General features: G+C 60.0%; 59 protein-coding genes (2 of these 59 running past the window's edge). 34 read left to right on the top strand and 25 right to left on the bottom strand.

Going from position 1 to position 54,394, the window contains the following annotated elements:
- The 3 genes in view from AC3ZVB_RS04160 to pilG are tightly spaced (at most 57 nt apart) and all read right to left on the bottom strand, a layout consistent with a single transcriptional unit that may run on beyond the window.
- Positions 1 to 155, bottom strand: partial view of a chemotaxis protein CheW gene (locus AC3ZVB_RS04160; protein WP_490145828.1) — the 5' end (the start) only. The gene continues 379 nt to the left of window position 1, outside the view; only the first 155 of its 534 coding nucleotides appear in the window; it begins with the start codon at positions 153 to 155; its stop codon lies beyond the left edge, outside the window.
- Between the two features lie 10 nt (positions 156 to 165).
- Entirely contained in the window at positions 166 to 531 is a 366-nt protein-coding gene (gene pilH, locus AC3ZVB_RS04155) for a twitching motility response regulator PilH (RefSeq protein WP_162439346.1), read from the bottom strand.
- A gap of 57 nt (positions 532 to 588) precedes the next feature.
- Entirely contained in the window at positions 589 to 993 is a 405-nt protein-coding gene (gene pilG, locus AC3ZVB_RS04150) for a twitching motility response regulator PilG (protein WP_027926573.1), read from the bottom strand.
- 235 nt (positions 994 to 1,228) lie between these two features.
- Here pilG and gshB point away from each other — a divergent pair, with 235 nt between their 5' ends.
- The 7 genes from gshB (at position 1,229) to AC3ZVB_RS04115 (ending at position 7,356) form a co-directional block, all read left to right on the top strand.
- A complete protein-coding gene (gene gshB / locus AC3ZVB_RS04145; RefSeq protein WP_162439347.1) occupies positions 1,229 to 2,182 on the top strand; it encodes a glutathione synthase in 954 nt (317 codons plus the stop codon).
- A 77-nt stretch (positions 2,183 to 2,259) separates the two neighbouring features.
- Positions 2,260 to 3,159, top strand: a complete 900-nt coding sequence (locus AC3ZVB_RS04140; protein WP_162439348.1) for an energy transducer TonB — start codon at positions 2,260 to 2,262, stop codon at positions 3,157 to 3,159.
- 268 nt (positions 3,160 to 3,427) lie between these two features.
- On the top strand, positions 3,428 to 4,000 hold the full coding sequence (locus AC3ZVB_RS04135; RefSeq protein ID WP_162439349.1) for a YqgE/AlgH family protein: 573 nt from the start codon (positions 3,428 to 3,430) through the stop codon (positions 3,998 to 4,000).
- Positions 4,000 to 4,437, top strand: a complete 438-nt coding sequence (gene ruvX / locus AC3ZVB_RS04130; RefSeq protein ID WP_090178626.1) for a Holliday junction resolvase RuvX — start codon at positions 4,000 to 4,002, stop codon at positions 4,435 to 4,437. Before AC3ZVB_RS04135 ends, ruvX begins: the two co-directional genes overlap by 1 nt.
- Before the next feature lie 98 nt (positions 4,438 to 4,535).
- Positions 4,536 to 5,042 (top strand): bifunctional pyr operon transcriptional regulator/uracil phosphoribosyltransferase PyrR, encoded by a 507-nt coding sequence (pyrR, locus tag AC3ZVB_RS04125; protein WP_194691031.1) that lies wholly within the window; start codon positions 4,536 to 4,538, stop codon positions 5,040 to 5,042.
- Positions 5,043 to 5,068: 26 nt separating this feature from the next.
- Complete coding sequence (locus tag AC3ZVB_RS04120) at positions 5,069 to 6,088, top strand: aspartate carbamoyltransferase catalytic subunit (RefSeq protein WP_162439351.1); 1,020 nt, start codon at positions 5,069 to 5,071, stop codon at positions 6,086 to 6,088.
- A complete protein-coding gene (locus AC3ZVB_RS04115; protein ID WP_162439352.1) occupies positions 6,085 to 7,356 on the top strand; it encodes a dihydroorotase in 1,272 nt (423 codons plus the stop codon). Before AC3ZVB_RS04120 ends, AC3ZVB_RS04115 begins: the two co-directional genes overlap by 4 nt.
- 207 nt (positions 7,357 to 7,563) lie before the next feature.
- Here the strand turns inward: AC3ZVB_RS04115 and AC3ZVB_RS04110 are convergent, their stop codons facing one another.
- Positions 7,564 to 7,995 carry an NINE protein gene (locus AC3ZVB_RS04110; RefSeq protein ID WP_150798559.1) on the bottom strand — a complete coding sequence of 144 codons (432 nt, stop codon included), beginning with the start codon at positions 7,993 to 7,995 and terminating at the stop codon, positions 7,564 to 7,566.
- A gap of 249 nt (positions 7,996 to 8,244) precedes the next feature.
- On the opposite strand from AC3ZVB_RS04110, the gene AC3ZVB_RS04105 reads away from it, so the two are divergent.
- Positions 8,245 to 8,862 (top strand): C40 family peptidase, encoded by a 618-nt coding sequence (locus AC3ZVB_RS04105; RefSeq protein WP_162439353.1) that lies wholly within the window; start codon positions 8,245 to 8,247, stop codon positions 8,860 to 8,862.
- 103 nt (positions 8,863 to 8,965) lie between these two features.
- Here AC3ZVB_RS04105 and AC3ZVB_RS04100 read toward each other — a convergent pair whose 3' ends face one another.
- Entirely contained in the window at positions 8,966 to 10,000 is a 1,035-nt protein-coding gene (locus AC3ZVB_RS04100) for a type IV pilus twitching motility protein PilT (protein ID WP_490145827.1), read from the bottom strand.
- A gap of 56 nt (positions 10,001 to 10,056) precedes the next feature.
- Here AC3ZVB_RS04100 and AC3ZVB_RS04095 point away from each other — a divergent pair, with 56 nt between their 5' ends.
- The 9 genes from AC3ZVB_RS04095 to AC3ZVB_RS04055 all read left to right on the top strand — a co-directional run bounded on the left by AC3ZVB_RS04095 (position 10,057) and on the right by AC3ZVB_RS04055 (position 16,848).
- Positions 10,057 to 10,764, top strand: coding sequence for a YggS family pyridoxal phosphate-dependent enzyme (locus AC3ZVB_RS04095; protein ID WP_162439355.1), 708 nt, complete (start codon positions 10,057 to 10,059; stop codon positions 10,762 to 10,764).
- A 24-nt stretch (positions 10,765 to 10,788) separates the two neighbouring features.
- Complete coding sequence (proC, locus tag AC3ZVB_RS04090) at positions 10,789 to 11,607, top strand: pyrroline-5-carboxylate reductase (protein ID WP_490145826.1); 819 nt, start codon at positions 10,789 to 10,791, stop codon at positions 11,605 to 11,607.
- 10 nt (positions 11,608 to 11,617) lie between these two features.
- Positions 11,618 to 12,208, top strand: a complete 591-nt coding sequence (locus AC3ZVB_RS04085) for a YggT family protein (protein ID WP_162439357.1) — start codon at positions 11,618 to 11,620, stop codon at positions 12,206 to 12,208.
- Between the two features lie 270 nt (positions 12,209 to 12,478).
- On the top strand, positions 12,479 to 13,618 hold the full coding sequence (metX, locus tag AC3ZVB_RS04080; RefSeq protein ID WP_490145825.1) for a homoserine O-succinyltransferase MetX: 1,140 nt from the start codon (positions 12,479 to 12,481) through the stop codon (positions 13,616 to 13,618).
- A 7-nt stretch (positions 13,619 to 13,625) separates the two neighbouring features.
- The gene (metW, locus tag AC3ZVB_RS04075; RefSeq protein WP_490145824.1) at positions 13,626 to 14,246 is read left to right on the top strand and encodes a methionine biosynthesis protein MetW; all 621 of its coding nucleotides are present in this window, start codon (positions 13,626 to 13,628) and stop codon (positions 14,244 to 14,246) included.
- A gap of 26 nt (positions 14,247 to 14,272) precedes the next feature.
- Entirely contained in the window at positions 14,273 to 14,707 is a 435-nt protein-coding gene (locus tag AC3ZVB_RS04070; protein WP_194691027.1) for a DUF4426 domain-containing protein, read from the top strand.
- Complete coding sequence (gene rdgB, locus AC3ZVB_RS04065) at positions 14,704 to 15,300, top strand: RdgB/HAM1 family non-canonical purine NTP pyrophosphatase (protein ID WP_162439360.1); 597 nt, start codon at positions 14,704 to 14,706, stop codon at positions 15,298 to 15,300. Before AC3ZVB_RS04070 ends, rdgB begins: the two co-directional genes overlap by 4 nt.
- Positions 15,297 to 16,502 carry a radical SAM family heme chaperone HemW gene (hemW, locus tag AC3ZVB_RS04060; RefSeq protein ID WP_235992758.1) on the top strand — a complete coding sequence of 402 codons (1,206 nt, stop codon included), beginning with the start codon at positions 15,297 to 15,299 and terminating at the stop codon, positions 16,500 to 16,502. Before rdgB ends, hemW begins: the two co-directional genes overlap by 4 nt.
- A gap of 22 nt (positions 16,503 to 16,524) precedes the next feature.
- Positions 16,525 to 16,848, top strand: a complete 324-nt coding sequence (locus AC3ZVB_RS04055; protein ID WP_162439361.1) for a DUF3392 domain-containing protein — start codon at positions 16,525 to 16,527, stop codon at positions 16,846 to 16,848.
- Between the two features lie 119 nt (positions 16,849 to 16,967).
- Here the strand turns inward: AC3ZVB_RS04055 and trmB are convergent, their stop codons facing one another.
- From trmB to AC3ZVB_RS04035, 4 genes are all read right to left on the bottom strand, one after another.
- Positions 16,968 to 17,693, bottom strand: a complete 726-nt coding sequence (gene trmB / locus AC3ZVB_RS04050; RefSeq protein WP_490145823.1) for a tRNA (guanosine(46)-N7)-methyltransferase TrmB — start codon at positions 17,691 to 17,693, stop codon at positions 16,968 to 16,970.
- Positions 17,694 to 17,702: 9 nt separating this feature from the next.
- Positions 17,703 to 18,497 carry a thiazole synthase gene (locus tag AC3ZVB_RS04045; RefSeq protein ID WP_162439363.1) on the bottom strand — a complete coding sequence of 265 codons (795 nt, stop codon included), beginning with the start codon at positions 18,495 to 18,497 and terminating at the stop codon, positions 17,703 to 17,705.
- Between the two features lie 60 nt (positions 18,498 to 18,557).
- Positions 18,558 to 18,758 carry a sulfur carrier protein ThiS gene (gene thiS, locus AC3ZVB_RS04040; RefSeq protein WP_162439364.1) on the bottom strand — a complete coding sequence of 67 codons (201 nt, stop codon included), beginning with the start codon at positions 18,756 to 18,758 and terminating at the stop codon, positions 18,558 to 18,560.
- 215 nt (positions 18,759 to 18,973) lie between these two features.
- On the bottom strand, positions 18,974 to 19,345 hold the full coding sequence (locus AC3ZVB_RS04035) for a DUF423 domain-containing protein (protein WP_490145822.1): 372 nt from the start codon (positions 19,343 to 19,345) through the stop codon (positions 18,974 to 18,976).
- 74 nt (positions 19,346 to 19,419) lie between these two features.
- Here AC3ZVB_RS04035 and mtgA point away from each other — a divergent pair, with 74 nt between their 5' ends.
- Positions 19,420 to 20,142, top strand: coding sequence for a monofunctional biosynthetic peptidoglycan transglycosylase (gene mtgA / locus AC3ZVB_RS04030; protein ID WP_162439366.1), 723 nt, complete (start codon positions 19,420 to 19,422; stop codon positions 20,140 to 20,142).
- Between the two features lie 193 nt (positions 20,143 to 20,335).
- On the opposite strand, the gene rpoH is transcribed toward mtgA, so the two are convergent.
- The 4 genes from rpoH to ftsY form a co-directional block, all read right to left on the bottom strand.
- On the bottom strand, positions 20,336 to 21,190 hold the full coding sequence (gene rpoH, locus AC3ZVB_RS04025) for an RNA polymerase sigma factor RpoH (protein WP_007897890.1): 855 nt from the start codon (positions 21,188 to 21,190) through the stop codon (positions 20,336 to 20,338).
- Between the two features lie 112 nt (positions 21,191 to 21,302).
- Entirely contained in the window at positions 21,303 to 22,325 is a 1,023-nt protein-coding gene (ftsX, locus tag AC3ZVB_RS04020) for a permease-like cell division protein FtsX (RefSeq protein ID WP_162439367.1), read from the bottom strand.
- Positions 22,322 to 22,993 carry a cell division ATP-binding protein FtsE gene (ftsE, locus tag AC3ZVB_RS04015; protein ID WP_095164552.1) on the bottom strand — a complete coding sequence of 224 codons (672 nt, stop codon included), beginning with the start codon at positions 22,991 to 22,993 and terminating at the stop codon, positions 22,322 to 22,324. Before ftsE ends, ftsX begins: the two co-directional genes overlap by 4 nt.
- A complete protein-coding gene (gene ftsY, locus AC3ZVB_RS04010; protein WP_490145821.1) occupies positions 22,990 to 24,510 on the bottom strand; it encodes a signal recognition particle-docking protein FtsY in 1,521 nt (506 codons plus the stop codon). Before ftsY ends, ftsE begins: the two co-directional genes overlap by 4 nt.
- 344 nt (positions 24,511 to 24,854) lie before the next feature.
- Here ftsY and AC3ZVB_RS04005 point away from each other — a divergent pair, with 344 nt between their 5' ends.
- The 4 genes from AC3ZVB_RS04005 (at position 24,855) to AC3ZVB_RS03990 (ending at position 29,357) form a co-directional block, all read left to right on the top strand.
- The gene (locus tag AC3ZVB_RS04005) at positions 24,855 to 26,210 is read left to right on the top strand and encodes a M16 family metallopeptidase (protein WP_162439369.1); all 1,356 of its coding nucleotides are present in this window, start codon (positions 24,855 to 24,857) and stop codon (positions 26,208 to 26,210) included.
- Positions 26,203 to 27,693 carry a M16 family metallopeptidase gene (locus AC3ZVB_RS04000; protein ID WP_490145820.1) on the top strand — a complete coding sequence of 497 codons (1,491 nt, stop codon included), beginning with the start codon at positions 26,203 to 26,205 and terminating at the stop codon, positions 27,691 to 27,693. The genes AC3ZVB_RS04005 and AC3ZVB_RS04000 overlap by 8 nt, the downstream gene beginning before the upstream one ends.
- A complete protein-coding gene (rsmD, locus tag AC3ZVB_RS03995; protein ID WP_162439371.1) occupies positions 27,693 to 28,304 on the top strand; it encodes a 16S rRNA (guanine(966)-N(2))-methyltransferase RsmD in 612 nt (203 codons plus the stop codon). Before AC3ZVB_RS04000 ends, rsmD begins: the two co-directional genes overlap by 1 nt.
- Positions 28,305 to 28,367: 63 nt before the next feature.
- Positions 28,368 to 29,357, top strand: a complete 990-nt coding sequence (locus AC3ZVB_RS03990; protein ID WP_490145819.1) for a hydrolase — start codon at positions 28,368 to 28,370, stop codon at positions 29,355 to 29,357.
- Positions 29,358 to 29,453: 96 nt separating this feature from the next.
- Here AC3ZVB_RS03990 and AC3ZVB_RS03985 read toward each other — a convergent pair whose 3' ends face one another.
- Positions 29,454 to 30,308, bottom strand: a complete 855-nt coding sequence (locus tag AC3ZVB_RS03985; protein ID WP_490145818.1) for a sulfurtransferase — start codon at positions 30,306 to 30,308, stop codon at positions 29,454 to 29,456.
- A gap of 15 nt (positions 30,309 to 30,323) precedes the next feature.
- Positions 30,324 to 31,013, bottom strand: a complete 690-nt coding sequence (locus AC3ZVB_RS03980) for a TetR/AcrR family transcriptional regulator (protein WP_162439374.1) — start codon at positions 31,011 to 31,013, stop codon at positions 30,324 to 30,326.
- A 148-nt stretch (positions 31,014 to 31,161) separates the two neighbouring features.
- Here AC3ZVB_RS03980 and AC3ZVB_RS03975 point away from each other — a divergent pair, with 148 nt between their 5' ends.
- The 5 genes from AC3ZVB_RS03975 (at position 31,162) to AC3ZVB_RS03955 (ending at position 35,780) form a co-directional block, all read left to right on the top strand.
- Entirely contained in the window at positions 31,162 to 32,592 is a 1,431-nt protein-coding gene (locus tag AC3ZVB_RS03975) for a coniferyl aldehyde dehydrogenase (protein WP_490145817.1), read from the top strand.
- A gap of 28 nt (positions 32,593 to 32,620) precedes the next feature.
- Positions 32,621 to 33,166 carry a twin-arginine translocation pathway signal protein gene (locus AC3ZVB_RS03970; RefSeq protein WP_490145816.1) on the top strand — a complete coding sequence of 182 codons (546 nt, stop codon included), beginning with the start codon at positions 32,621 to 32,623 and terminating at the stop codon, positions 33,164 to 33,166.
- A 69-nt stretch (positions 33,167 to 33,235) separates the two neighbouring features.
- Positions 33,236 to 34,831 carry a GMC family oxidoreductase gene (locus AC3ZVB_RS03965; RefSeq protein ID WP_490145815.1) on the top strand — a complete coding sequence of 532 codons (1,596 nt, stop codon included), beginning with the start codon at positions 33,236 to 33,238 and terminating at the stop codon, positions 34,829 to 34,831.
- Between the two features lie 115 nt (positions 34,832 to 34,946).
- Entirely contained in the window at positions 34,947 to 35,426 is a 480-nt protein-coding gene (coaD, locus tag AC3ZVB_RS03960) for a pantetheine-phosphate adenylyltransferase (RefSeq protein WP_045059801.1), read from the top strand.
- A 102-nt stretch (positions 35,427 to 35,528) separates the two neighbouring features.
- Positions 35,529 to 35,780: a YfhL family 4Fe-4S dicluster ferredoxin gene (locus AC3ZVB_RS03955; protein ID WP_162439378.1), complete on the top strand. Its 252-nt coding sequence runs from the start codon at positions 35,529 to 35,531 to the stop codon at positions 35,778 to 35,780.
- Between the two features lie 134 nt (positions 35,781 to 35,914).
- Here AC3ZVB_RS03955 and AC3ZVB_RS03950 read toward each other — a convergent pair whose 3' ends face one another.
- The 3 genes from AC3ZVB_RS03950 to AC3ZVB_RS03940 are packed head-to-tail and all read right to left on the bottom strand — an operon-like array spanning position 35,915 to position 37,963.
- Entirely contained in the window at positions 35,915 to 36,238 is a 324-nt protein-coding gene (locus tag AC3ZVB_RS03950) for a multidrug transporter (protein ID WP_162439379.1), read from the bottom strand.
- Positions 36,239 to 36,292: 54 nt separating this feature from the next.
- A complete protein-coding gene (mutM, locus tag AC3ZVB_RS03945; protein ID WP_162439380.1) occupies positions 36,293 to 37,105 on the bottom strand; it encodes a bifunctional DNA-formamidopyrimidine glycosylase/DNA-(apurinic or apyrimidinic site) lyase in 813 nt (270 codons plus the stop codon).
- A gap of 42 nt (positions 37,106 to 37,147) precedes the next feature.
- Entirely contained in the window at positions 37,148 to 37,963 is an 816-nt protein-coding gene (locus tag AC3ZVB_RS03940; RefSeq protein ID WP_194691118.1) for an HDOD domain-containing protein, read from the bottom strand.
- A 207-nt stretch (positions 37,964 to 38,170) separates the two neighbouring features.
- Here AC3ZVB_RS03940 and AC3ZVB_RS03935 point away from each other — a divergent pair, with 207 nt between their 5' ends.
- The 4 genes from AC3ZVB_RS03935 (at position 38,171) to ilvD (ending at position 42,957) form a co-directional block, all read left to right on the top strand.
- Complete coding sequence (locus tag AC3ZVB_RS03935; RefSeq protein WP_490145814.1) at positions 38,171 to 38,710, top strand: type 1 glutamine amidotransferase domain-containing protein; 540 nt, start codon at positions 38,171 to 38,173, stop codon at positions 38,708 to 38,710.
- Between the two features lie 203 nt (positions 38,711 to 38,913).
- Positions 38,914 to 40,110 carry a class I SAM-dependent rRNA methyltransferase gene (locus AC3ZVB_RS03930; RefSeq protein WP_157712544.1) on the top strand — a complete coding sequence of 399 codons (1,197 nt, stop codon included), beginning with the start codon at positions 38,914 to 38,916 and terminating at the stop codon, positions 40,108 to 40,110.
- A 209-nt stretch (positions 40,111 to 40,319) separates the two neighbouring features.
- A complete protein-coding gene (locus AC3ZVB_RS03925; RefSeq protein ID WP_490145813.1) occupies positions 40,320 to 40,778 on the top strand; it encodes an REP-associated tyrosine transposase in 459 nt (152 codons plus the stop codon).
- A 337-nt stretch (positions 40,779 to 41,115) separates the two neighbouring features.
- Positions 41,116 to 42,957: a dihydroxy-acid dehydratase gene (gene ilvD, locus AC3ZVB_RS03920; protein ID WP_162439384.1), complete on the top strand. Its 1,842-nt coding sequence runs from the start codon at positions 41,116 to 41,118 to the stop codon at positions 42,955 to 42,957.
- Between the two features lie 187 nt (positions 42,958 to 43,144).
- Here ilvD and AC3ZVB_RS03915 read toward each other — a convergent pair whose 3' ends face one another.
- Positions 43,145 to 44,200: an HAD family hydrolase gene (locus AC3ZVB_RS03915; RefSeq protein WP_490145812.1), complete on the bottom strand. Its 1,056-nt coding sequence runs from the start codon at positions 44,198 to 44,200 to the stop codon at positions 43,145 to 43,147.
- Positions 44,201 to 44,455: 255 nt separating this feature from the next.
- On the opposite strand from AC3ZVB_RS03915, the gene AC3ZVB_RS03910 reads away from it, so the two are divergent.
- On the top strand, positions 44,456 to 45,847 hold the full coding sequence (locus AC3ZVB_RS03910) for an L-cystine transporter (protein WP_490145811.1): 1,392 nt from the start codon (positions 44,456 to 44,458) through the stop codon (positions 45,845 to 45,847).
- Positions 45,848 to 45,967: 120 nt separating this feature from the next.
- Here the strand turns inward: AC3ZVB_RS03910 and AC3ZVB_RS03905 are convergent, their stop codons facing one another.
- Positions 45,968 to 46,480, bottom strand: a complete 513-nt coding sequence (locus AC3ZVB_RS03905; protein WP_194691014.1) for a dihydrofolate reductase — start codon at positions 46,478 to 46,480, stop codon at positions 45,968 to 45,970.
- 85 nt (positions 46,481 to 46,565) lie between these two features.
- On the opposite strand from AC3ZVB_RS03905, the gene AC3ZVB_RS03900 reads away from it, so the two are divergent.
- Both AC3ZVB_RS03900 and AC3ZVB_RS03895 read left to right on the top strand, forming a co-directional pair.
- Positions 46,566 to 47,936 carry a DUF2868 domain-containing protein gene (locus AC3ZVB_RS03900; protein ID WP_490145810.1) on the top strand — a complete coding sequence of 457 codons (1,371 nt, stop codon included), beginning with the start codon at positions 46,566 to 46,568 and terminating at the stop codon, positions 47,934 to 47,936.
- Positions 47,929 to 49,293, top strand: a complete 1,365-nt coding sequence (locus AC3ZVB_RS03895; RefSeq protein ID WP_194691012.1) for a GTPase/DUF3482 domain-containing protein — start codon at positions 47,929 to 47,931, stop codon at positions 49,291 to 49,293. The genes AC3ZVB_RS03900 and AC3ZVB_RS03895 overlap by 8 nt, the downstream gene beginning before the upstream one ends.
- Before the next feature lie 130 nt (positions 49,294 to 49,423).
- Here AC3ZVB_RS03895 and AC3ZVB_RS03890 read toward each other — a convergent pair whose 3' ends face one another.
- The 5 genes from AC3ZVB_RS03890 to AC3ZVB_RS03870 form a co-directional block, all read right to left on the bottom strand.
- Complete coding sequence (locus tag AC3ZVB_RS03890) at positions 49,424 to 49,984, bottom strand: phosphonate degradation HD-domain oxygenase (protein WP_490145809.1); 561 nt, start codon at positions 49,982 to 49,984, stop codon at positions 49,424 to 49,426.
- Complete coding sequence (locus AC3ZVB_RS03885) at positions 49,984 to 51,117, bottom strand: TIGR03364 family FAD-dependent oxidoreductase (RefSeq protein ID WP_490145808.1); 1,134 nt, start codon at positions 51,115 to 51,117, stop codon at positions 49,984 to 49,986. Before AC3ZVB_RS03885 ends, AC3ZVB_RS03890 begins: the two co-directional genes overlap by 1 nt.
- A 124-nt stretch (positions 51,118 to 51,241) precedes the next feature.
- On the bottom strand, positions 51,242 to 52,267 hold the full coding sequence (locus tag AC3ZVB_RS03880) for a putative 2-aminoethylphosphonate ABC transporter substrate-binding protein (protein ID WP_162438368.1): 1,026 nt from the start codon (positions 52,265 to 52,267) through the stop codon (positions 51,242 to 51,244).
- 32 nt (positions 52,268 to 52,299) lie between these two features.
- Positions 52,300 to 54,024 (bottom strand): putative 2-aminoethylphosphonate ABC transporter permease subunit, encoded by a 1,725-nt coding sequence (locus AC3ZVB_RS03875; protein WP_162438369.1) that lies wholly within the window; start codon positions 54,022 to 54,024, stop codon positions 52,300 to 52,302.
- Positions 54,024 to 54,394, bottom strand: partial view of a putative 2-aminoethylphosphonate ABC transporter ATP-binding protein gene (locus AC3ZVB_RS03870; protein ID WP_490145807.1) — the final stretch only. 706 nt of this gene lie beyond the right edge of the window; 371 of the gene's 1,077 nt are visible here — the last part of the coding sequence; its start codon lies off the right edge, out of view — the gene reads right to left on this strand; the stop codon is at positions 54,024 to 54,026. The genes AC3ZVB_RS03875 and AC3ZVB_RS03870 overlap by 1 nt, the downstream gene beginning before the upstream one ends.

The raw sequence follows: 54,394 nt of genomic DNA, 5'->3' as shown, positions 1-54,394 counted from the left end.
CTCATGGGCGCGACATACCAGTGCTCGCCCAGGCGGAAGCCGATACCGCTCCAGCTGTCCTGCCGGGTTGGCTGGGACGGCAAGTCCGCTACCAGCAGCCGACAACGCTGATCGATCTGCAGCAGCAATTCGAAGGCAGTCAGTGATTCGGTCATGGCGGTCAGATCAACCGGCCAGCACGCTGTTCAGGGTCTTGATCAGGGTGTCTTCGTCGACCGGTTTGGTCAGGTAATCCTTGGCGCCCTGGCGTGTGCCCCAGACTTTGTCGGTTTCCTGATCCTTGGTGGTGATGATGATGACCGGGATGTGCCCGGTTTCCGGATCCTTGGTCAGCTGACGGGTTGCCTGGAAACCGTTGAGGCCGGGCATGACGATGTCCATCAGCACGGCGTCGGGTTTTTCCTGACGAGCGAGGGCTACGCCGTCGGCGCCGTTCTCGGCTTTCAACACTTCATGACCGTGCTTTTCCAGCATGCCGGTCAGTTTGTACATTTCGGTCGGCGAATCATCGACGATCAGAATACGTGCCATGGTTTTCCCCATTCTTGTCGACGCCAGGCCCGTTGGCCGAGCGTCACTGTGCGTGTCCTACTGCGGCAAAACGGCGGCGAAACCCGGTACATGGGCCTGGATCGCGTTCAGCAGTTCTTCCTTGCTGAAAGGCTTGGTCAGAAACTGGTCGGAGCCGACGATGCGCCCCTTTGCCTTGTCAAACAGGCCATCCTTCGACGACAGCATAATCACTGGCGTGGACTTGAACGCACTGTTGTTCTTGATTAAAGCGCAGGTCTGATAACCATCCAGACGCGGCATCATGATGTCGACGAAGATGATGCCAGGATGGTTGTCGGCAATCTTGGCGAGCGCATCGAAACCGTCGATGGCCGTGATGACCTCGCAGCCCACGTTTTTCAGCAACGTTTCGGCGGTGCGGCGAATCGTCTTCGAATCGTCGATCACCATGACCTTCAAGGCGCTGGAATGCTGATCCATAGTTGCTCTACCGTCGCCTTTGCGAATCAAATTGTCCGTTTCCGGTCCACCGGAGGCTCGAAACCCTTGATACTCAAGGGCCAGTACTGCTTGGCAGTCTTTTTAGCACAGTCTCCAATACCAATCTATCGGCCAGCCTGCGCAGTGGTTTTTCCTTGACCGGGAACACACTCAGCGCCACTCTGACGCCACTTTTATACGGTCCTTTGGCCCCCCAAATTTCGAGGAAAAACCCATGAGCGTTCGCGTCGGGATTGTCATGGATCCTATTGCCGGCATTTCCTATAAGAAGGATAGCTCGCTGGCCATGCTGCTGGCCGCACAGAAGCGCGGCTGGGAACTGTTCTATATGGAACAGCGCGATTTGTATCAGGCAGAAGGCGAAGCGCGGGCGCGGATGCGGCCTCTGAAAGTCTTCGCCAACCCTGAAAAGTGGTTCGAGCTGGAAGCCGAGACTGACGCGTTGCTGAGCGATCTGGATGTGATCCTGATGCGCAAGGATCCGCCGTTCGACATGGAGTTCGTGTACTCCACGTACTTACTCGAACAAGCCGAGCGCGCAGGCGTGCTGGTGGTCAACAAGCCGCAGAGCCTGCGTGACTGCAACGAAAAACTGTTCGCCACGCTGTTCCCGCAGTGCACACCGCCGACCGTCGTCAGCCGTCGCGCCGATGTGTTGCGTGAATTCGCCGCCAAGCACGGCGATGTGATCCTCAAGCCGCTGGACGGCATGGGCGGCACCTCGATCTTCCGTCACCGCGCCGGTGATCCAAACCTCTCGGTGATCCTGGAAACCCTGACGGCACTGGGCACCCAGCAGATCATGGGCCAGGCTTATCTGCCGGCAATCAAGGATGGCGACAAGCGCATCCTGATGATCGACGGCGAGCCGGTTGATTATTGCCTGGCGCGTATCCCGGCCGCCGGCGAAACCCGTGGCAACCTGGCCGCCGGTGGTCGTGGCGAAGCCCGCCCGCTGAGTGAAAAAGACCGCTGGATCGCTGCGCAAGTCGGCCCGACCCTGCGGGAAAAAGGCCTGCTGTTCGTCGGCCTCGACGTGATCGGCGAACACCTCACCGAAATCAACGTCACCAGCCCGACCTGCATTCGCGAGATCGACAATGCATTCGGCACCGATATCGGCGGCCTGCTGATGGATGCCATCGATCAGAAGCTCAAGGCTCGTTGATATAGAACAGCCAGGAAATCACCAACATTGCGTTATCATGCGCGGCCTGTGAAAAACGCGATGTTGGTTTTCTAGTTATGACTCTTCCGTCCGATCTGCCCGCCGAACTCGCCCACCGTGGTGTGCGCCCGGCCGATCGCCTCGGATTTACCCTGTTTCTCGCGGCGCTGATTCACCTGGCCTTGCTGTTGGGCGTCGGGTTCACCATGGTCGAACCCAAGCAGATCAGCAAAACCCTGGAAATCACCCTCGCCACCTTCAAAAGCGAAAAGAAGCCTGAGAAAGCCGATTTCCTCGCGCAGGACAATCAGCAAGGCAGCGGCACCCTGGACAAGAAGGCCATCCCCAAGACCACTGAGGTCGCGCCATTCCAGGACAATAAAGTGCAGAAAGTCACGCCTCCGCCGGCCGCCCAGCCTGAAGCCCAGGAAGCGCCGCCCAAGGCTGCCGTGACAACCGTCGCACCGAAGCCGAAAAAAGCCCCGACCAAAACCGAAGCCCCCAAGACAGACACCAAACCCAAGGTGGCTGCGCCGACGTTCGACACTGAGCAGCTGTCCAGCGACATTGCCAGCCTGGAAGCGGAACTGGCCAACGAACAACAGCTGTACGCCAAGCGGCCACGCATCCATCGCTTGAGCGCCGCCTCGACCATGCGCGACAAAGGTGCCTGGTATAAGGACGAATGGCGCAAGAAGGTCGAGCGTATCGGCAACCTCAATTACCCGGACGAAGCACGCCGCAAGCAGATCTACGGCAATTTGCGCCTGATGGTCTCGATCAACCGCGATGGCTCGCTGTATGAAGTGCTGGTGCTGGAATCCTCCGGGCAACCGTTGCTGGATCAGGCAGCCCAGCGCATCGTGCGGCTGGCAGCGCCGTTTTCACCGTTCAGCGGTGATTTGTCGGACATCGACCGGCTGGAGATCATTCGGACGTGGAAGTTTGCGCGCGGGGATAGGTTGTCCAGTAATTGACACCCACAAATCCCTTGTGGCAGCGGGCTTGTGTGGCGAGGGGATTTAGCGAAACGTCGCACCGGCTCGTTCGGCTGCGCAGCAGTCGTAAAGCTATTGCATGCGTTTGTCAGATCCAACGGAGTTGCAAGCTTGGGGTCGCTGCGCGACCCAACGGGGATAAATCCCCTCGCCACAAACGCCCACTCCCACATTCGAGAGGTGTTGGCTGCCAAATTGCGGCATCCCCAGCTTGTCAGTTCGCCCCTCCAACGCCACACTAGCGCTCATGAAAAACGTCAGCCCCAGCTACCTCAAGCATCACTTCCTGATCGCCATGCCGCACATGGCCGACCCGAACTTTGCCCATACCTTGACCTACATCGTCGAGCACACGGCCAGTGGTGCCATGGGACTGGTGGTCAACCGTCCGCAAGACCTGAACCTGGCGGAGATTCTCGAGCAATTGCGCCCAGACATCGAACCGCCAGCGCTCTGCCGCCACGTACCGATCTTCATTGGCGGACCGGTGCAAACCGATCGCGGATTTGTCCTGCATCCATCAGGACAGAGCTACCAGGCGACCGTTGATCTGGAAGGCGAGCTGTCCCTGTCGACCTCCCAGGACGTGCTCTTCGCCATCGCCGACGGTGTCGGACCTGCGAAAAGCGTGATTGCCCTGGGTTACGCCGGCTGGGAAGCCGGGCAGCTTGAGGCCGAACTGGCCGACAACGCCTGGCTGACCTGCCCGTTCAATGCCGACATTCTGTTCAACACCAGCAGTGAACTGCGCCTTGAAGCAGCGGCCAGGCACCTGGGCATCAATCTGAGTTTGCTGACCAGCCAGGCGGGGCACGCCTGATGGCCCTGCGGTTGATTCTGGGTTTCGACTACGGCACCAAACAGATCGGCGTTGCGGTCGGCCAGGTGATTACCGGCCAGGCTCGCGAGCTGTGTACCCTCAAGGCGCAAAACGGTATTCCCGACTGGAATCAGGTCGAAGCCTTGATCAAGGAATGGAAGCCTGACGCTGTGGTGGTCGGCTTGCCCTTAAACATGGATGGCACGCCAAGCGACATGTGCTTGCGAGCGGAAAAATTCGCCCGCCGCCTGAACGGCCGCTACAACCTGCCCTTTTATACCCACGATGAACGCTTGACGACGTTTGAAGCCAAGGGCGAACGGCGTGATCGCGGCGGCCAAAAAGGCAGTTACCGCGACAACCCGGTCGACGCCATCGCCGCCGCCCTGCTGCTGCAAGGCTGGCTCGACGAAAACAGCGCCCTGTTCGAATCCTGATCGCACCCAATCCTGAAGAGCCGTTAGCCCGTCTCTCTTAGCTACAACCCGAGCCATGACATGACGCACACCCGGCTCGGGCCCAAGAAGGAGCAACCATGAGCCTGCCCAATCCCGCCGAACTGATCAGCCAGATGGCGATCCGTCTGAAGGCGCACCTGGAACACCGCGGCATCAGCGAACCCCGTTACATCGGCATTCGCACGGGCGGCATCTGGGTCGCTCAGGCGCTGCTTGAAGAGCTGGGCAGCGATTCGCCCCTCGGCACCCTGGATGTTTCCTTCTACCGCGATGACTTCAGCCAGAACGGCCTGCACCCACAAGTACGGCCGTCCGCGCTGCCCTTCGAGATCGAAGGCCAGGACCTGGTGCTGATCGACGACGTACTGATGAGTGGCCGCACCATCCGCGCCGCGATGAACGAACTGTTCGACTACGGCCGTCCAGCCAGCGTGACCCTGGTTTGCCTGCTGGACCTGGACGCCGGCGAGCTGCCGATCCGCCCGAATGTGGTTGGCGCGACGTTGTCACTGGCCGCCCACGAACGGGTGAAGCTGTCCGGCCCGTCGCCGCTTGTGCTTGAACTGCAAGACCTCGCCCTTTAATTCGCCCTATTGAGAGTCCCCTCGCGATGACGCCTCTAGACACCAAGCGCCCGCTGCAGCTCAATGATCAGGGCCAGCTGCGCCACTTCCTCTCGCTCGACGGTTTGCGCCGCGAGCTTCTGACGGAAATCCTCGACACCGCCGACTCGTTCCTTGAAGTCGGCGCCCGGGCGGTGAAGAAAGTACCGTTGCTGCGCGGCAAGACCGTCTGCAACGTGTTCTTCGAGAACTCTACCCGCACCCGCACCACCTTCGAACTGGCCGCTCAGCGGCTGTCGGCGGACGTGATCACCCTGAACGTGTCCACATCGTCGGCGAGCAAGGGCGAAACCCTGCTGGATACCTTGCGCAACCTGGAGGCCATGGCCGCCGACATGTTTGTCGTGCGTCACGGTGATTCCGGCGCGGCGCACTTCATTGCCGAGCATGTCTGCCCACAAGTGGCGATCATCAACGGCGGCGACGGCCGTCACGCCCACCCGACCCAGGGCATGCTCGACATGCTGACGATCCGCCGACACAAGGGCGGTTTCGAAAATCTCTCGGTAGCCATCGTCGGCGACATCCTGCACTCGCGGGTTGCGCGCTCGAACATGCTGGCGCTGAAAACCCTGGGTTGCCCGGACATCCGCGTGATCGCGCCGAAAACCCTGCTGCCGATTGGCGTCGAGCAATACGGCGTGAAGGTCTACACCGACATGACCGAAGGGCTCAAGGACGTCGATGTGGTGATCATGCTGCGCCTGCAGCGCGAACGCATGACCGGCGGCCTGCTGCCAAGCGAAGGCGAGTTCTACCGCTTGTTCGGCCTGACCACCGCACGCCTGGCCGGGGCCAAGCCGGATTGCATCGTCATGCACCCGGGGCCGATCAACCGCGGGGTGGAAATCGAGTCAGCGGTGGCCGATGGTCCGCACTCGGTGATTCTCAATCAGGTGACCTACGGGATCGCCATTCGTATGGCCGTATTGTCGATGGCCATGAGCGGACAGACAGCGCAACGTCAATTCGAACAAGGCCAATTCGAGCAGGAGAACGCCCAGTGAAGCTCAGCATTCTCGGCGCACGCGTGATCGATCCAGTCAGTGGCCTGGATCAAGTGACTGATATCCACGTTGAAGCCTGCAAAATCGTCGCCATTGGCGCCGCGCCTGCCGGTTTCGTCGCGGTCGACACCATCGATGCACAAGGCCTGGTGGCCGCCCCGGGTCTCGTCGACCTGAACGTCGCCCTGCGCGAACCGGGCTATAGCCGCAAAGGTTCGATTGTCAGCGAAACCCGCGCCGCTGCAGCTGGCGGCGTGACCAGCCTGTGCTGCCCTCCGAAAACCAAGCCGGTGCTGGACACCTCGGCAGTCGCCGAACTGATCCTCGACCGCGCTCGTGAGGCTGGCAACGCCAAAGTCTTTCCAATCGGCGCTCTGAGCAAAGGCCTGGAGGGCGAACAGCTTGCGGAGCTCGTGGCACTGCGCGATGCCGGTTGCGTCGCCTTCGGCAACGGCCTGGACAGCTTCCGCAACACCCGCACCCTGTGCCGGGCGCTGGAATACGCGGCGACGTTCGACCTGACGGTGATCTTCAACTCTCAGGACCATGACCTGGCTGAAGGCGGCCTGGCCCATGAAGGCCCGACCGCCAGCTTCCTCGGCTTGCCGGGTATTCCGGAAACAGCAGAGACCGTGGCCCTGGCCCGGGATCTTCTGCTGGTCGAGCAAAGCGGCGTGCGCGCGCACTTCAGCCAGCTCACCAGCGCTCGCGGCGTGGCCCTGATCGCTCAAGCCCAGGCGCGCGGACTGCCGGTAACCGCCGATGTCGCCTTGTACCAGTTGATCCTGACCGATGAAGCGCTGATCGATTTCAGCAGCCTCTATCACGTCCAGCCACCGCTGCGCACACGCGCCGACCGTGATGGCCTGCGTGACGCGGTGAAGTCAGGGGTGATTTCGGCGATTTCCAGCCATCACCAGCCCCACGAGCGAGACGCCAAACTGGCACCGTTCGGCGCCACCGAGCCGGGTATCAGCAGCGTTGAACTGCTGCTGCCGCTGGCGATGACGCTGGTAGAGGATGGTTTGCTGGATCTGCCAACGTTGCTGGCACGCTTGAGCGCCGGACCGGCCGAGGCATTGCGTTTGCCTGCGGGCAAGTTGGTGGTGGGCGGGGCAGCAGACATTGTGCTGTTCGACCCGGCGGCCTCGACCGTTGCGGGCGAGACCTGGCTGTCCAAGGGCGATAACTGCCCGTTCATTGGGCACAGCTTGCCGAGTGTTGTGCGTTACACCCTGGTGGATGGGCGAATCAGCCATCAGGCTTGATACCGGGTTGCCCCAATCGCTAGCAGGCTAGCTCCCACACTGGATCTGTGAACCACACAAATCCTTTGTTAGAGCCAGGGGATCTGTGAACCACACAAACCCCCTGTGGGAGCCTAGGGATCTGTGAGCAACACAAATCCCCTGTTAGAGCCAGGGGATCTGTGAACCACACATATCCCCTGTGGGAGCCAGCCTGCTGGCGATGGCTTACTGGAAAGCGCCTCTGTTCTGCGCATTGCGAATCGACACCTGATCATTCAGCGTCCAGAAGTCATACAAAACCCCCAGGAAGAACAACCCGCCCGTCACCAGGTACAGCAACCCGCTGATCCACTTCCCCTGATACATCCGGTGCACACCGAACACACCCAGGAACGTCAGCAGAATCCACGCCACGTTGTATTCGATTGGCCCAGCGGTGAAACGCAGGTCTGCCTCACGGTCCATGGCTGGAATCAGGAACAAATCGATCAGCCAGCCGATACCCAGCAAACCGAAAGTAAAAAACCAGATCGTCCCGGTCACCGGCTTGCCGTAATAGAAGCGGTGAGCCCCGGTGAAACCCAAAATCCACAGCAGGTATCCGATCACTTTGCTGTGGGTGTCTTGATGTGGAACGGGGTGTTGATAGGTGTTCATGAATGACCTCGAATCACACGATAGATAAATATTCTTTAAATCTTTGTGACTTTTTTACAGGTGGCCGACGTATGGCAAGTGATACCTTCACTCCCGCCAAAGCCTTATAACACCAGACTTCTGTCCGACAATCGCGTCAATTTGCCGCTTATTTGGTTCCGTTGCCCCCAGGTTGAATCGACCAACGGGCCAAAAAAGGACAAAAAAGCTGTTATAAAGTTGCGCGTTCACCTATATGAGCCTTGCCTAATGCGTCCATTTTTCAAGACATGGCTAACCATTTGCCTGTTAATGCCACTGGCCGCCCACGCCACCAATCGTGAGCAACGTCTTCCAAACGTTAATGGTTACACCCCAAAATCCCATGTTTCTGCTCCTTCGAGCAAAAACAAGAAAACCGCCAACCGCGCACCGCAACTGACCAGCAAAAGCAGCCTGGTTCCGCCGATGGCGAGCAAGGAAAGCAGCAATGTGCTGAGCCGTGCCGTCAACGTCCTCGGTACACCTTATCGTTGGGGCGGCAGCAGCCCAAGTAAAGGGTTCGATTGCAGCGGTCTGGTGAAATACGCATTTAACGATGCCACTTTTGACCTGCCACGTACTTCAAACGCCATGGCCAGTGGTCATGGCGAGAAAGTCGATCGCAAGGATCTGAAGCCGGGCGACCTGATTTTCTTCAACATCAAGAGTCGCCGGGTCAATCATGTTGCCATCTACCTGGGCAACGACCGCTTCATCCACGCACCTCGTCGTGGCAAGTCGGTGAGCATCGATACGCTGAACAAGCCGTATTGGGAAAAGCACTACGTGGTTGCCAAGCGGGTTCTGCCGAAAGAGAAGAGTGGTCTTCAGGTGGTTCAGCGATAAATTAAAGCAAGATCAAAAGATCGCAGCCTTCGGCAGCTCCTACAGGAGATAGGTTTCTCCCTGTAGGAGCTGCCGCAGGCTGCGATCTTTTGCTTTCAACTTCTCAGAAATTATCCGGCGACCGCGCTTTCTCCCGCGCATGCTCGCGACTGATCAAGCCCTTGGTCACCAGCTCCTTCAAGCACATATCCAGCGTCTGCATCCCCAGATTCCCGCCGGTCTGAATCGACGAATACATCTGCGCCACCTTGTCTTCGCGGATCAGGTTACGGATCGCCGATGTCCCCAGCATGATTTCATGCGCCGCGATCCGCCCCCCGCCCATCTTCTTGACCAGTGTCTGCGACACCACCGCCAGCAATGACTCGGACAGCATGGACCGCACCATCGACTTCTCATCCCCCGGAAACACGTCCACCACGCGGTCGATGGTTTTCGCCGCCGACGTCGTGTGCAACGTGCCAAAGACCAGGTGACCGGTCTCGGCGGCGGTCAGCGCCAGGCGAATGGTTTCCAGGTCGCGCATTTCGCCCACCAGAATCACATCCGGGTCTTCGCGCAGTGCCGAACGCAGGGCGGTGGCGAAACTGCGGGTATCACGGTGGACTTCACGCTGATTGATCAGGCATTTGCGTGATTCGTGGACGAATTCGATAGGGTCTTCGATGGTGAGGATGTGGTGGTGGCGATGATTGTTCAGGTGATCGATCATTGCCGCCAGGGTCGTGGACTTGCCGGAGCCTGTCGGGCCGGTCACCAGCACCAGGCCACGAGGCGCCTCGGTAATCTTGCGAAACACCTCGCCCATGCCCAGGTCTTCCATGCTCAACACCTTGGAAGGAATGGTCCGGAACACGGCGCCTGCACCGCGATTCTGGTTGAAGGCATTGACCCGGAAGCGTGCTACGCCGGGTGCTTCGAAGGAAAAGTCGGTCTCCAGATGCTTCTCGAAGTCCACGCGCTGGGTGTCGTTCATGATCGCGTAGATCAGCTCCTGCACCTGCCTGTGGTCCAGTGCAGGCAAATTGATGCGCCGCACATCGCCGTCGACGCGAATCATCGGTGGCAACCCGGCAGACAGGTGCAAGTCGGACGCGCCCTGTTTCGCGCTGAAGGCCAGCAGCTCAGTGATATCCATAGCGCTCCTCAATTCCAGTAGAATGCCGCCAAACCACAGACCCTGGCGCCTCTTGAATGTCCACGATAGCAGACAACATCGCTCAGGTTAGTTCACGCATCCACGCTGCTGCACAGGCCGCGCAACGCGATGAGCACAGCGTTCAGCTGCTGGCCGTGAGCAAAACCAAGCCAGCCGAAGCCTTGCGCGAAGCGTATGCCGCCGGGCTTCGCGACTTTGGCGAGAATTACTTGCAGGAAGCCTTGGGCAAACAGCTCGAATTGGCCGACCTGCCCTTGATCTGGCACTTCATCGGCCCCATTCAATCGAACAAGACTCGCGCTATCGCCGAGCACTTCGCCTGGGTGCACTCTGTGGATCGTTTGAAAATCGCACAACGCTTGTCCGAACAACGTCCTGCCGATTTGCCTCCACTCAATATCTGCATTCAGGTCAACGTCAGCGGTGAGGCCAGCAAGTCTGGCTGCACACCGGAAGACCTTCCGGCCCTGGCCAAAGCCATCAGCGAGCTGCCACGGATCACGTTGCGCGGGTTGATGGCGATTCCCGAACCGACTGAAGACCGCACCGCCCAGGACGCAGCTTTTGCGGCCGTGCGGGACCTGAACAAAAGCCTGCAAGACAGCCTGGGCTTGCCGCTCGACACGCTGTCCATGGGCATGAGCCATGACCTCGAGTCCGCCGTTACCATGGGCGCCACCTGGGTTCGCATCGGTACAGCCCTGTTTGGCGCTCGCGACTATAGCCAGCCACAACGTGGTTGATTCCCCTCTATATAAGGACCTGACATGAGCAAGACTCGTATTGCCTTTATCGGTGCCGGAAACATGGCCGCCAGCCTGATCGGCGGCCTGCGTGCCAAAGGTCTGGATGCCACGCAGATCCGCGCCAGCGATCCGGGCGCCGAAACCCGCGCTCGTGTGAACGCCGAGCACGGCATTGAAGTATTCGCGGACAACGCAGAAGCCATTCAAGGCGCGGACGTCGTCGTACTGGCGGTCAAGCCCCAGGCGATGAAGGCCGTGTGCGAGGCGATTCGTCCGAGCCTCAAGCCCAATCAACTGGTGGTCTCGATTGCTGCCGGCATCACCTGCGCCAGCATGAACAACTGGCTTGGCGACCAACCAATCGTGCGTTGCATGCCCAACACCCCGGCGCTGTTGCGTCAGGGCGTGAGTGGTTTGTTCGCCACCGAACACGTCACGGCCGAGCAACGCGAGCAAGCGCAAGAACTGCTCTCTGCCGTCGGCATTGCCCTGTGGCTGAACGAAGAGCAGCAGCTGGACGCGGTAACCGCGGTGTCCGGTTCGGGCCCGGCTTACTTCTTCCTGCTGATAGAAGCCATGACCGCCGCAGGCGTGAAACTCGGCCTGCCAGCTGAAATCGCCGCGCAACTGACCCTGCAGACCGCGCTGGGCGCTGCTCACATGGCTGTCGCCAGCGATGTCGATGCTGCTGAATTGCGTCGTCGCGTCACGTCGCCTGCGGGCACTACCGAAGCCGCCATCAAATCGTTCCAGGCCGGCGGTTTCGAAGCCCTGGTAGAAAAAGCACTTGGCGCCGCTGCGCACCGCTCGGCCGAAATGGCCGAACAACTGGGTCAATAAGGAGCCTTACATGATTGGATTGAACACTGCAGCGGTCTACGTGCTGCAAACCCTCGGCAGTCTGTACCTGCTGATCGTGCTGCTGCGCTTCGTGCTGCAACTGGTGCGTGCGAACTTCTACAACCCGCTCTGCCAATTCACAGTGAAAGCCACCCAGCCGCTGCTCAAGCCGCTGCGCCGGATCATCCCGAGCATGTTCGGGCTGGACATGTCTTCGCTGGTGTTGGCGATCCTGGTGCAACTGGCACTGATGGCCCTGACGCTGCTGCTGACCTACGGCACCACCGGCAACCCGCTGCAACTGGTGATCTGGTCGCTGATTGGCGTCACCGCGCTGTTCCTGAAGATTTTCTTCTTCGCCCTGATCATCAGCGTGATCCTGTCCTGGGTCGCACCTGGCAGCCATAACCCTGGCGCCGAACTGGTCAATCAGATTTGCGAGCCGGCCCTGGCGCCGTTTCGCAAGATCCTGCCGAACCTGGGTGGCCTGGATATCTCGCCGATCCTGGCCTTCATGGTGCTCAAGTTGATCGACATGCTGGTGATCAACAACCTCGCTGCCATGACGATGATGCCGGAAATCCTGCGCCTGCTGATGTAACACGCAGGCTCACAGAGGCATATTCATCGCGAGCAGGCTCACTCCCACATTGGAAAGCATTCCAAAGGGGAGTCAGGCTGCTTCCACAGGAAAATACATTCCAAGGTGGAGTCAGGCTGCTTCCACAGGGAATACATTCCAATGTGGGAGTGAGCCTGCTCGCGATGGCTGCGCCTCGGCGCTGACTGAATGAAATCAGGCCCGCCCTTTGCTTGCCGCTAACCCCACCGGTCTTTAGACTTACGCCTCATTTCAACGAGAGCAGGGTCGATGCCAACTGCCTTTCCCCCCGATTCTGTTGGTCTGGTGACGCCGCAAGTGGCGCACTTCAGCGAAGCCCTGGCCCTGGCCTGTGGTCGTTCGCTCCCGGCTTATGACCTGATCTACGAAACCTACGGCGCGCTGAACGCCACGGCGAGCAACGCCGTGCTGATCTGTCACGCCTTGTCTGGCCACCATCACGCCGCCGGCTTCCACAGCCCCGACGACCGCAAACCCGGTTGGTGGGACAGCTGCATCGGCCCCGGAAAGCCGATCGACACCAATAAGTTCTTCGTGGTCAGCCTCAATAACCTTGGCGGTTGCAATGGCTCTACCGGCCCGAGCAGCATCAACCCGGACACCGGGAAACCGTTCGGCGCCGATTTCCCGGTACTGACCGTGGAAGACTGGGTGCACAGCCAGGCACGCCTGGCGGACCGGCTCGGCATCGGCCAATGGGCGGCCGTGATCGGTGGCAGCCTGGGCGGCATGCAGGCGATGCAATGGAGCATCACCTACCCCGAACGCATTCGTCATTGCCTGGCCATCGCCTCGGCTCCAAAGTTGTCAGCGCAGAACATTGCCTTCAACGAGGTCGCCCGCCAGGCGATCCTCACCGACCCCGAGTTCCACGGCGGTTCGTTCCAGGAAGCGGGTGTCATCCCCAAGCGTGGCTTGATGCTGGCGCGCATGGTCGGACACATCACCTACCTGTCCGATGACTCCATGGGCGAGAAATTCGGCCGGGGCCTGAAGAGCGAAAAGCTCAACTACGACTTCCACAGCGTCGAGTTCCAGGTCGAAAGCTACCTGCGTTATCAGGGTGAAGAGTTCTCAGGGCGTTTCGACGCCAACACCTACCTGCTGATGACCAAGGCCCTGGACTACTTCGATCCGGCCGCAAACTTTGACGACGACCTGGCAAAAACCTTCGCCAACGCACAGGCCAAGTTCTGCGTGATGTCATTCACCACCGACTGGCGCTTCTCCCCTGCCCGCTCGCGGGAACTGGTGGACGCCCTGATGGCGGCCAAAAAAGACGTGTGCTACCTCGAGATCGACGCTCCGCAAGGCCATGACGCCTTCCTGATTCCGATCCCGCGTTATTTGCAGGCGTTCAGCAACTACATGAATCGAATCAAATTGTGAGAAAGCCATGAGAGCCGATCTGGAAATCATCCAGGAATGGATTCCCGCCGGCAGCCGCGTGCTCGACCTCGGCTGCGGTGATGGCGAATTGCTGACCTGGCTGCGCGACAACAAGCAAGTCACCGGCTATGGCCTGGAAAACGACCCGGACAACATTGCCGAGTGCGTGGCCAAGGGCATCAATGTCATCGAGCAGGACCTGGACAAGGGCCTGGGCAACTTTGCCAGCAACAGCTTCGATATCGTGGTCATGACGCAGGCGCTGCAAGCGGTGCATTACCCGGACCGAATCCTCGACGAAATGCTGCGCGTGGGTCGCCAGTGCATCATCACCTTCCCGAACTTTGGCCACTGGCGCTGCCGCTGGTACCTGGCCAGCAAGGGCCGGATGCCGGTTTCCGATTTCCTGCCGTACACCTGGTACAACACGCCGAACATCCACTTCTGCACCTTCGGTGACTTTGAAGAGCTGTGTCGCGAACGTGAAGCCAAGGTCATTGATCGACTTGCCGTGGATCAACAGCATCGCCACGGGTGGGCCAGTAAGCTATGGCCTAATCTATTAGGTGAAATCGGTATCTACCGCGTCAGCAGCCCGGGGCTGCAAGACCACAAGGTCGCGGTCTGAAACACGACATTTCCAGGAGAACGAACATGGGTCGTCTAGCGCTGTTTTTACTTACCGCCTGCCTGAGCGTGACTGCCATGGCCGCCGACGTCATCAAGGGCGACCGTCAGGAAACCTTTGGCGACGTGACGGTGCACTACAACACCTTCAACTCCACCTTCCTGACGCCGGACATCGCCAAAGCGGCCGAGCTGGTGCGCAGCAAGAACCAGGGTGTGATCAACGTGTCGGTGATCAAGGACGGCAAGCCGCTCATCGCCCAGGTCAACGGGACGGTCAAAGACCTCACCAGCCAAAGCGTTCCGCTGAAATTCAAGCAGATTACCGAGCAGGGTGCGGTCTACTACATCGCGCAATACCCGGTGGATCAGCAGGAAATTCGCACTTTCGAAATCAAGGTGCAGAACGGCGATAAAATCCACACCATCAATTTCAACCAAGAGCTTTTCCCCGGCGAATGATGAACTTCACGCAACTCGTATTGGCCAGCCACAACGCCGGCAAACTCAAGGAACTCCAGGCCATGCTCGGCGAGTCGGTGCAATTGCGCTCGATTGGCGAGTTCAGCACTGTCGAGCCTGATGAAACCGGGCTGTCGTTCGTCGAGAACGCCATTCTCAAGGCCCGCAATGCCGCGCGCATCTCCGGTCTGCCGTCGCTGGCCGATGATTCGGGCCTGGCGGTGGATTTCCTTGGCGGTGCGCCGGGTATCTATTCGGCGCGTTACGCTGACGGACAGGGCGATGCGGCGAACAACGCCAAGCTGCTCGACGCCATGAAAGACGTGCCTGACGCCGAACGCGGTGCGCAATTCGTCTGCGTGCTGGCGTTGGTGCGTCATGCGGATGATCCGCTGCCGATCCTCTGCGAAGGCCTGTGGCATGGCCGCATCCTGCGGGCCGCCAGCGGTGCGCACGGGTTTGGCTATGACCCGCTGTTCTGGGTGCCATCGCGTGATTGCTCCAGCGCCGAGCTGAGCCCGAGCGAAAAGAACCTCATCAGCCACCGCGCCCGTGCAATGGATCTGCTGCGCCAGCGTCTAGGCCTGATATGACCCATGAATCATCCGCGTCGCCGCTGATCTTCGGCGGCGCCGCGCAATCGCCTCGGGCCGCACTCCCCGTGCTGCCGCCCCTGGCGCTGTACATCCACATCCCGTGGTGTGTGCGCAAATGCCCTTACTGCGACTTCAACTCCCACACGGCGAGCCCTGTGCTGCCGGAGCAGGAGTACGTCGACGCACTGCTGGCCGACCTCGATCAGGACCTGCACGCCGTCTATGGCCGTGAACTGAGTTCGATCTTCTTCGGTGGCGGCACGCCGAGCCTGTTCAGCGCCGAGGCGTTGGGCCGTTTGCTTGAAGGTGTCGAGCAACGGATTCCGTTTGCCAGCGACATCGAAATAACCCTGGAAGCCAACCCGGGCACGTTCGAGCAGGACAAATTCGTGGCGTATCGGGCTCTCGGTATCAATCGCCTGTCGATCGGCATCCAAAGTTTTCAGGAAGAAAAACTCAAGGCTCTGGGGCGGATTCACAACGGTGATGAAGCGGTACGAGCCGCTGGCATGGCGCGTCAGGCCGGGTTCGACAACTTCAACCTGGACTTGATGCACGGGCTCCCCGATCAGTCCCTGGACGATGCGCTGGCCGACCTGCGTACCGCCATTGCCTTGAAACCCACTCACCTGTCCTGGTATCAGCTGACCCTGGAACCCAATACGGTGTTCTGGAACCAGCCGCCGACGCTGCCGGAAGACGACACGTTGTGGGACATCCAGGAAGCCGGTCAGGCACTGTTGGCCGAGCACGGTTACGCGCAATACGAAGTCTCGGCCTATGCGCAACCCGGCCGTGCAGCGCGGCATAACCTCAATTACTGGAGTTTTGGCGACTTCATCGGCATCGGTGCCGGCGCCCATGGCAAGCTCAGCCATCCGGACGGTCGCATCGTTCGTACCTGGAAGACCCGCTTGCCGAAGGACTACCTCAACCCGGCCAAAAGCTTCAAGGCAGGGGAAAAAGCGCTGACCAATGACGAGCTGCCATTCGAGTTCCTGATGAATGCCTTGCGCCTGACCGAGGGCGTGGAATCGCGGCTGTATCCGGAACGTACGGGTTTGTCCGTGGAAAGCCTTGCCGAAGGCCGGCTCGAGGCAGAACAAAGTGGCTTGTTGCAGGTCGAACCGTCACGCCTGGCGGCCACCGAGCGCGGCCAGCTATTTCTCAATGACCTGCTGCAGAAATTTCTGAGCTGATTTCAGACTTAAGGGACAACGAATGGATTTGATACTCGACCTGCTTGCCACGGTGTCTCGCTGGAGCCGTAGCAACCTCTCGGAAATCGCCCTGGCGCTGGTGGGTTGTTTGCTGGTGTTGTTCGGTGCGGATTTCAAAGGCTGGGTTGAACAACGCCTAGGCAGCGTCGCCGGCGCCCTGCGCGTGCCGATGATGGCGTTGCTGTGCATGGTCGGCAGCGGCGCGGCATTGATCTACGCCACGCCGTGGATCGTCAAAGGCCTGAGCCAGTTCAACAACTACAGCCTGGCACCGGTGTTGGTGGTGGTGTTGGTGCTTATCGGTGTGGTCGCCGACCGGCGCTGAATTTTCAGCAACACCCAAAAACAACTGTAGGAGCTGCGGCACGCTGCGATCTTTTGATCTTCAGAATCAAGATCAAAAGATCGCAGCGTGCCGCAGCTCCTACAGTGGACGCGTAGGGCTCAGGACTGTTTTTCGAACTTCAAATCCCAAACGCCATGCCCAAGGCGTTCGCCGCGGCGTTCGAACTTGGTGATCGGGCGCTCGGTCGGACGCGGGACGCATTTGCCGTCTTCTGCCAGGTTGCGATAACCCGGTGCAACGTTCATCACTTCCAGCATGTACTCGGCGTACGGTTCCCAATCCGTGGCCATGTGCAGCACACCGCCGACCTTCAACTTGCTGCGTACCAGTTCGGCGAAAGACGCCTGAACGATACGACGCTTATGGTGACGGCTCTTGTGCCACGGGTCCGGGAAAAACAGCATCAGCCGATCGAGGCTGTTGTCCGCCACGCACTGGTTGAGTACTTCGATCGCATCGCAATCGTAGACCCGCAGGTTGGTCAGTCCCTGAGTCAGGACGCCATTGAGAAGCGCACCAACACCCGGACGGTGAACCTCCACGCCAATGAAATCCTGTTCCGGCGAGGCTGCGGCCATTTCCAGCAGCGAATGGCCCATGCCGAAACCGATTTCCAGCGAGCGTGGTGCAGAGCGCCCAAACACCTGATCGAAGTCCACCGGGGCATCGGCCAGCGGCAGCACGAACAGCGGTGTGCCTTGCTCCAGACCTTTCTGCTGGCCTTCAGTCATGCGACCGGCGCGCATCACGAAACTCTTGATGCGGCGGTGTTGGCGCTCGTCGCCTTCTTCCGGCTGGATAGGCGTGTCGTTCGATTCAGTCATCAATGGCTCTTACTTGATCAGACCATCCAGCGGCGAAGAGGCGCTGGCATAGAGTTTTTTCGGCATGCGACCAGCGAGGTAGGCCAGACGGCCCGCGACGATGGCATGTTTCATGGCTTCAGCCATCATGATCGGCTGCTGGGCATGGGCGATGGCCGAGTTCATCAGCACCGCTTCACAACCCAGTTCCATGGCGATGGTGGCGTCCGAGGCGGTACCCACACCCGCATCCACCAACACGGGAATCCTGGCTTCTTCGAGGATGATCTGCAGGTTGTACGGATTGCAGATTCCCAGGCCCGTGCCGATCAGGCCGGCCAGCGGCATCACCGCGATAACGCCGATTTCCGCCAGTTGACGGGCAATGATCGGGTCATCGCTGGTGTAGACCATCACGTCGAAGCCTTCCTTGACCAGCACTTCGGCGGCCTTGAGGGTTTCGATCACGTTGGGGAACAGGGTTTTCTGGTCCGCCAGCACTTCCAGCTTCACCAGGTTGTGCCCGCCGAGCAGCTCACGGGCCAGGCGGCAAGTGCGCACAGCCTCGGTAGCGTCGAAGCAACCGGCAGTATTAGGCAGGAAGGTGTAGCGATCCGGCGAAAGGACTTCGAGCAGGTTCGGTTCACCCGGATTCTGGCCAAGGTTGGTGCGACGCACGGCGAAGGTGACGATTTCGGCACCCGAGGCCTCGATGGCCAGACGGGTTTCTTCCATGTCGCGGTACTTGCCGGTGCCTACCAGCAAACGCGACTGGTAAGTACGACCGGCCAGGACGAAGGGCTTGTCGCTACGAACGTTGCTCATGGGAAATCCTCTGTTGGGGTGAGGTTCTTGCGAAATTCTGTGCCCTTGCGGACCCGGTGACTAGCCGCCGCCGATGGCGTGTACCACTTCGACTGAATCGCCGTCGTTGAGCGTGGTCTGTTCATGCTGGCTGCGCGGGACGATGTCCAGATTGAGTTCGACCGCCACCCGGCGTCCGGTCAATTCCAGACGGGTCAGCAGGGCCGCAACGGTTTCACCGTCGGGCAGGTCAAGGGATTCGCCGTTCAACTGAATGCGCATACCGAATGCCGCCATCATTTTTAGGGGCTGGCATTCTAGCCCGATCAGACTTGGCGACCCAAGCCATTCGTCTTGAAATGCTCCCCCCTGTTGGACCTACCGCTGACTGCGATCTTTTGATCCTGTTCTTTAAAGATCGGAAGATCGTCCGAGCGCGGCCCGGGTCTGCGGCAACTCCTGCGGGACAAGTTCAGGCTATTTGGCAATGTCCCGGATCAGCTCAACCTCCAGGCAGCGAGCCCGAGGCAGAACCAGCCGACCAGGAAGGCCAGACCACCAAACGGTGTGATGATTCCTAGCTTGCTGACGCCCGTCATGGTCAACAGGTACAGGCTGCCGGAAAACAGCAGAATGCCGATGCAGAACGAGGCGCCTGCCCAGTTGATCAAGCGACCTGGAATCTGTGTGGCCAGCAAAGCCACGCCCAGCAACGCCAAGGTGTGCACCAGTTGATAGGTGACACCGGTGTGGAAAATCGCCAGGTACTCGGGCGTCAGCCGGTTTTTCAGGCCATGGGCCGCAAACGCCCCCAGGGCGACACCGGTGAAGCCGAAAAAAGCGGCCAGCATCAGAAAGCCACGCAGCATGAAGAACTCCAGTCATTCTCGATCAACAGGGTCTGTATAATGGCCCGCTCAATGGGTTCGGCCAAGCCATCTCTATGCTGCGTTTATTTCTACGACGATTTACCAAGGCCGTACTCTGGTTCGCGGGCGGCAGCGTATTGCTGGTGCTGATCTTTCGCGTCGTGCCGCCCCCCGGAACGGCTTTGATGGTCGAGCGCAAGGTCGAATCCTGGTTCGACGGCGAACCCATCGACCTGCAGCGCACCTGGAAACCCTGGGATGAAATCTCCGATGACCTGAAAGTGGCGGTCATTGCCGGTGAAGACCAGAAATTCCCGGAACACTGGGGGTTTGATTTTGGCGCGATCCAGAAAGCCCTTGCCCATAACGAGCTTGGCGGGTCTATTCGCGGTGCCAGCACCTTGAGTCAGCAGGTGTCGAAAAATCTGTTCCTGTGGTCTGGCCGCAGCTGGCTGCGTAAAGGGCTCGAAGCCTGGTTTACCGGCTTGATCGAAGTGCTCTGGCCCAAGCAGCGGATTCTTGAGGTTTACCTGAACAGCGTCGAATGGGATGAGGGCGTGTTTGGTGCGGAAGCCGCAGCCAGGCATCATTTTGGCGTCAGCGCCAAAGGCCTCAGCCGTCAGCAATCTAGCTTGCTGGCTGCCGTGTTGCCAAATCCTCGGGTGTGGAGCGCGAGCCATCCAACTAACTATGTTGCGCGGCGGGCAGGCTGGATTCGGCAGCAGATGAGCCAGCTGGGGGGCGATAGCTACCTGGTGGGGCTGAACGATTCCCGTCGGGCGCCTTGGGCGCAGTAACCCGCCAGCTTTCCCCTGTAGGAGCGAGCTTGCTCGCGATGGTCGTGAACGAAAACCCGTAAACCCAGTTACCCAGCGGCGCCCTTTGGTTTTTCGCGAGCGAGCTCGCTCCTACAGGGATCAGGGCTTGAGCAGGTACAAAAAAAAACGCCCCGATCAATGATCGGGGCGTTTTTTATTGCCGGTTCGCCGGTTAGGCAGCAATCGACAATTTGAGCTTGTTCATCGCGCTTTTCTCAAGCTGACGAATACGCTCGGCCGACACGTTGTACTTCTGCGCGAGGTCGTGCAGCGTGGCTTTCTCTTCAGCCAACCAGCGCTGATAGAGGATGTCACGGCTACGGTCGTCCAGCACTTCCAGCGCTTCGTGCAGGTTATGGTTGGAGTTGTCGCTCCAGTCGGCATCTTCCAGTTGACGAGCCGGATCGTACCGGTGGTCTTCCAGGTAGTTGGCCGGCGATTGGAAAGCACTGTCGTCGTCCGCTTCCGCAGCCGGGTCGAATGCCATGTCGTGGCCGGTCAGGCGACTTTCCATCTCACGCACTTCCCGCGGCTCTACGCCAAGGCTTTCCGCCACACGGTGGACTTCCTCGTTGTTCAGCCAGGCCAGACGTTTCTTCTGGCTGCGCAGGTTGAAGAACAGCTTGCGCTGAGCCTTGGTGGTCGCCACTTTCACAATGCGCCAGTTGCGCAGGATGAACTCGTGGATTTCCGCCTTGATCCAGTGCACGGCAAAGGACACCAGGCGCACGCCCATTTCCGGGTTGAAGCGCTTCACGGCTTTCATCAAGCCGACGTTGCCTTCCTGGATCAGGTCAGCCTGAGCCAGACCGTAGCCGGAATAGCTACGGGCGATATGTACAACAAAACGCAGGTGGGCGAGCACCATCTGCCGAGCCGCCCCCAAATCCTGCTCATAATAGAGACTCTCGGCCAGTTCACGCTCCTGCTCCGGCGTCAGCAATGGAATGCTGTTCACCGTGTGCACATAGGCTTCCAGGTTCGCGCCTGGGACTAGAGCATATGCAGGTTGCAAAGAATTGGTCATACGAAAAAACCTCCGACTTACAAACTCGTGCAGTTCAGCACTGCGAAAATTGACCGGAAACCGAAGAACAAGTTCCCATAAACGCTGAAAGGTCAATACGAGCAAAATGATATTACTTTGGCGCAAGCTCCCGCAGGTGGCGTGCGACTGCAATCCATGCACCGATATACCCCAACAGCACAGCGCCAAGCAAGAGAGACAGACCGTCGGCTACTGGCACTCCCGCCAGCGCAAAATTACTGCCGTACAAACCAGCCAGTCCGACGACTGCATCGTTCAGCCAGTCCAGGCCGAACGCCAGGACGCCCCATGAAAAAATCCCCGCACCGAAGCCATACAACGCACCCATGTACAGAAAAGGTCTGCGCACATAACTGTCAGTGCCGCCGACGAGTTTAATCACTTCTATCTCTGTGCGGCGGTTTTCAATATGAAGACGAATGGTATTGCCTATCACCAAAAGTAATGCAGAAACCAGAAGCACGGTCAGGCCGAAGACAAATCGGTCACCCAGCTTGAGAATCGCCGCCAAACGTTCGACCCAGACTAGATCAAGTTGCGCCTGCTGTACCTTCGGCAACTCGGAAAGTTTTTGTCTCAATGCTTCAAGCGCGGGCTTGTCGACTTCGTTGGGCGTCACCAGAACCACGCCCGGCAAGGGGTTTTCCGGTAGCTCCTTGAGCGCGTCACCCAGACCGGACTGCTGCTGGAACTCTTCCAGCGCCTGATCACGGCCAACGTATTCGGCCTCCGCGACACCGGGCATGCCCTTGATCTGCTCGCGCAGCGCTTCACCCTCGGTCGGGCTGGCGTCGAGTTGCAGGTACAGGGAAATCTGCGCTGCACGCTGCCAGGACCCGCCCAGCCGCTCCACGTTGTTTAGCAAAAGTGACAGGCCCATGGGCAAGCTGAGGGCAACCGCCATCACCATGCACGTAAAGAAGCTGCCGATCGGTTGCTTGCCCAATCGACGCAAGCTGTCCAGCAAGCTGGCGCGGTGGCTCTCGACCCAGGCACGAAACAATGTCGCGAAATCCGGACCATCATCATCGTTACGTTTCTTCTTCTGCGGCTGCGGGTCGGCGGCCTTCGGGGCCACGCGCTCGGAAACCTTGGGGGTGCGTGTCGCACTCATACGCCGGCCTCCCCGTCGCCGATCAATCGGCCACGCTGCAGGGTCAGCATGCGATGACGCATGCGGGCGATCAGTGCCAGGTCGTGACTGGCGATCAACACGCTGGTACCCAGGCGGTTGATGTCTTCGAACACGCCCATAATCTCGGCCGCCAGACGCGGGTCGAGGTTACCGGTGGGTTCGTCCGCCAGCAGCAACGCCGGACGGTGAACAATGGCCCGGGCGATGCCCACCCGCTGCTGTTGGCCGGTAGACAGGTCACCCGGATACAGGTCGGTCTTGTCCGACAGCGCCACGCGCTCCAGAGCCGAATCCACACGCTTGACGATCTCGGCCTTGGACAGGCCCAGGATCTGCAATGGCAACGCGACGTTGTTGAACACCGTGCGATCGAACAGCAACTGGTGATTCTGGAACACCACCCCAATCTGCCGCCGCAGGAATGGAATCTGCGCATTGCTGATGGTGGCCAGATCTTGCCCGGCCAGCAGCAATTTACCTGTGGTCGGACGCTCCATGGCCAGCAACAGGCGCAACAGCGTGCTTTTACCGGCGCCGGAATGCCCGGTTACAAACAAGAATTCACCCCGACGAACTCGAAAGCTCAGCTCATGCAAGCCGACGTGACCGTTCGGGTAGCGCTTACCGACCTGTTCGAAACGAATCATGAACGCTCCCGCTCGGCAAACAGTGCCTGGACAAAGGGTTCTGCTTCAAAAGTACGCAAATCGTCGATGCCTTCACCGACGCCAATGTAGCGAATCGGTAAACCAAACTGCTTGGCCAGGGCAAAAATCACCCCGCCTTTGGCGGTGCCATCGAGCTTGGTCAGTGCCAGACCAGTCAATTCAACGGTCTGGTTGAACTGTTTAGCCTGGCTGATCGCGTTCTGACCCGTGCCCGCGTCGAGGACCAACAGCACCTCGTGGGGCGCATCAGCGTCGAGCTTGCTGATCACCCGACGAACCTTTTTCAGCTCTTCCATCAGATTGTCTTTGGTGTGCAGACGACCGGCGGTATCCGCGATCAGCACGTCGATGCCACGAGCCTTGGCGGCCTGCACGGCATCGAAGATAACCGAAGCGGAATCGGCACCGGTGTGCTGGGCGATGACCGGGATCTTGTTGCGCTCACCCCAGACCTGCAATTGCTCGACCGCCGCCGCACGGAAGGTGTCGCCTGCGGCGAGCATGACTTTCTTGCCTTCCAGCTGCAGTTTCTTGGCGAGTTTGCCGATGGTGGTGGTCTTGCCGGCGCCATTGACGCCGACAACCAGAATCACGAACGGCTTATTCTGCGAGGCAATTTTCAGCGGCTGTTCGACAGGCTTCAGCATTGCAGCCAGTTCAGCCTGAAGGGATTTGTACAGCGCATCGGCATCAGCCAGTTCTTTGCGCGCAACCTTTTGGGTCAGGCGCTGGATGATCACCGAGGTGGCTTCCACGCCGACATCAGCGGTCAGCAAACGGGTTTCGATGTCTTCGAGCAACTCGTCATCGATGATTTTCTTGCCCAGGAACAGGCTGGCCATCCCCTCGCCGATACTGGCGCTGGTCTTCGACAGGCCTTGCTTGAGGCGGGCGAAGAAACCGGCTTTGGTTTCTTCAGTGCGCGCAGGTTCAGCTGGGGTTTCGACCGGTACGACAGGCACTTCAACAGCAGGAGCAGGAACCGGAGCAACGATCGGCGCAGGCTCAGGCGCTTGAACCACCGGAGCGGCGGGCGCAACGAACGCAGGGATGACAGGTTCCGGGGCAACAGGCGCAGGCTCGGCCACAACCAAAACAGGCTCGACGATTGGCTCAATCACTGGCGCCTGGACAGGCTCAGGCGTAAATGAAGTTGGCGCAGGGATCGGTGGCGTCACGTGCGGCGCCACATCATCCTCGACCAGCGCCACCGGCTCTTCCGCCACTGGCAGCGTCAGCCACGGCTCGGCAGCTGGCTTCGATGGCTCAGCCACCACTTCCGGCTCAGCCTCAACCACTGGCTGAAGTACCGGCTCGGCTATCGGCAGGACAATCGGCGCGGGCTCTTCTTCTATTAAAGGCGCAGGCGTTGGCTCAGGAATGGGCTGTGGCTGTTCGACGACGGGTTCCTGCGGCTTTTTGCGCAGCCATCCGAACAGGCTTTTCTTCTCACCAGCCGCAGCTGGGGTCTTCTTGTCGTCGTTGGAACCAAACATGGAGGACGGCTATCTCACGGTAGCGACGCGCCTAAGGGCGCCCCGGCAAATAAATATTCGATGCAGAACAGACTGCGATTGATCCAGCTTGTTCACGCGCAACATTTTGTCGAGGTGCCAACGGCACCTCAAAGGTCGACTAATACGAAGGACTGGAACGGCATCGTCGGCGAAAACGCAGAGTTTAGCTGACAAACTCAAAGTTCACGCCGCAAACCCAAACAACCTGCTGACCGATCAAAGGCCTTATAGGCGTGGCCGCCAGTAAAACGGATCAGTATCCTAGCACCCTCTCGCCCGCTGACGCTAAGACCAAGCGGGCAGCCCAACAGGTTTAAAAACGAATGAATGCTCTAGCCCGCCGCGCTGCAGGCCTGCTGCTCAGCACAGTTTGTCTGCCACTTTCAGCCTTGGCTGCCGACCCGCAACCCACCCACGAATTCACCCTTGATAACGGCCTGAAGGTCGTTGTGCGCGAAGACCATCGTGCCCCCGTCGTGGTTTCCCAGGTCTGGTACAAGGTCGGCTCCAGCTACGAGACCCCAGGCCAGACCGGTTTGTCCCACGCCTTGGAACACATGATGTTCAAGGGCAGCGAAAAAGTCGGCCCCGGCGAAGCGTCGCTGATCCTGCGCGACCTCGGTGCCGAAGAGAATGCCTTCACCAGCGACGACTTCACCGCGTACTACCAGGTACTGGCCCGTGACCGTCTGGGCGTGGCGTTTGAGCTCGAAGCCGACCGCATGGCCAGCCTGCGCCTGCCGGCTGACGAGTTCGCCCGCGAAATCGAGGTCATTAAAGAAGAACGCCGCCTGCGCACCGACGACAAGCCGATGTCCAAGGCGTACGAGCGCTTCAAGGCCATGGCCTATCCGGCCAGCGGTTACCACACGCCGACCATCGGCTGGATGGCTGACCTGGACCGCATGAAAGTCGAAGAACTGCGCCACTGGTATCAATCCTGGTACGTGCCGAACAATGCCACCCTTGTGGTGGTCGGCGACGTGACCCCGGACGAAGTGAAAACCCTGGCCCAGCGCTATTTCGGCCCGATCGCCAAGCGCGACGTGCCGCCCGCTAAAATCCCGCTTGAGTTGGCCGAGCCTGGCGAACGGCAGATCACCCTGCACGTGCAGACTCAATTGCCGAGCCTGATGCTGGGCTTCAACGTACCGAGCATCGCTACTGCTGAAGACAAACGCTCGGTAAACGCCTTGCGCCTGATTTCAGCCCTGCTCGATGGCGGCTACAGCGGACGCATCCCGACTCAGCTGGAACGCGGCGAAGAGCTTGTGTCCGGTGGCGCGTCGAGCTACGACGCCTATACCCGTGGCGACAGCCTGTTCACCCTGTCGGCAACGCCCAACACTCAGAAAAACAAAACCATCGCCCAAGCCGAAGCCGGCTTGTGGAAACTGCTCGAACAGTTGAAAACCACCGCGCCGACTGCCGAAGAACTGGAACGCGTGCGCGCTCAAGTTATCGCCGGCCTGGTCTACGAGCGCGACTCGATCACCAGCCAGGCCACTGCCATCGGTCAATTGGAGACCGTGGGCCTGTCCTGGAAGCTGATGGACACGGAACTCGCCGACCTGGAAAGCGTGACCCCGCAAGATATCCAGAACGCCGCCAAGTTGTACTTCACACGCGAACGTCTCAGCGTCGCCCATGTACTGCCATTGGAGACGACTCATGAGTGAGCGTAAAAAACCACGCGTAGCCCTGATCGGCTTGATCGTTGTCGCCCTGATCGGGTCCGCCGTCGCCTACCTGTTCCGGCCCGACGAGTCGACCGCCAGCGAAGCCCTCGACAAAGCCAAATCCAGCCAAAAGCTGCAATCGCTGGCCGAACTCGACGGCAAAGCCCCAAGTCATCGCACACTCAACGTGCAAACCTGGAACACGGCGGAAGGCGCCAAGGTGATGTTCGTCGAAGCCCGCGAGCTGCCGATGTTCGACATGCGTCTGATCTTCGCCGCCGGCAGCAGCCAGGACGGCAACGCACCGGGCCTGGCGTTGCTGACCAACGCGATGCTTAACGAAGGTGTTGCGGGCAAGGATGTCGGCGCCATCGCCCAGGGCTTCGAAGGCCTGGGTGCAGATTTTGGCAACGGCGCGTTCAAGGACATGGCGCTCCTTTCGCTACGCAGCCTTAGCGCGGCGGATAAACGAGAGCCTGCGCTGAAACTGTTCTCCGAAGTCGCGGGTCAACCGACCTTTCCGGCCGACTCCTTCGCGCGCATCAAGAACCAGATGCTCGCCGGCTTCGAATATCAGAAACAGAACCCCGGCAAACTGGCGAGCCTGGAGCTGATGAATCGCCTGTACGGCGATCACCCTTACGCGCACTCCAGCGACGGCACGGCGAAATCCATACCGGCTATCACGCTGGCGCAGCTCAAGGCGTTTCATGAGAAAGCCTATGCCGCCGGCAACGTCGTGATCGCATTGGTGGGGGACCTGTCCCGCGCGGAAGCCGAGGCCATTGCTTCGCAGGTTTCCAGCGCGCTGCCAAAAGGCCCGGCCCTGGCAAAAATCCCGCAACCAGCTGATCCGAAGGCCAGCGTTGGTCATATCGAATTCCCGTCCAAACAGACCAACCTGATGCTCGCGCAACTGGGCATCGACCGGGACGATCCGGACTATGCCGCACTGTCCATGGGCAACCAGATCCTCGGCGGCGGTGGCTTCGGCACCCGACTGATGAGCGAAGTGCGCGAGAAGCGCGGCCTGGCTTACGGTGTCTATTCGGGCTTCACCCCGATGCAGGCGCGCGGCCCGTTCATGATCAACCTGCAGACCCGCGCCGAGATGAGCGAAGGCACGCTGAAACTGGTACAGGACGTGCTCGCCGACTACCTTAAAACCGGTCCTACCGAAAAAGAACTCGACGACGCCAAGCGTGAACTGGCGGGCAGCTTCCCGCTGTCCACCGCCAGCAACGCCGATATCGTCGGGCAACTGGGTGCAATGGGCTTCTACAACCTGCCGTTGAACTACCTGGATGACTTCATGCGCGAGTCCCAGAGCCTGACGGTGGAACAGGTCAAAGCTGCACTGAACAAACACTTGAGCACGGACAAACTGGTCATCGTCAGCGCTGGCCCGACCGTGCCGCAAAAGCCGTTACCGGCCCCATCTGAAAAACCTGCCGAGCAACCGCTCGGGGTTCCGGAGCATTAATGGCCACTCGTGCTAAAAAACCCGTACACAACGTCCACAACGGTGTGAACCAACTTCGTATCATTGGCGGGGAATGGGGCAGCCGCAAGCTGAGCTTCCCCGATGCGCCGGGCTTGCGTCCGACGCCTGACCGGGTGCGTGAAACCCTGTTCAACTGGCTCGCGCCCTATGTCGCTGGCGCCAAAGTGTTTGATCCGTTCGCCGGCAGTGGCGCGCTGTTTCTCGAAGCGTTGTCCCGTGGCGCAGCGATGGGCCAGGCCCTGGACGCCAGCAACATCGCGGTAGCGAGCATCAAGGAACACCTGGGCACCCTGCGCTGCACCACTGGCCAGATCCAGACGGCCGATGCCTTACGCTATCTGGAAACCCAGACCGCGGTTGAATACGACCTGGTATTCCTGGATCCGCCGTTCAACCAGAATCTGCTGCCAACCGTCTGCACGCTGCTGGAAGAGCGCCAATGGCTGGCCAATGAAGCCTGGATCTACACCGAAAGCGAAAATGCGCCTTCTGCCCTGGGCCTGCCCGGTAACTGGCGCCTCCACCGGGAGCAAAAATCCGGGCGGGTGTACTACGCGTTGTGGCAACGTATGGCAGAGATCGCCGGTTAATCGACTGGCCTGAAAAAGGTGCGCACCTTGCTCAAGGCGCGCACCGCTGCATCGAGAACAATTGTGCCCCCTTCTTCAGAACGATTTTCCCCCGCCTTCGGCCTTGGCAACCCGCACCTGCAGACCTTGTGGGGACCGCTATGGCGCAAAACCACACACATCACTCGGGAGCGTGAGCGCCTGTGGCTCGAGGATGGTGACTTCCTCGACCTGGACTGGCACGGCCCGCACAGTGCCGATGCGCCGTTGGTATTGGTGCTGCACGGTCTGACCGGTTCATCGAACTCGCCGTACGTGGCCGGCGTGCAAAAAGCGCTGGCGGCCCAAGGGTGGGCGAGCGTGGCGCTGAACTGGCGAGGCTGCTCGGGCGAACCGAATCTGCTGCCGCGCAGCTATCACTCCGGGGCCAGCGAAGACCTGGCCGAAACCATCAAGCACCTGCGGGCCAAACGGCCGCTGGCACCCTTGTATGCGGTGGGTTACTCGTTGGGCGGTAATGTCCTGCTCAAGCATCTGGGTGAGACGGGCAGTGAAAGCGGGCTGCTCGGCGCGGTGGCTGTGTCCGTGCCTTTTCGTCTGGATCAGTGCGCCGACCGTATCGGCCAGGGATTCTCAAAGGTCTATCAGGCGCACTTCATGCGCGAGATGGTCGGCTACATCAAGAACAAGCAGCGCCAGTTTCAGCATGATGGCCGGGAGGATGGCATCGCAGCGTTAGCGGCCCTTGGTTCGCTGGAAAACATGCGCACCTTCTGGGATTTCGACGGTCGGGTGACCGCGCCACTACATGGTTTCGTTGATGCCGAGGATTACTATCGCCGTGCTTCAAGCCGATATTTCCTGAGCGAGATCCGCACACCGACGTTGATCATTCAGGCGGCCGACGACCCCTTTGTGTTCCCGCACAGCCTGCCGCAAGCGGACGAATTGTCCGCATGCACTGAATTCGAATTGCAGGCCAAAGGTGGGCATGTCGGCTTTGTGGATGGCACGTTCCGGCGGCCGGGTTACTACCTGGAAAGACGCATCCCGCAGTGGTTGGCCAACCATTAAAAGATCGCAGCCTCGTTCCACTCGACAGCTCCTACAGGTGGGCGCATAACCCTGTAGGAGCTGTCGAGTGGAACGAGGCTGCGATCTTTTGATCTGTCACTCGCCTTTCGCAATGCCCCGCGCAGGCTCGTTGATCCACTCGCTCCACGACCCTGCATACAACGCACCCAACGGATATCCCGCCAGGCTCAACGCAAACAGGTTATGGCAAGCCGTCACGCCAGAACCGCAATACGCCACCAATTCCGCCGGCGAGCGCTCACCGAGCTTCGCGGCGAATCGCTGCTTGAGCTGATCGGCCGGCAGGAAACGCCCGTCGCTGTCCAGGTTGTCGGTGAACGCCGCACATTGCGCGCCAGGAATATGCCCAGCGACCGGATCGATCGGTTCCACCTCACCTTTGAATCGTGGCAACGCGCGGGCATCGAGCAACGTCAGCGATGGCTGGCCGAGACGCTGTTGAAGCTCTTCGGCGGTCAGGGTCAACGAATCGTCCGGCGCTCCAGTGAAGGTACCGCGCTTGTTATTGCAGGCATCCAGGCTCAGTGGCAGACCCGCCGCGTGCCAGGCTTTTAGCCCGCCATCCAGAATGAACACACCGTCACGTTTGCCCAGCCAGGCCAGCAACCACCAGGCGCGTGCCGCAAAGGCGCCGGGGCCGTCGTCGTACAAAACCACGTCGCTGTCGGCATTGATGCCGAAGGATTGCAGCCGTTCGATCAGGTCTTCAGGCTTCGGCAACGGATGGCGCCCGGTCACGCCTTTGACCACCGTCCCACTCAAATCACGTTCCAGGTCGGCAAAACTCGACCCGGCAATATGCCCTTCGGCATAGCTACGCTGACCGTAATCGGGGTCTTCAAGGGCGAAACGGCAATCCAGGATCACCAGCCCCGGCTGCTCCTTTTTCAGGTCCAACGCTTGCGGGCTGATCAACTGCGCAATAGGCATAACAGGCTCCTGTGATTAAAGCGGTTCTGATTCCGGCTGCACTTCTTCCAGCGCCTGACCCAGCGGCACGTAAAACTCCTCATACAACGCGTTGACCGCGTCGCGCGCCTCATCCGTGACAAAACCGGCTTCAAGCACCAGCACCTGATACACGCCACGCTTGATGGCTTGCTCGCTCAAGTGATTGGAGTTTTCCCGCGTGGTGCACAGAAAACGCACCCACGACGTGAGGATGATCCAGGCATTCAGGGTCAGGGATTCGATCTGCACCTTGTCCATGCGCAGGATGCCGGCGTCGACGAAGGCGGCGTAGATGTGCGTGCCGTAAATCAGGCAGCGCTGGGAAAAGCGCCGATAACGGGCGGCCAGTTCCGGATCGCTGTCGAGCAAGTGCTCGAGGTCGCGGTGTAGAAACCGGTAGCGCCACATCGCCGCGAGCAGTTCCTTCAGATAGAAGCGCTTGTCCTCCACCGTCGAAGCACGGCCCTGGGGCGGGCGCAGGAAGCTGTCCACCAGGCTTTCATACTCGCTGAACAGCACGGCGATAATCGCCTGCTTGTTAGGGAAGTGGTAGTACAGGTTGCCCGGAGATATCTCCATGTGGGCGGCAATGTGATTGGTGCTGATGCTGCGTTCGCCTTGCTGATTGAACAGCTCCAGGCTGTTCTGCACGATGCGCTCGCTGGTTTTTATTCGAGGGGCCATGGCTTGAGCTTAAATTCAGAGTGCGATGAAGGGCATCTTACGACCTATCCACGATGGGATAAAACAAAGCTGCGCCAGGATGTCATTTGACTTTATAGAGCATAGACTCTAAAAAGTGTTTCAGTACAATAAAAATCCGGAGCTGGCCATGACCGCTGACATCGCTTACCTGCAAGACTTACAGCAGCCGCTGGATGAACTTCGAACCCTGTTCGACGCTCAGCGCGCCGCCTACGCAGCCAACCCGATGCCGCCGGCAGCCCAGCGCCAGCAATGGCTCAAAGCACTGCGGGACCTGTTGAGCGACGAACGCCAGGCACTGATCGACGCCATCAGCCAGGACTTCAGCCACCGCAGCGCCGATGAAACCCTGCTCGCCGAACTGATGCCAAGCCTGCATGGCATTCATTACGCCAGCCAGCACCTCAAAGGCTGGATGAAAGCCTCGCGGCGAAAAGTCGGGGTTGCCTTTCAGCCCGCATCGGCCAAAGTCGTTTATCAACCGCTGGGTGTGGTCGGTGTGATCGTGCCGTGGAACTACCCGCTGTATCTGGCTATCGGGCCGCTGGTGGGGGCGCTGTCGGCAGGCAATCGGGTGATGCTCAAGCTGAGCGAATCGACACCCGCCACCGGATTACTGCTCAAGGAACTGCTGGGCCGGATTTTTCCACAGGACCTGGTCGGCGTCGTCCTGGGCGAGGCTGACGTCGGCGTGGCGTTCTCCCGGCTACCTTTTGATCACCTGTTGTTCACCGGTTCCACCAGCATCGGCAAACATGTGATGCGTGCGGCGGCGGAAAACCTGACGCCCGTGACCCTGGAACTGGGCGGCAAATCCCCGGCTATCGTTTCCCACGACGTCCCGCTCAAGGACGCTGCGGAACGCATCGCTTTCGGCAAAACCCTCAATGCCGGACAAACCTGCGTGGCCCCGGACTACGTATTGGTACCGGAAGCGCGCGTCGGAGCGTTCGTCGAAGCTTATCGTCAGGCAGTGCGTGGGTTCTATCCGACACTGACCGACAACCCGGACTACACCGCGATTATCAATGACCGACAGCTGGCCAGGCTCAACGGCTACATCAGCGATGCCACCAGCAAGGGTGCGCTGCTGATTCCGTTGTTCGACCAGGGTCAGGCGCGCCGCATGAGTCATAGCTTGCTGCTTAACGTCAGCGACGACATGACCGTGATGCAGGACGAGATCTTCGGTCCGTTGCTGCCGGTTGTGCCTTACACCGACCTTGATGAAGCCTTTGCCTACATCAACCAGCGCCCGCGCCCACTGGCGCTGTACTACTTCGGCTACAACAAGCGCGAACAGAATCGCGTGCTCCACGAAACCCATTCCGGCGGTGTCTGCTTGAACGACACGTTGCTGCATGTCGCCCAGGACGATATGCCGTTCGGCGGGATTGGCGCTTCCGGGATGGGGCATTACCACGGCCATGAGGGTTTCCTGACCTTCAGCAAAGCCAAGGGCGTGCTGATCAAACAGCGCTTCAACGCGGCGAAGCTGATTTATCCGCCGTACGGAAAAGCCATTCAGAAACTGATCCAGAAGTTGTTTATTCGCTAACGATCATCACCGCCGGGTAATAAAAACAATGAGCCCCAGCCTTTCCGATACACCCGCCCTGTCACGACGCGGGCTGCTTAAATTCAGCCTGGGCGCCAGCGCCTTTCTGGCTACGGCTGGATTGGGCGCGAGCCTCAGCGGCTGCTCCTCAAGCACCCCCGCCAGCGGTTTCGTCATATTGCGTCGCGGTGACCTGCTGTTTTTACGGGCGCTGATCCCGGTGATGCTCGACGGCGCGGTGACCGCCGAACACATGCCGGCCGCCGTCGATAGCACCCTCAAGACCTTGGATAACGGCCTGAATCACCTGTCGCCGGAAATGCTCAAGTTGACTCAGCAGCTGTTCGATGTACTCGGAATGTCGGTCACTCGCGGACCGCTGACCGGGATCTGGGGAAGTTGGGAAAACGCCAGCGCAGATGACATTCGGCAGTTTCTCCATCGCTGGGAAAACAGTTCTTTAAGCCTGTTGCGCATGGGGCACAGCTCGCTGCTGCAATTGGTGATGATGGCCTGGTACAGCCGGCGGGAATCCTGGGCGCATTGTGGGTATCCGGGGCCGCCTGCCGTTTGAAACCGTGGCGCCCCCATCGTCGGAATGCCGCCACACCACCGAACTTAAAATAATAACGAGAACCTGAACATGCCCGTACCCGATCCGTTCCGTGAAGGCCTGGCCCGCGGCTGGAAAACCTACAATGGCGCGCAACTGACCCAGGACCTGCCCCTCGAAGCCGACGTGGCGATCATCGGCAGCGGCGCGGGCGGCGGCACCACCGCAGAAATCCTCAGCGCTGCAGGCTACAAGGTATTGCTCATCGAAGAAGGCCCGCTCAAGACCAGCAGCGACTTCAAAATGCTCGAAGACCAGGCCTACACCAGCCTTTATCAGGAAGGTATCGGTCGCATGAGCAAGGACGGCGCCATCACCATCCTTCAGGGCCGCGCAGTCGGTGGCACCACGCTGATCAACTGGACATCGAGTTTCCGCACCCCTGCCCCGACGCTCGACCACTGGGCCAAGGAACACGACGTCAAAGGCCATAGCCCGGCCGAGATGGCGCCGTGGTTTGAAAAAATGGAGCAGCGCCTGGGGGTTGCCCCGTGGATGGTGCCACCCAACGCCAACAATGACGTGATACGCAAAGGCTGCGAAAAACTCGGCTACGCCTGGCATGTGATCCCGCGGAATGTGCGTGGCTGCTGGAGCCTCGGTTACTGCGGCATGGGCTGCCCCACCAATGCCAAACAATCGATGCTGGTGACGACCATTCCCGCGACCCTCGAAAAAGGTGGGGAACTGCTGTATCTCGCCCGCGCAGAGAAACTGTCGATCAAGGATGGCAAAGTCACCGGCCTCACGTGCGTCGCGATGGATGATCGTTGCGTCGCGCCAACCGGCAAAACCATCACGGTCAAGGCCCGGCATTACGTGTTGGCCGGCGGCGGAATCAACAGCCCCGCCCTACTGCTGCGCTCAGACGCACCCGATCCCCACAAGCGTTTGGGCAAACGCACCTTCCTGCATCTGGTCAACATGTCCGCCGGGGTGTTTGACGAGGTGATCAACCCGTTCTACGGCGCGCCGCAGTCAATTTACTCCGACCATTTCCAGTGGCCGGACGGCGCCACCGGCAAGATGTCCTACAAACTCGAAGTACCGCCATTGCACCCGGCGCTGGCCGCCACCCTGCTCGGTGGCTTGGGCAAGGAAAGCGCGCAACACATGGAAAACCTGCCGCACACCCACGCCATGCTCGCACTGCTGCGCGATGGCTTTCACCCGGACAGCCCCGGGGGCAGCGTCGAACTGCGCGGTGACGACACGCCGGTGCTCGACTACCAGGTTTCAGCCTATGCCTGGGACGGGTTACGCCGGGCATTCCATAGCATGGCCGAGATCCAGTTTGCCGGTGGCGCCAAGGCCGTCATGCCCATGCACGCCGACGCTCGCTACGTGAAAACCCTGGCCGAAGCGCGCACGCTGATCGACAGCTTGAGCCTTGAGCTGTATCGCACGCGATTGGGCAGCGCCCATGTGATGGGCGGTTGCGCCATGGGCGAAGACCCGAAAAACGCCGTGACCGACAGCCTGGGTCGTCATCACCAGATCAGCAATCTGTCGATCCATGACGGTTCGCTATTCCCCACCAGCATTGGCGCAAACCCGCAGTTATCGGTCTACGGGTTGACGGCGCAATTGGCGACTTCATTGGCGGATCGTTTAAAAAACCCATGAAAACGAGGAATATTCCCATCGTCTATAGTGCTTTCTTACCGAACAGGCGACTTGGCCGACCGGGAATGCTGCGATACCATCCGACTCCCCAACGGACTCCCGCCAGGACGACGCGATGAACCGAGTGTTGTACCCAGGTACCTTCGACCCTATTACCAAGGGCCATGGCGATCTGGTCGAACGCGCCTCGCGCCTGTTCGATCACGTGATCATTGCCGTCGCTGCCAGCCCGAAGAAAAACCCGTTGTTTCCCCTGGAACAACGTGTGGAGCTGGCCCGCGAGGTCACCAAACATCTGCCGAACGTTGAAGTTGTCGGCTTTTCGACGCTCTTGGCGCATTTTGCCAAAGAGAAGAACGCCAACGTCTTCCTGCGTGGTTTGCGCGCGGTGTCGGACTTCGAATACGAGTTCCAGCTGGCCAACATGAACCGCCAACTGGCTCCGGATGTGGAAAGTCTTTTCCTTACACCGTCCGAGCGTTATTCGTTTATTTCCTCGACGCTGGTCCGTGAAATCGCAGCGCTCGGTGGCGACATCACCAAGTTTGTGCACCCCGCTGTCGCGGATGCCCTGACCGAACGCTTCAAGAAGTAACGACCGCTCAAGCGGCGCCCGCGTGCACTACGGGCGCCAATGCGGCACAATTGCGCGCATTGGTTTATAGCGCCCGGGCTGTCCGCCCTGGCTGGAGTTAGCATGTCCCTGATCATCACCGACGATTGCATCAACTGCGACGTCTGCGAACCCGAGTGCCCGAACGCCGCCATTTCCCAAGGCGAAGAGATCTATGTGATCGATCCGAACCTGTGCACGCAGTGCGTCGGCCATTACGACGAACCTCAATGCCAGCAAGTCTGCCCGGTGGATTGCATTCCACTGGATGAGGCGCATCCGGAGACTGAAGAACAGTTGATGGAGAAGTATCGGGTAATTACCGGTAAGGCCTGAACATTACGGCGTCTGTCCTGACGCCACCGCGAGCAGGCTCGCTCCCACAGGGGTCTCGCGGACGACGCAGATCAAGTGTAGGAGTGAGCCTGCTCGCGATGGGGCCATCAGGTACACCGCTGAGGTAACTGAAGTCACTCCCGCTGCTCGAACCCCTCCCCGATACACCCCAGACACCGCACAAACGCCGCCTTCGCCGGATCAACCACCAGCGCCTGCCCCGCATCGCCAATCCCGCCACCCAGCGCGGTGAACGGCAACGACAGCACAAACGCTCCTGCACCGATGACCGTCGCCACAACCAGCAAAGGCCGGGCGATCAGCAAGTCACCGATCATGGCGTAAGCCGGGGGGTTCTGGATGGTGTAACGGGGATCACCGCTGCCGCTACTGTCCGCCAGCACCGGCGCGGCGATGCTCAGCAGTAAAACGACGGCAAGGGTTCGAAACGAATTCATGGCACGGTCCTTCGGCTAGGCAGTGAGAACTGTGACTATAGACCGTTGACGTTTTCAGGTCTGGCAGCGTGGGCAAAAGACGCTGGCGCGCTGACCCAGCTTCACGTCCCGCAGCCCGGTCCCGCAGACTTTGCAGTGCTCGCCCGCTCGGCCGTAGACGAACAGTTCTTGCTGAAAATAGCCGGGCTGACCGTCACCGCCGATGAAGTCCCGCAACGTCGTGCCGCCACGTTCGATGGCATGGATGAGGATGCGCTTGATCTCGATCGCGAGTTTCAAATAGCGCGCCCGGGAAATGCTCTTGGCCTCGCGCCGCGGGTCGATACCGGCAGCGAACAGTGCCTCGGTCGCGTAGATATTGCCCACGCCCACCACCACCGCGTTATCCATGATGAACGGTTTCACGGCCATCGAACGCCCGCGGGACTGCTGAAACAAACGCTCGCCGTCGAAAAAGTCAGTCAACGGCTCCGGCCCCAGGCGAATCAGCAGTTCGTGATTGAGCGGATCAAGACTCCAGAGCATTGCACCAAAGCGCCGTGGATCGGTGTAACGCAGCGCCAGACCGGACTCCAGCTCGATGTCCACATGCTCATGCTTGGCCGCCGGCGAACCGGCTTCCACCAGGCGCAGATTCCCGGACATGCCCAAATGGCTGATCAAGGTGCCGACTTCGGCATTGATCAGCAGGTATTTGGCACGGCGCTCCACCAGCACGATGCGCTGGCCGGACAGCCGAACATCCAGGTCTTCGGGAATCGGCCAACGCAGCCGGCGATCACGCACAATGACCCGACTGACACGCTGTCCTTCCAGGTGCGGGGCAATCCCGCGGCGGGTGGTTTCGACTTCCGGCAGTTCAGGCATGGCGCTCTCGAATCAGGCTCTGGATCAGAGGAGGTTCAATACTCAGCGGTGATTGCCGAGGTCGCGAATCGTTTGTTTGAGGGTTTCGAAGTCGTAGTCCGAGAGGCCGACATAATCGAGCACCAGATGGCTGATGCTGTTCCACTCATGGTCAATCTTTTGATTGCCCAGCACTCGGTAGGACGCGCAAATATGCTCGGCCATTTTCAGAATCGCCAACAGATTTTTCAGCTGGCTGTTGCGTGAGGACTCGTCACTGAAAATCGCCAGGGCGTTGTGGTGGTTGGCGATGGCGTGGCTGACGTGTTCCGGCAAACGCCAGGATTTGGCCGTGTAGTAACCGACAACTGCATGGTTGGTATTGAACAGGCTGTTCTCGGTGTCCACTACTCGGCATTCCGGGCTGGCATTGGCGTAGGCCTTTTCCAGAACGCTCATGTAGTCAGGGAAGCGCTGAAGCATCAGCGGCACGCCACAATCGTGGAACAAACCCAGCGCATAGGCCTCGTCACCGGCCTGGCCACCGATGCGTTTGGCGAGGGTCAGACAGGTCATCGCCACGTCCTGAGCGGTATCCCAGAAACGGTTCAACGTCACGATGGTGTCATCGTTCATCTCGCCCTTGATCGACATGGCGTTGATCAGGTTGATGACGGACCGGCTGCCCAGCAGGTTCACTGCGCGCTGGATCGAGGCGATCTTGTTGGAAAGACCGTAATAAGGCGAGTTGACGATTTTCAACAGGGAACCGGAGAGGCCGGGATCCTGGGAGATCAGCTTGGCGATCACCTCCAGGTCCGGGTCCGGCATGTACTGCTCCATCTGCAAATCCACCATGATCTGCGGCTGGGCCGGCACGCTGATGCCTTGCAGGGTCTGTTGAATTTGTTCGGTGGTCAGCTCTTGGGACATAAGTACACGCTCTTGGACAGGCGGCGATTCTAACCTTTATGAAGTTGGATCCGACACACCAGCCGGCACATCGGAGGAACTTTCATTCAGGCGCAGGCTTCGGACTGAGTAATGCCCTCGGGCATCCACTTACTCACGTCAGGAGCTGTATTCATGTCCAATTCCCTGAATGGCAAACGTGTCGCAATTCTGGTGACCGATGGTTTTGAGCAGGTCGAGCTCACCGGGCCGAAGAAGGCTTTGGAAGAGGCCGGGGCTCAGGTCGATATCCTGTCGGCCGAGGAAGGCCAGGTCAAAGGCTGGAATCACGACAAACCCGCGGACGATTTCAAGGTTGACGGTACCTTCAAGGCCACCAGCATCGATCAGTACGACGCCGTCGTTCTGCCGGGCGGCGTACAGAACTCCGACACCATCCGTATCGACCAGGACGCCCAACACCTGGTCAAGACCGGTACATCCGCCGGCAAGCCCATTGCGGTGATCTGTCATGGCGGCTGGTTGCTGATATCGGCCGGATTGGTCAACGGCAAGACCATGACCAGCTACAAGACGCTCAAGGATGATCTGGTGAACGCCGGCGCGAACTGGGTGGACAAGGAGGTGGTCAAGGACGGCAATCTCATCAGCAGCCGTCAGCCGGATGATATTCCGGCGTTTAATCGGGAGTTGATCAGTGCGTTGTCTGCCTGACACTTACCCATGTGGTGAGCGGATTTATCGGAATGCCGCACCACCCCGTTCGGCAGCGAAGCGGCCCCAAAATGTTTGCGACTGCTTCGCAGCCGAACGGGGTGGTGTGGCATTCCGATAAATCCCCTCGCCACAGGTCTATCCGTGGAACAGAGGCGCTGTACAACACGCTATACTCCCGCTCTTTTTTCCGGAGCGACGTCATGTCCCTGCCTAGCCTGCGCCTCAAAGCCAACGCCGACCGTCGCCTGCGAAACGGCCACCTGTGGGTCTACAGCAACGAAATCGACGTGGCCGCCACCCCGTTGCACGGCTTCAAGGCCGGCGATCAGGCGATCCTCGAAGCCGCCGGCGGCAAGCCGTTGGGCATCGTTGCCATGAGCCCGAACAACCTGATCTGCGCCCGTCTGCTGTCGCGCGACATCAAGTTGCCGCTGGACAAATCGCTGCTGGTGCACCGCCTGAACGTTGCCCTGTCCCTGCGTGATCGCCTGTTCGACAAGCCGTTCTATCGCCTGGTGTACGGCGATTCCGACCTGCTGCCGGGCCTGGTGGTCGACCGTTTCGGCGACATCCTGGTCGTCCAGATCGCCTCGGCGACCATGGAAGCTCATAAAGAAGACGTGATCGCAGCATTGACCCAAGTGCTCAAGCCAAGCGGCATCCTGTTCAAGAACGACTCCGCTGCACGCGATGCCGAAGGCCTCAACCGCTACGTCGAAACCGTTTTCGGCCTGGTGCCGGAGTGGGTTGCTCTGGAAGAGAACGGCGTGAAATTCGAAGCGCCGGTCATTCAGGGCCAGAAAACCGGCTGGTTCTATGACCACCGCATGAACCGCGCTCGCCTGGCGCCGTACGCCAAAGGCAAACGCGTACTCGACCTGTACAGCTACATCGGCGGCTGGGGCGTACAAGCTGCCGCGTTCGGCGCCAGCGAAGTGTTCTGCGTCGACGCTTCGGCCTTCGCCCTTGACGGTGTCGAGCGTAACGCCGCCCTGAACGGTTTCGCCGAAAAAATGACCTGCATCGAAGGCGACGTTTTCGAAGCCCTGAAAGAACTGAAAGCCAGCGAAGAACGCTTCGATGTGATCGTGGCCGATCCGCCGGCGTTCATCAAACGCAAGAAAGACATGAAAAACGGCGAAGGCGCCTACCGTCGCCTGAACGAGCAAGCCATGCGCCTGCTCAGCAAGGACGGCATCCTGGTCAGCGCTTCGTGCTCGATGCACCTGCCGGAAGACGATCTGCAGAACATCCTGCTGACCAGCGCCCGCCACCTGGACCGCAATATCCAGATGCTGGAACGTGGCGGCCAGGGCCCGGATCATCCGGTTCACCCGGCGATTGCTGAAACGCGCTACATCAAGAGCATCACCTGCCGGTTGTTGCCGAATAGCTAACAACACAAACCACTGTAGGAGCGAGCTTGCTCGCGAAGAACAAACAGACACCGCGAAAAACCAGAAACACCCGCGTTATCGTTGACGTTTTTCGCGAGCAAGCTCGCTCCTACAGTTGCTTTACGACACAATAAGAATCCCTGTCACCACAAATTCTCTCTCCGTTACGGCTATCGTTTTCTCTTCCAATCACAGAAGAGGACAACGGAATGTCCAGCGCCCAAAACGCCCATCGTTTACGTACCGGCCGCTACTCAGAATCTGGTCGCATCTATCTACTGACAGCCGTAACCCATGAACGACAACCGATCTTCAAGGATTGGCGCTCGGGCCGCCTGGTCGTGCGTGAACTCAGAAGAGCTCATGAAACCGGCGACGCAACGGCTTTAGCTTGGGTGATCATGCCTGATCATATTCACTGGCTGGTTGAACTCCATAACGGAGATTTGCCAAGGCTCATGCAAGTAATCAAATCCCGCAGTGCCCGACTCATCAATCAAGCTCGAGGCCGGTCAGAACCCGTATGGCAAAAGGGTTACTTCGACCGCGCCCTGCGTCGTGACGAAGACTTGAAGATCATGGCTCGATACATCATCGCCAATCCGTTGCGCGCGGGGCTGGTCGACCACATCGGCGATTACCCGCTATGGGATGCCATCTGGATCTGACCGCCCCCGTTGTAGGAGCGAGCTTGCTCGCGAAGAACAAAAATGCAACGCGAGTAACCAGGAACACCGCGGTATTGTTGACGTTTTTCGCGAGCAAGCTCGCTCCTACCCGTGCGTCTGCAAATGCGTGGAGGCATTCCCTCCCGCTGCCAGCCGTGTAGAATCGCCACATTCATCGCCAGTCATCCCCCGGCGGGTTTATGAGCTCAAGCTGAAGCGCGCGGCGATCCCGCAAAGTTATCGGCAACTTCCGGACACACGGCCATTTCTGAGTGTTCCAGACGTCAATAGAAGCTCACTTCCCTTTTGATACCTGATTAGCCGCCCGGAGTGCTTCATGCCTGATTATCGCTCGAAAACATCCACCCACGGCCGCAACATGGCCGGCGCCCGCGCACTGTGGCGCGCCACGGGGATGAAAGATGACGACTTCAAAAAGCCGATCATCGCCATTGCCAACTCCTTCACCCAGTTCGTACCGGGCCACGTTCACCTCAAGGACCTGGGCCAACTGGTCGCCCGCGAGATCGAACGCGCTGGCGGTGTGGCAAAAGAATTCAACACCATCGCCGTGGATGACGGCATCGCCATGGGCCACGACGGCATGCTGTATTCGCTGCCGAGCCGCGAGATCATCGCCGACTCCGTCGAGTACATGGTCAACGCCCACTGCGCCGACGCCATCGTCTGCATCTCCAACTGCGACAAGATCACCCCTGGCATGCTGATGGCGTCCCTGCGCCTGAACATCCCGGTGATTTTCGTTTCCGGCGGCCCGATGGAAGCCGGCAAGACCAAACTCGCTTCTCACGGCCTCGACCTCGTCGACGCCATGGTGATCGCCGCCGACTCCAGCGCTTCTGACGAGAAAGTCGCTGAGTACGAGCGCAGCGCCTGCCCGACCTGCGGTTCGTGCTCCGGCATGTTCACCGCCAACTCGATGAACTGCCTGGTTGAAGCCCTGGGCCTGGCATTGCCGGGCAACGGTTCGACTCTTGCTACCCACAGCGACCGCGAACAGCTGTTCCTGCAGGCCGGCCGCACCATCGTCGAGCTGTGCAAGCGCTACTACACCGAGAACGATGAGTCGGTGTTGCCGCGCAACATCGCCAATTTCAAGGCGTTCGAAAACGCCATGACCCTGGACATCGCCATGGGCGGTTCCACCAACACCATCCTGCACTTGCTGGCTGCAGCCCAGGAAGCCGAGATCGATTTCGACCTGCGCGATATCGACCGTCTCTCCCGCCACGTGCCGCAACTGTGCAAAGTCGCGCCGAACATCCAGAAGTACCACATGGAAGACGTGCACCGTGCCGGCGGGATCTTCAGCATCCTCGGCTCGCTGGCCCGTGGCGGTCTGCTGCACACCGACCTGCCGACCGTGCACAGCAAGACCCTGGCCGAAGGCATTGCCAAGTGGGACATCACCCAGACCGACGACGAAGCCGTGCACCACTTCTTCAAGGCCGGTCCGGCGGGCATCCCGACGCAAACCGCGTTCAGCCAGTCGACCCGTTGGGAAACCCTGGATGACGACCGTGAAAACGGCTGCATCCGTAGCGTCGAGCATGCTTACTCGAAAGAAGGTGGCCTGGCCGTTCTCTACGGCAACATTGCGCTGGACGGTTGTGTCGTGAAAACCGCCGGCGTCGACGAGTCGATCCACGTGTTCGAAGGCAACGCGAAGATCTTCGAAAGCCAGGACAGCGCGGTACGCGGCATCCTCGCAGATGAAGTGAAGGCCGGCGACATCGTGATCATCCGTTACGAAGGCCCGAAAGGCGGCCCGGGCATGCAGGAAATGCTGTACCCGACGTCCTACCTGAAATCCAAAGGCCTGGGCAAAGCCTGTGCCCTGCTCACCGACGGTCGCTTCTCTGGCGGCACCTCGGGCCTGTCCATCGGCCACGCTTCGCCGGAAGCCGCTGCTGGCGGCGCGATTGGTCTGGTGCAGGATGGCGACAAGGTGCTGATCGACATTCCGAACCGTTCGATCAACCTGATGATCAGCGACGAAGAAATGGCCGGCCGCCGTGCCGAACAGGACCAGAAAGGCTGGAAACCGGTCGAGAAGCGTCCACGTAAAGTGACCACCGCTCTCAAGGCCTACGCCCTGCTGGCGACCAGTGCCGACAAGGGCGCTGTGCGTAACAAGGCGATGCTTGACGGGCTGTAAGGCTTAACCGTCGAACAAAAAATGCCCCGCCAAGTGCGGGGTATTTTTTTGCTTGCGCTCCCCCCAAATGCTGGAGATCTACTGTAGGAGTGAGCCTGCTCGCGATAGCGGAGTGTCAGGCAACATAAATGTGAATGACACACTGCTATCGCGAGCAGGCTCACTCCTACACTGGTTTTGTCGGTGCTTACTGGATTTCTTCAGGCTTCACGATCACCCAGTTCTTGTCCGCCGTCACCGGCAATCCTTCCTTGGCCTGCGCCGCTGCGTGCTTGGCCATCATGCCGTTAATCTGGGTCATGTATTTGTCTTTGCGGTTGATCCACAAGTGGATGCCGCCCTTGGCCACGTCGACGCTGTGGAACAGCATGTAACCGTCGCTGGTCGGGGTATCGCCGCCAACGAGCACCGGTTTTTTCCATTCATCGATGTAGGTCAGGATCGCCGCCTGCTTGCCGGCCATCCAGGTCGCCGGGGTCCACAGGTACGGGGTCAGCTCAAGGCCCAGGTTGGCCTTCTCGTCATACTTGCCTGCCGTGATCTGCTTGCGCGCCGTGGTCAATTCGCCGGTCTTGGTGTCCTTGAGCAGCAAGCTCACGCCGATCACGTTCTGCGGTTTGACGTTGTAACCGTACTGCGGGTCGGAAGCGACCATGCGCACCAGTTCTTCGGAGGCGGCGGTCATGACGTAGACCTCGATACCGTTCTCCATCAGCTTGTTGTAGAGCTCTTGCTGACCGGTGAAGATTTTCGGCGGGTTGACGTCCATTTTCTTGACGACATCGCCTTCGAAGTAAGTCGCCGGCACCGGTTTGCCGGACGCCATCAATTCATCGACATAGCCTTTGAGCTCTTTGAGCGTGAAACCCGAGAACACTTGCGCGACCCATGGGTAGCACACCATGTCGTCGAGTTCGCAGAGGCGGTAGTAGTAACTGAACAGGCTTTCCTTGTGGTCAGCCGTGTCTTTGAACGGGATCAGTTTCAGGGAAGGATCAAGCTTTTCACGGGTGATCAGGCCCTTGTTTTCCATGTACGGCAGCAACGATTCTTCGAGGTCGTAGCGGTAACTGGTGTTGTCCATGTCGAACACCGCGTAATTACCTTTGTTGGCGTTGGCGGCAATCATGGCGTCCAGCGCCTTGGCCTGATCGGCGGGCCAATGCTTCAAATCCGTGGCGAATGCCTGGCCGGCGAGGCCAAGGCAGAGTGCGGCGAGTAGAAATTTCGGTGCGAGCTTCATCGGCATGCATTCCTTATCAAAAGACCCTGAGTAAAAGAAACCGACGCTAACAAATAAATATGACGGTCCTCGTCTGTCAGCGACCGTTACCGCACCCATTGCGCCAGATGCATCCCTGAGAGCGACGCGCGCTTATTCCAAAAACGACAGTTGCCATACGTTTTTGGTATTAAATCATTAGTTTTCAAGCTGTTAGGCTTGCCGGTTCGCAGCTGCCCCGGAAGGCTGCTGGCACAAGTCTTTATCGGAGTCTCAATGAATCTGCCGCTGATCCTCAATCTGCTGGTGTTCCTCGCCCTGCTCTTTGGCCTGGCACAAACCCGCCACACTACATGGAGCCTGGCCAAAAAAGTCCTGCTCGCGCTGGTACTGGGCGTGGCGTTTGGTGTGGCTTTGCACAGCATTTACGGTGCCGGCAACCCGGTGCTGAAAGCCTCGATCGGCTGGTTCGATCTGGTGGGCAACGGATACGTACAGCTGCTGCAAATGATCGTCATCCCGCTGGTGTTCGCCTCGATCCTCAGTGCTGTGGCCCGTCTGCACAACGCGTCGTCGCTGGGCAAGATCAGCTTCCTGACCATCGGCACGCTGCTGTTCACCACCGCCATCGCAGCGTTGATCGGTATCGGCCTGACCAACCTGTTCGGCCTGACCGCAGAAGGTCTGGTGGCTGGCACGCAGGAAATCGCCCGTCTGCAAACCATTCAGACCGACTACGCGGGCAAGGTCGCGGACCTGAATGTGCCGCAGTTGCTGCTGTCGTTCATCCCGCAGAACCCGTTCGCCGACCTGGCGCGCGCCAAGCCGACATCGATCATCAGCGTGGTGATTTTCGCCGCATTCCTTGGCGTCGCTGCGCTGCAGTTGCTGAAGGATGACGTCGAAAAAGGTCAGAAAGTGATCAACGCCATCGACACCCTGCAAGCCTGGGTGATGCGTCTGGTGCGTCTGGTGATGAAGCTGACGCCGTATGGCGTGTTGGCGCTGATGACCAAAGTGGTCGCCGGTTCGAACCTGCAAGACATCATCAAGCTCGGCAGTTTCGTGGTGGTGTCCTACATCGGCCTGGGCCTGATGTTTGTGGTGCATGGCCTGCTGGTTTCGGTAGCCGGGATCAACCCGCTGCGCTTCTTCCGCAAGATCTGGCCGGTGCTGACGTTTGCCTTCACCAGCCGTTCCAGCGCCGCGACCATTCCCCTGAGCATCGAAGCGCAGACCAGCCGCCTGGGCATTCCACACGCCATCGCCAGTTTCGCCGCTTCGTTCGGCGCGACCATCGGCCAGAACGGTTGTGCCGGTCTGTACCCGGCGATGTTGGCGGTGATGGTTGCACCGACCGTGGGCATTAACCCGCTGGATCCGCTGTGGATCGCGACGCTGGTGGCGATTGTGACGCTGAGCTCGGCCGGTGTGGCGGGTGTCGGAGGTGGCGCAACGTTCGCCGCGCTGATCGTGCTGCCGGCGATGGGCTTGCCAGTGTCACTGGTGGCGTTGCTGATTTCGGTTGAGCCACTGATCGACATGGGTCGTACGGCATTGAACGTCAGCGGGTCGATTGCGGCCGGTGCGATCACCAGCCAGGTGATGCAGCAGACGGACAAAGCACTGCTGGATGCGGATGAGCATTCGGAGTTGGTGCAGGCTTAAACACAACTTTGTGGCGAGGGGATTCATCCCCGTTGGGTTGCGCAGCAGCCCCAAAATAATGGGGTCGCTGCGCAACCCAACGGGGCGGTGCGACGTTTCGCTAAATCCCCTCGCCACAGATCAGGCTTTTTCCCAGACTTCGAAGTTGTACGCCGGCTTATCGTCCACCGCCGGATTTTCGATATTGGACACCAGTTTCCACTGCTCCAAATCGAATTCCGGAAACCACGCATCCCCTTCCGGGCTCAGCGCCACTCGCGTCAGATACAACCGATCAGCCTGCGCCAATCCCTGTGCATACAACTGCGCCCCGCCAATCAGCATCACCTCATCGACGCCCTGCTCTCTGGCCCATTCTTCTGCGCGTACGACGGCCGCCTCAAGCGACGGATATACCTCCGCGCCCTCCAGCTGCAGATCAGTCTGACGGCTGACCACGATGTTCAATCGTCCCGGCAGTGGACGACCCAGGGAATCCCAGGTCTTGCGACCCATGATGATCGGCTTGCCCAGGGTGGTGGCCTTGAAGTATTTGAAGTCCCCCGGCAAGTGCCAGGGCATGCTGTTGTCGACGCCGATCACGCGGTTTTCACCGAGGGCTGCGATCAGGCTGAGGGGGAGTGATTTAGTCATGCCGGCGAGGATACCAGAGCGTCCCATACCCCGATAAGCGCCACAGCGGTTATGCTCACCGTTCAATGAAGCGACGGGATGCCGCGTGACTGAACTGAATAACCTCTGGCTGACGGAAACCATTCGTCTGCGCGAAGAACACGCTGGTCCTCTGGATGATCTGGAAGCCAATCGACTGGCCCGCAGTGCTGGCGGCGACTTGCCGGCACGGATTCAACGCCGGGCCCTGTGGCTGGCTGAACGCGATGGACTGGCCAACGCCCTCAAGCATTGGCTGCAAGGCGCACGATTGGCGCTGATTGTTCTCGCCGTACTGGCCGTGATCAGCGGCGCCGGGCTGGCGTTTGCAGCACTGGGCGACGGGCAAACCCCGGTCAATGTGTTCTGGGCCCTGGGCAGCCTGCTCGGGCTGAATCTGATTTTGTTGCTGAGCTGGGCGCTGGGCCTGGTGTTTGCCGGTGAACACGGTGCCAGCCTCGGGCGCTTGTGGTTATGGCTCAGTGAAAAACTTGCCCGCGACGCTAAAGCCGCACAACTTGCACCTGCCCTGCTGCTGTTACTGCAACGGCAGAAACTCAATCGCTGGGCGATCGGCGTGCTGGTCAACGGCTTGTGGTCACTGGCGATGCTCAGTGCGCTGGTGATGTTGCTGACATTGATGGCGACCCGGCGTTACGGCTTCGTCTGGGAAACCACCCTGCTCAGCGCCGACACTTTTGTCGCCATGACCCGCACCCTTGGCGCCCTGCCTGCCTTGTTCGGCTTCACTATTCCAACAGTGGACATGATTCGCGCCAGCGGCGATGCGGCACTGAACATCGAAAGCGCGCGCCAGGCCTGGGCCACATGGCTGGTCGGTGTGCTGGTGGTTTATGGCGTGTTGCCGCGCCTGTTACTGGCGTTGTTCTGCCTGTGGCGCTGGAAAACCGGTCAGGCAAAATTACGCCTCGATCTGAACCTCCCCGGTTGCGCTCAACTGCGCGAAAGGTTGATGCCCACCAGCGAGCGTTTGGGCATCAGCGATGCCGCGCCCGAGCATTTGCATCGTGTGGAAAGCGGCGTCAGCGACCTGCAAAGCGACGGTGCGCTGTTGGTCGCCATTGAGCTGGATGATCAGCGCCCGTGGCCGCCACCACTGCCGAAGAATGTCAGCGACGCGGGCGTCCTCGACAGTCGTGAATCGCGCCACAAACTTCTTGAACAACTGAGCCGTTTTCCACCCGCGCGCCTGGGCATTGCGTGCGACCCTCGGCGCTCGCCGGATCGTGGCAGCCTGGCGCTGATCGCCGAACTCGCGCGCAATGCCAGCGAGACACGCGTCTGGTTGTTGCAAGCGCCGCCCGGTGAAGCACTGGATGCCGAGCGCCTGGGCGACTGGCACACCGCGCTGCATCAGCTGGAGCTGCCGTACGCCGACAGCGCGCCGATGAACTGGTTGGAGAACGGTCGTGACTAAACCTTTGAAATTGGCAGTCGTGGGCCACACCAACGTCGGTAAAACCTCGTTACTGCGCACCCTGACCCGCGATGTCGGATTCGGTGAAGTCTCCCATCGACCAAGCACGACACGACACGTCGAAGGCGCACGCCTGTCAGTGGATGGCGAGCCGCTGCTCGACCTTTTCGATACCCCCGGGCTGGAAGACGCCATCGCCCTGCTCGATTTTCTGGAGCGCATTGAACGCCCCGGCGAACGCCTCGACGGCCCCGCGCGACTGGCCCGTTTCCTGGAAGGCAGCGAAGCCCGGCAGCGTTTCGAACAGGAAGCCAAAGTATTGCGCCAACTGCTCACCTGCGACGCTGGCCTCTACGTGATCGACGCCCGCGAGCCGGTGCTGTCCAAGTACCGCGACGAACTGGAAGTACTGGCCAGCTGCGGCAAACCGTTGCTGCCAGTGCTGAACTTTGTCAGCAGCGCCAACCATCGCGAACCGGACTGGCGTGAAGCGTTGGCGCGCCTTGGATTGCACGCCCTGGTGCGCTTCGACAGTGTCGCGCCGCCGGAAGATGGCGAACGTCGGCTGTATGAAAGTCTCGCGCTACTGCTTGAAAATGCTCGCCCCCAGCTCGAGCGATTGATCGCCGATCAGCAGGCTCAGCGCCTGGCCCGTCAGCAAAGTGCAGCGCGGTTGATTGCCGAATTGTTGATCGATTGCGCCGCCTGCCGACGCAGTGTGGTCAGTGAGCCCGAGCAGGAACAACAGGCGATCAGCGAACTGCGCAAAGCAGTACGCCAACGTGAGCAACGTTGCGTCGAGGCGCTCCTCAAGCTCTACGCCTTTCGCCCACAGGACGCGGCGGCCAGTGATTTGCCGCTGCTCGATGGCCGTTGGGGCGATGACTTGTTCAACCCCGAAACCCTCAAGCAGTTGGGTGTGCGCGTGGGCGGCGGCATCGCAGCCGGCGCGGCAGCAGGGGCTGGCGTAGACCTGCTGGTCGGCGGCCTGACCCTCGGCGCAGCCGCGCTGGCCGGGGCCATTGCCGGCGGCGCCCTGCAAACCGCCCGCAGTTATGGCAGTCGGTTAATGGGCAAAATCAAAGGACAGCGCGAACTGACCGTCGACGACAGCGTGCTGCGATTGCTGGCGTTGCGTCAGCGTCAGCTGGTGCTCGCCTTGAACCAGCGCGGACACGCGGCGATGGACAGCATCCAGGTCGCTACGCCCCAGGACAAAACCTGGCGCGAAGGCAAACTGCCCGAAGCCCTGACCAAGGCTCGGGCGCATCCGCAGTGGTCGTCGTTGAATCCGCAGGCGAAGCTGAATCAGGCGGACAGGCAGGAGCAGATTGAGGTGCTGGCGGGACAGTTGTAGAAGCTCAAGCATTTGTATTGCCTGGGCTGGGCCTTCGCGAGCAGGCTCGCCCCCACATGGATCTGTGATGAACACACATTCCCTGTGGGAGTGAGCCTGCTCGCGATGGCAGCAACACGGACTCCAGTCTTTACGCCGCCAACAGGCGCAACGCTTTCTCCTTCAAAAAATCCAGATCGATCACTGGCACATTCATCTCCTTGGCCATCTCATCCCACTGCCGCATGCGCACACTGATCGCGCACAACGGATCTCGCTCGAAAACCTGCGCCTCTTCAGCGGTCATCACCCCGCCCTGATAGTCCAGAGTACGACGACTGGCTTCACTCAAGCGCTCGTAATACCCAGGCTCCTGGAGCGTCAGATAGCGCTTGGCCTGGACGTGGTACTCCACCAGCCGCGCCATGCGCTCACTGAACCCGGCGCGTCGCAGATAATCCGCGCCAAGGCGCTCATGACTCACCACGCCGAAACCAGCCATGTTCTCGGCACTTTCGGCAGCGCAGATATGCCCGATGTCATGGAAGAACGCCGCCAGCACCACTTCATCGTCGTAGCCTTCAGCTGTTGCCAGCTCGGCGGCCTGGGACATGTGCTCGATCTGCGACACCGGCTCACCAATGTAATCGCTGCCGCCAAAGCGCTCGTACAGCGCAAAGACCTCGGCGATCACCTGTTCATGGCGGTCCATCAGTCCTCTCCCAACAACGTCGCGACGTTACGCTCGGCCATCGCCGGACCGACGCTCATGCCGACGCCCGTGTGCATCAACGCCACACTTACCCCGGGTGCCGGCCGCAAGAACGAGAACGGCCCCGGCCCGCGCGCACCGTAGACTCCTTGCCAGCGCTCGACCACCTGGATCTTGCAGGCCAACGTTTGCTCGGCCAGTTCGATCATCCAGTTGTCCACCTGCTCGGCGTTGAACGGTGAAGGGTCACTGCCGTAATGGTGCGAATCGCCAATGATCAGTTCGCCGTAAGGCGTCGGGCTGATCAGCAGGTGAATGCCGTTCTCATGCAGGTGTGGTTCGTCCCGCAGGATCTGCGCCTGCACCGCCGCCGCTTCCGGCAGATCGGCAAAGGCGCCGTAGTGCACGCAACTCAATCCAGTGAGCACCGCGTGCTGCAAGTTGAGGTTGATCTGTGGTCGGGCGCGGAGCATTTGCAAGCGGCAGATCTGCGGGTTGAGCGCGGCGATCGGCTCAGCCAGCAGGGTCTGATAGTCATGACCGGAGCAGACGATGATCTGTTGCGCAGTGAAGATCCCGACGGTGCTGTGCAAGCGCCCCGGTTCGATGTCGCGCACAAGTGTGGAGAAATGAAATTCGACACCGAGTTCGCGGTGCAGGTAATCGACCAAGGCCGGAATCGCTTCGCGGGAATACAGCTGCTGATCGTCCAGACCGTGCAACGCGGCGCGGTGATGGCGGAACTGGCCACCGTAGAGGTCACGCAATGCCGCGCCGCGTAGCAGGTCAACGCGGTAATCATGCTCGATGGCGCGGCCTTCGCAGAAGACTTCCAGCAGGTGTTCTTCCGCTTCGGTACGAGCGAACAGATATGAGCCGTTGCGCTTGAGTTGCAAGCCAGCCACTTGGGCCCATTGGCCCCAGATCTCGCGGCTGGCCTTTGCGAGTTCAAGCATCGGGCCCGGTGGCTGGCCGGTGACCAGCGCCTGGCCGAAGTTGCGCACCGAGGCGCCAATGGGTGTAGCGCTGCGTTCGAAAACACGGACCTTGAGGCCGCGCTTGGCAGCGGCGTAAGCGTGGGACAGGCCGAGGATGCCCGCGCCTACGATCAGTATGTCGTCTTGGTGTGTCATGAAGAGATGCCTTGAGTTTGGAATCGCCATCGCGGGCAAGCCCGCTCCCACAGGGTCCTTGGTGTTCACAAAACCTGTGGGAGCGGGCTTGCCCGCGATGAGGCCCCATCAGCCAATGAAGATCTTACTTGGCAGCCACTTTCTCGGACTTGCCGTCATACCGCTTGCGCCACTCGGTCAGGATTTCATCGCGGTTCTTCGAGGCCCAGGCAAAGTCATTCTTGATCAGACGCTGCTCATAATCCGCTGGCAGTTCGGTTTGCGGCTTGGCAATGCCTGGCTGAGCGAGCACCGCGAAGTTCTCTTTATAAAGCTCCATTGCCGCCGGGCTGGCGGAGAAGTCAGCAAGCTTCTTCGCCGCGTCTTCATGCTGCGTGCCCTTGATCACCGCAGTAGCTTCGATCTCCCAGCCAAGGCCTTCTTTCGGCAGGATGATGTCGAGCGGCGCGCCCTGGCGCTTCAACTGAACGGCCGGATATTCGAAGGAGATACCAATCGGAAACTCTCCCGATGCCGCCAGCTTGCACGGCTTGGAACCGGAGTGAACGTACTGACCGATGTTCTGGTGCAGGTCGTCCATGTACTGCCAGCCCTGCTTCTCGCCGAAGGTTTGCAGCCAGGCGCTGACGTCGAGGAAACCGGTACCGGACGAAGCCGGGTTAGGCATGACGATCTTGCCTTTGTATTCAGGCTTGGTCAGGTCCTGCCAGCTCACAGGCTTGGTCAAACCCTGCTTCTCGGCCTCGACGGTGTTGAAGCAGATCGTCGCGGCCCAGACGTCCATGCCGACCCAGGCCGGTGGGTTGGCGGCGTCGCGGTAATTGACGCCGATCTTGCCCAGGTCCTTGGGTGCGTAGCTTTGCAGCATGCCTTGTTGATCGAGAATCGCCAGGCTCGACGCGGCCAGGCCCCACACGGCATCAGCCTGCGGGCGGGCTTTTTCGGCCAGCAGTTTGGCGGTGATGATGCCGGTGGAATCACGCACCCACTTGATCTCGACGTCTGGATTGGCTTTTTCAAAAGCCTCTTTGTAAGTCTTCAGTTGCTCGGCTTCGAGTGCGGTGTACACCGTCAACTCGGTTTTCGCCGCGAAGGCGTTCAGGCTAAAAGCGGTGAGGACAGCAGCGGCCAGGGCCAAAGGCTTGAACATGGTGCAATTCCTGTGTGAGTTGAGGGTATGAATCAATGACCAGGCGCGGTCTGCCGCCAGGCCTGGGAGCGGCGTAGCAAGCCGCGCGAAGCCCAGGCCAGCAGCAGGGACACGCCCGCCGAGGTGAACAGAATCAGGGTCGACATCGCTGCCGCGCCGCCCACGTTGCCGGCGTCATCCATGTTCAGCACCGCCACCGCCGCGAGGATGGTGTCGGGGCTGTAGAGGAAGATGGCGGCCGAAACGGTGGTCATGGCGGAGACAAACAGGTAGCGCACGATGTCCAGCAGCGCCGGCAGGCAGATCGGTACGGTGACCCGCAGGTAGTGCCGATACAGCGGCGCCTTGAGCGACAGCGCGGCGGCTTCGAACTCGGCGTCGAGTTGGCGCAGCGCAGTGGTCGCGGTCATTTGCGCAGTGGTCAAATAGTGAGCAATGGTGCAGACCACCAGCAAAGTCATGGTTCCGTACAGCACGTGCAGCGGGTTGCCGGTGAGGTTGAAAAAGAAGACATAACCCAAACCCAACACCAGGCCCGGCACCGCCATCGGCACGAAACTGAGCATGCGCAGCGCCAGATTCAGGCCACGCTGACCCTTGGTTTTTTCCATCAGGTAGGCGCCGGTGAAGATCAGCACGCTGCCGATCAATGCCGTGCACAGCGCCATCTTCACGCTGTTGCCATAGGCCAGCCAGCCGCCGCCCGCCGTGTCATTGAACTGGTAATGGTTGAGGGATAGCGACAGGTTGTAAGGCCAGAATTTCACCAGCGACGAGTACACCGCCATGCCGAACACCAGCAGCAACACCGCGCAGATCAGCATCACGATCGCCAGGTAGCAGCCGTCCCGCAGCTTCGACGGCGCCGGCTGGAAGACCTGCGCGCGGCCGCTCATGGAGTCGCCGTGACGTCGACGCAGCCAGGCGTCGACACCAAAGCTGAACAGCGCCGGCAACAGCAGGACCATGCCGATCAAAGCGCCGCGACCGAACTGCTGCTGGCCGACCACCGCCTTGTAGGCTTCCAGCGCCAGCACTTGATAGTCACCACCTACCACCACAGGCACGCCGAAATCGGTGATGGTCAGGGTGAACACCAGGCAGAACGCGGCGAACACCGCCTGACGGGTCGCAGGCCAGGTGATGCTGCGAAAGGCTTTGGCAGGGCTGGCGCCCATGCTGGAAGCGGCATCGAACAAGCGCGCATCCGCAAGAGAAAGGGCTGACAGCAAAATCATCAAGGCGTGCGGGAAGGTGTAGATGACCTCGCCCAGCACAATGCCCCAGAAACCGTAGATGTTGTCCGAGAGCAGGCCGCGCAGCATGCCCTGGTTGCCGAACAGATAAACCAGCGCAATGCCCGGCAGCATCGACGGCGCCATCAACGGCAGCAGCGACATGCCGCGCCAGATGCCCTTGCCTGGAATCAATGTGCGTTGCAGGGCGTAGGCAAACAGGTAAGCCAAGGGGACGACAATGGCCGCGACGCTGAGGGAAACCTTCAGGCTATTGCCCAGCAGCCAATGAAAATTGGCACTGGTCACCAACTCGCGGGCAGCGACCAGACCGCCGCCCTGCCCGGCTTCAGCACTGAACCCGCGCCAGAAGATTGCCAGCAATGGCATCAATACCGCGACACCCAGCAGCACCAGCAGCAGTACTTTGCCGCCGACCACGAACACCCGGTCGCCGATCTCGGCACGGGAGGTCTGCCGAACCTGCTTGTGCGGTATCGGCAGCGCGATGTTCGCGCTCATCAGGCAAACACCTGCAGGCTGCGTGGAGGCAAGGCGACCATGATGTGCTGCGCGCCGAGACGCGGCATGGCTTCCGGTGCGAGCTCCGCCAGCAGCGCGTGGCCCGGCAGTTGATCGAGCTCGAAGCTCATGCGGCAACGGTTGCCGAGGAAGGTGATTTCGCGAACCTTGGCCGGAAACAGGTTCTCCTCATGCACCGGCGGGTTGACGTTGATGGCTTCAGGGCGGCAGAACAGACGGCCCGAGGCGGTTTTCGCGCTGCCGGCGGCCAGGCGCATGTTCATCCCGCCAACCTGCGCATGGCCGTCACTACTGCGGCTGAACGGCAGCCAGTTACCCTGGCCGACGAACTCCGCCACAAACGGCGTCG

The sequence above is a fragment of the Pseudomonas sp. MDV22-iso1 genome (assembly GCF_058145095.1).
The sequence above is the reverse complement of the archived record's forward strand: the minus strand, read 5'-3'. Positions and strand labels throughout refer to the sequence as shown.

What these genes read in the sequence shown, in the direction of transcription:
- pilH (WP_162439346.1), bottom strand. Translation starts at nt 531, where the DNA reads ATGGCACGTATTCTGATCGTCGATGATTCGCCGACCGAAATGTACAAA.
- pilG (WP_027926573.1), bottom strand. Translation starts at nt 993, where the DNA reads ATGGATCAGCATTCCAGCGCCTTGAAGGTCATGGTGATCGACGATTCG.
- gshB (WP_162439347.1), top strand. Translation starts at nt 1,229, where the DNA reads ATGAGCGTTCGCGTCGGGATTGTCATGGATCCTATTGCCGGCATTTCC.
- AC3ZVB_RS04140 (WP_162439348.1), top strand. Translation starts at nt 2,260, where the DNA reads ATGACTCTTCCGTCCGATCTGCCCGCCGAACTCGCCCACCGTGGTGTG.
- AC3ZVB_RS04135 (WP_162439349.1), top strand. Translation starts at nt 3,428, where the DNA reads ATGAAAAACGTCAGCCCCAGCTACCTCAAGCATCACTTCCTGATCGCC.
- ruvX (WP_090178626.1), top strand. Translation starts at nt 4,000, where the DNA reads ATGGCCCTGCGGTTGATTCTGGGTTTCGACTACGGCACCAAACAGATC.
- pyrR (WP_194691031.1), top strand. Translation starts at nt 4,536, where the DNA reads ATGAGCCTGCCCAATCCCGCCGAACTGATCAGCCAGATGGCGATCCGT.
- AC3ZVB_RS04120 (WP_162439351.1), top strand. Translation starts at nt 5,069, where the DNA reads ATGACGCCTCTAGACACCAAGCGCCCGCTGCAGCTCAATGATCAGGGC.
- AC3ZVB_RS04110 (WP_150798559.1), bottom strand. Translation starts at nt 7,995, where the DNA reads ATGAACACCTATCAACACCCCGTTCCACATCAAGACACCCACAGCAAA.
- AC3ZVB_RS04105 (WP_162439353.1), top strand. Translation starts at nt 8,245, where the DNA reads ATGCGTCCATTTTTCAAGACATGGCTAACCATTTGCCTGTTAATGCCA.
- AC3ZVB_RS04100 (WP_490145827.1), bottom strand. Translation starts at nt 10,000, where the DNA reads ATGGATATCACTGAGCTGCTGGCCTTCAGCGCGAAACAGGGCGCGTCC.
- AC3ZVB_RS04095 (WP_162439355.1), top strand. Translation starts at nt 10,057, where the DNA reads ATGTCCACGATAGCAGACAACATCGCTCAGGTTAGTTCACGCATCCAC.
- proC (WP_490145826.1), top strand. Translation starts at nt 10,789, where the DNA reads ATGAGCAAGACTCGTATTGCCTTTATCGGTGCCGGAAACATGGCCGCC.
- AC3ZVB_RS04085 (WP_162439357.1), top strand. Translation starts at nt 11,618, where the DNA reads ATGATTGGATTGAACACTGCAGCGGTCTACGTGCTGCAAACCCTCGGC.
- metX (WP_490145825.1), top strand. Translation starts at nt 12,479, where the DNA reads ATGCCAACTGCCTTTCCCCCCGATTCTGTTGGTCTGGTGACGCCGCAA.
- metW (WP_490145824.1), top strand. Translation starts at nt 13,626, where the DNA reads ATGAGAGCCGATCTGGAAATCATCCAGGAATGGATTCCCGCCGGCAGC.
- AC3ZVB_RS04070 (WP_194691027.1), top strand. Translation starts at nt 14,273, where the DNA reads ATGGGTCGTCTAGCGCTGTTTTTACTTACCGCCTGCCTGAGCGTGACT.
- rdgB (WP_162439360.1), top strand. Translation starts at nt 14,704, where the DNA reads ATGATGAACTTCACGCAACTCGTATTGGCCAGCCACAACGCCGGCAAA.
- hemW (WP_235992758.1), top strand. Translation starts at nt 15,297, where the DNA reads ATGACCCATGAATCATCCGCGTCGCCGCTGATCTTCGGCGGCGCCGCG.
- AC3ZVB_RS04055 (WP_162439361.1), top strand. Translation starts at nt 16,525, where the DNA reads ATGGATTTGATACTCGACCTGCTTGCCACGGTGTCTCGCTGGAGCCGT.
- trmB (WP_490145823.1), bottom strand. Translation starts at nt 17,693, where the DNA reads ATGACTGAATCGAACGACACGCCTATCCAGCCGGAAGAAGGCGACGAG.
- AC3ZVB_RS04045 (WP_162439363.1), bottom strand. Translation starts at nt 18,497, where the DNA reads ATGAGCAACGTTCGTAGCGACAAGCCCTTCGTCCTGGCCGGTCGTACT.
- thiS (WP_162439364.1), bottom strand. Translation starts at nt 18,758, where the DNA reads ATGCGCATTCAGTTGAACGGCGAATCCCTTGACCTGCCCGACGGTGAA.
- AC3ZVB_RS04035 (WP_490145822.1), bottom strand. Translation starts at nt 19,345, where the DNA reads ATGCTGCGTGGCTTTCTGATGCTGGCCGCTTTTTTCGGCTTCACCGGT.
- mtgA (WP_162439366.1), top strand. Translation starts at nt 19,420, where the DNA reads ATGCTGCGTTTATTTCTACGACGATTTACCAAGGCCGTACTCTGGTTC.
- rpoH (WP_007897890.1), bottom strand. Translation starts at nt 21,190, where the DNA reads ATGACCAATTCTTTGCAACCTGCATATGCTCTAGTCCCAGGCGCGAAC.
- ftsX (WP_162439367.1), bottom strand. Translation starts at nt 22,325, where the DNA reads ATGAGTGCGACACGCACCCCCAAGGTTTCCGAGCGCGTGGCCCCGAAG.
- ftsE (WP_095164552.1), bottom strand. Translation starts at nt 22,993, where the DNA reads ATGATTCGTTTCGAACAGGTCGGTAAGCGCTACCCGAACGGTCACGTC.
- ftsY (WP_490145821.1), bottom strand. Translation starts at nt 24,510, where the DNA reads ATGTTTGGTTCCAACGACGACAAGAAGACCCCAGCTGCGGCTGGTGAG.
- AC3ZVB_RS04005 (WP_162439369.1), top strand. Translation starts at nt 24,855, where the DNA reads ATGAATGCTCTAGCCCGCCGCGCTGCAGGCCTGCTGCTCAGCACAGTT.
- AC3ZVB_RS04000 (WP_490145820.1), top strand. Translation starts at nt 26,203, where the DNA reads ATGAGTGAGCGTAAAAAACCACGCGTAGCCCTGATCGGCTTGATCGTT.
- rsmD (WP_162439371.1), top strand. Translation starts at nt 27,693, where the DNA reads ATGGCCACTCGTGCTAAAAAACCCGTACACAACGTCCACAACGGTGTG.
- AC3ZVB_RS03985 (WP_490145818.1), bottom strand. Translation starts at nt 30,308, where the DNA reads ATGCCTATTGCGCAGTTGATCAGCCCGCAAGCGTTGGACCTGAAAAAG.
- AC3ZVB_RS03980 (WP_162439374.1), bottom strand. Translation starts at nt 31,013, where the DNA reads ATGGCCCCTCGAATAAAAACCAGCGAGCGCATCGTGCAGAACAGCCTG.
- AC3ZVB_RS03975 (WP_490145817.1), top strand. Translation starts at nt 31,162, where the DNA reads ATGACCGCTGACATCGCTTACCTGCAAGACTTACAGCAGCCGCTGGAT.
- AC3ZVB_RS03970 (WP_490145816.1), top strand. Translation starts at nt 32,621, where the DNA reads ATGAGCCCCAGCCTTTCCGATACACCCGCCCTGTCACGACGCGGGCTG.
- AC3ZVB_RS03965 (WP_490145815.1), top strand. Translation starts at nt 33,236, where the DNA reads ATGCCCGTACCCGATCCGTTCCGTGAAGGCCTGGCCCGCGGCTGGAAA.
- coaD (WP_045059801.1), top strand. Translation starts at nt 34,947, where the DNA reads ATGAACCGAGTGTTGTACCCAGGTACCTTCGACCCTATTACCAAGGGC.
- AC3ZVB_RS03955 (WP_162439378.1), top strand. Translation starts at nt 35,529, where the DNA reads ATGTCCCTGATCATCACCGACGATTGCATCAACTGCGACGTCTGCGAA.
- AC3ZVB_RS03950 (WP_162439379.1), bottom strand. Translation starts at nt 36,238, where the DNA reads ATGAATTCGTTTCGAACCCTTGCCGTCGTTTTACTGCTGAGCATCGCC.
- mutM (WP_162439380.1), bottom strand. Translation starts at nt 37,105, where the DNA reads ATGCCTGAACTGCCGGAAGTCGAAACCACCCGCCGCGGGATTGCCCCG.
- AC3ZVB_RS03935 (WP_490145814.1), top strand. Translation starts at nt 38,171, where the DNA reads ATGTCCAATTCCCTGAATGGCAAACGTGTCGCAATTCTGGTGACCGAT.
- AC3ZVB_RS03930 (WP_157712544.1), top strand. Translation starts at nt 38,914, where the DNA reads ATGTCCCTGCCTAGCCTGCGCCTCAAAGCCAACGCCGACCGTCGCCTG.
- AC3ZVB_RS03925 (WP_490145813.1), top strand. Translation starts at nt 40,320, where the DNA reads ATGTCCAGCGCCCAAAACGCCCATCGTTTACGTACCGGCCGCTACTCA.
- ilvD (WP_162439384.1), top strand. Translation starts at nt 41,116, where the DNA reads ATGCCTGATTATCGCTCGAAAACATCCACCCACGGCCGCAACATGGCC.
- AC3ZVB_RS03915 (WP_490145812.1), bottom strand. Translation starts at nt 44,200, where the DNA reads ATGAAGCTCGCACCGAAATTTCTACTCGCCGCACTCTGCCTTGGCCTC.
- AC3ZVB_RS03910 (WP_490145811.1), top strand. Translation starts at nt 44,456, where the DNA reads ATGAATCTGCCGCTGATCCTCAATCTGCTGGTGTTCCTCGCCCTGCTC.
- AC3ZVB_RS03905 (WP_194691014.1), bottom strand. Translation starts at nt 46,480, where the DNA reads ATGACTAAATCACTCCCCCTCAGCCTGATCGCAGCCCTCGGTGAAAAC.
- AC3ZVB_RS03890 (WP_490145809.1), bottom strand. Translation starts at nt 49,984, where the DNA reads ATGGACCGCCATGAACAGGTGATCGCCGAGGTCTTTGCGCTGTACGAG.
- AC3ZVB_RS03885 (WP_490145808.1), bottom strand. Translation starts at nt 51,117, where the DNA reads ATGACACACCAAGACGACATACTGATCGTAGGCGCGGGCATCCTCGGC.
- AC3ZVB_RS03880 (WP_162438368.1), bottom strand. Translation starts at nt 52,267, where the DNA reads ATGTTCAAGCCTTTGGCCCTGGCCGCTGCTGTCCTCACCGCTTTTAGC.
- AC3ZVB_RS03875 (WP_162438369.1), bottom strand. Translation starts at nt 54,024, where the DNA reads ATGAGCGCGAACATCGCGCTGCCGATACCGCACAAGCAGGTTCGGCAG.